Source organism: Virgibacillus salinus (genome assembly GCF_900102415.1).
Lineage (GTDB): Bacteria > Bacillota > Bacilli > Bacillales > Amphibacillaceae > Lentibacillus > Lentibacillus subterraneus.
The window spans coordinates 1,095,761-1,153,431 of sequence record NZ_FNKD01000001.1 but is presented as its reverse complement, the minus strand read 5'-3'; the positions used below and the strand labels follow the sequence as shown (position 1 = coordinate 1,153,431).

At 38.1% G+C, this 57,671-nt stretch carries 51 protein-coding genes (2 of these 51 running past the window's edge); 8 read left to right on the top strand and 43 right to left on the bottom strand.

The genetic code is table 11. The annotated features are described in order from the left end of the window. Positions 1-668, top strand: partial view of a potassium channel family protein gene (locus BLS02_RS05390; protein WP_092491921.1) — the 3' portion only. 346 nt of this gene lie to the left of the window's left edge; the window shows 668 of its 1,014 coding nt (coding positions 347-1,014); the start codon falls outside the window, past its left edge; the stop codon is at positions 666-668. A gap of 48 nt (positions 669-716) precedes the next feature. Here BLS02_RS05390 and prpB read toward each other — a convergent pair whose 3' ends face one another. The 9 genes from prpB to BLS02_RS05345 form a co-directional block, all read right to left on the bottom strand. Further along, a complete protein-coding gene (gene prpB, locus BLS02_RS05385) occupies positions 717-1,613 on the bottom strand; it encodes a methylisocitrate lyase (protein WP_092491920.1) in 897 nt (298 codons plus the stop codon). 16 nt (positions 1,614-1,629) lie between these two features. Beyond that, entirely contained in the window at positions 1,630-3,054 is a 1,425-nt protein-coding gene (locus BLS02_RS05380; protein WP_092491919.1) for a bifunctional 2-methylcitrate dehydratase/aconitate hydratase, read from the bottom strand. 13 nt (positions 3,055-3,067) lie between these two features. Further along, positions 3,068-4,462, bottom strand: coding sequence for an SLC13 family permease (locus BLS02_RS05375; RefSeq protein ID WP_092491918.1), 1,395 nt, complete (start codon positions 4,460-4,462; stop codon positions 3,068-3,070). A 6-nt stretch (positions 4,463-4,468) separates the two neighbouring features. Further along, positions 4,469-5,956, bottom strand: coding sequence for a tripartite tricarboxylate transporter permease (locus BLS02_RS05370; protein WP_092491917.1), 1,488 nt, complete (start codon positions 5,954-5,956; stop codon positions 4,469-4,471). A 24-nt stretch (positions 5,957-5,980) separates the two neighbouring features. Beyond that, entirely contained in the window at positions 5,981-6,439 is a 459-nt protein-coding gene (locus tag BLS02_RS05365) for a tripartite tricarboxylate transporter TctB family protein (RefSeq protein ID WP_092491916.1), read from the bottom strand. 139 nt (positions 6,440-6,578) lie between these two features. Beyond that, positions 6,579-7,559: a Bug family tripartite tricarboxylate transporter substrate binding protein gene (locus BLS02_RS05360; protein WP_092492242.1), complete on the bottom strand. Its 981-nt coding sequence runs from the start codon at positions 7,557-7,559 to the stop codon at positions 6,579-6,581. 238 nt (positions 7,560-7,797) lie between these two features. After that, the gene (locus BLS02_RS05355) at positions 7,798-8,484 is read right to left on the bottom strand and encodes a response regulator (RefSeq protein ID WP_092491915.1); all 687 of its coding nucleotides are present in this window, start codon (positions 8,482-8,484) and stop codon (positions 7,798-7,800) included. After that, complete coding sequence (locus tag BLS02_RS05350; RefSeq protein ID WP_092491914.1) at positions 8,485-10,077, bottom strand: ATP-binding protein; 1,593 nt, start codon at positions 10,075-10,077, stop codon at positions 8,485-8,487. It abuts the gene before it with no gap. A 228-nt stretch (positions 10,078-10,305) separates the two neighbouring features. After that, complete coding sequence (locus BLS02_RS05345) at positions 10,306-11,196, bottom strand: DMT family transporter (protein ID WP_092491913.1); 891 nt, start codon at positions 11,194-11,196, stop codon at positions 10,306-10,308. Between the two features lie 309 nt (positions 11,197-11,505). Here BLS02_RS05345 and BLS02_RS05340 point away from each other — a divergent pair, with 309 nt between their 5' ends. Genes BLS02_RS05340 through BLS02_RS05330 form a run of 3 tightly spaced genes read left to right on the top strand, consistent with a single transcriptional unit; the run spans position 11,506 to position 16,606 of the window. Beyond that, a complete protein-coding gene (locus BLS02_RS05340) occupies positions 11,506-13,197 on the top strand; it encodes a serine hydrolase domain-containing protein (RefSeq protein WP_092491912.1) in 1,692 nt (563 codons plus the stop codon). A 10-nt stretch (positions 13,198-13,207) separates the two neighbouring features. After that, the gene (locus tag BLS02_RS05335) at positions 13,208-15,316 is read left to right on the top strand and encodes a glycoside hydrolase family 3 protein (RefSeq protein WP_092491911.1); all 2,109 of its coding nucleotides are present in this window, start codon (positions 13,208-13,210) and stop codon (positions 15,314-15,316) included. Between the two features lie 24 nt (positions 15,317-15,340). Beyond that, the gene (locus BLS02_RS05330) at positions 15,341-16,606 is read left to right on the top strand and encodes an exo-beta-N-acetylmuramidase NamZ family protein (RefSeq protein WP_092491910.1); all 1,266 of its coding nucleotides are present in this window, start codon (positions 15,341-15,343) and stop codon (positions 16,604-16,606) included. 945 nt (positions 16,607-17,551) lie between these two features. Here BLS02_RS05330 and BLS02_RS05325 read toward each other — a convergent pair. From BLS02_RS05325 to BLS02_RS05220, 23 genes are all read right to left on the bottom strand, one after another. After that, complete coding sequence (locus tag BLS02_RS05325) at positions 17,552-18,394, bottom strand: carbohydrate ABC transporter permease (protein WP_092491909.1); 843 nt, start codon at positions 18,392-18,394, stop codon at positions 17,552-17,554. 122 nt (positions 18,395-18,516) lie between these two features. After that, positions 18,517-19,410 carry a carbohydrate ABC transporter permease gene (locus BLS02_RS05320; protein ID WP_092491908.1) on the bottom strand — a complete coding sequence of 298 codons (894 nt, stop codon included), beginning with the start codon at positions 19,408-19,410 and terminating at the stop codon, positions 18,517-18,519. 89 nt (positions 19,411-19,499) lie between these two features. Further along, on the bottom strand, positions 19,500-20,795 hold the full coding sequence (locus BLS02_RS05315) for an extracellular solute-binding protein (RefSeq protein ID WP_439144712.1): 1,296 nt from the start codon (positions 20,793-20,795) through the stop codon (positions 19,500-19,502). Positions 20,796-20,911: 116 nt separating this feature from the next. Further along, positions 20,912-21,823 carry an N-acetylmuramic acid 6-phosphate etherase gene (gene murQ, locus BLS02_RS05310; protein ID WP_092492241.1) on the bottom strand — a complete coding sequence of 304 codons (912 nt, stop codon included), beginning with the start codon at positions 21,821-21,823 and terminating at the stop codon, positions 20,912-20,914. Positions 21,824-22,042: 219 nt separating this feature from the next. Continuing rightward, entirely contained in the window at positions 22,043-22,918 is an 876-nt protein-coding gene (locus tag BLS02_RS05305) for a MurR/RpiR family transcriptional regulator (protein ID WP_092491906.1), read from the bottom strand. A 20-nt stretch (positions 22,919-22,938) separates the two neighbouring features. After that, entirely contained in the window at positions 22,939-23,904 is a 966-nt protein-coding gene (locus BLS02_RS05300) for an N-acetylglucosamine kinase (RefSeq protein WP_092491905.1), read from the bottom strand. Between the two features lie 20 nt (positions 23,905-23,924). Continuing rightward, on the bottom strand, positions 23,925-24,965 hold the full coding sequence (locus BLS02_RS05295) for an ABC transporter ATP-binding protein (RefSeq protein ID WP_092491904.1): 1,041 nt from the start codon (positions 24,963-24,965) through the stop codon (positions 23,925-23,927). Further along, positions 24,934-25,950: an ABC transporter ATP-binding protein gene (locus tag BLS02_RS05290; RefSeq protein WP_092491903.1), complete on the bottom strand. Its 1,017-nt coding sequence runs from the start codon at positions 25,948-25,950 to the stop codon at positions 24,934-24,936. Before BLS02_RS05290 ends, BLS02_RS05295 begins: the two co-directional genes overlap by 32 nt. Beyond that, a complete protein-coding gene (locus tag BLS02_RS05285; protein WP_092491902.1) occupies positions 25,950-27,155 on the bottom strand; it encodes an anhydro-N-acetylmuramic acid kinase in 1,206 nt (401 codons plus the stop codon). The genes BLS02_RS05290 and BLS02_RS05285 overlap by 1 nt, the downstream gene beginning before the upstream one ends. Positions 27,156-27,179: 24 nt before the next feature. Beyond that, the gene (locus BLS02_RS05280; RefSeq protein WP_092491901.1) at positions 27,180-28,007 is read right to left on the bottom strand and encodes an ABC transporter permease; all 828 of its coding nucleotides are present in this window, start codon (positions 28,005-28,007) and stop codon (positions 27,180-27,182) included. 32 nt (positions 28,008-28,039) lie between these two features. Next, positions 28,040-28,984, bottom strand: coding sequence for an ABC transporter permease (locus BLS02_RS05275; RefSeq protein ID WP_092491900.1), 945 nt, complete (start codon positions 28,982-28,984; stop codon positions 28,040-28,042). 60 nt (positions 28,985-29,044) lie between these two features. After that, positions 29,045-30,592, bottom strand: a complete 1,548-nt coding sequence (locus tag BLS02_RS05270; protein ID WP_254788727.1) for an ABC transporter substrate-binding protein — start codon at positions 30,590-30,592, stop codon at positions 29,045-29,047. A gap of 17 nt (positions 30,593-30,609) precedes the next feature. After that, positions 30,610-31,674, bottom strand: a complete 1,065-nt coding sequence (locus BLS02_RS05265) for a serine hydrolase domain-containing protein (protein ID WP_092491899.1) — start codon at positions 31,672-31,674, stop codon at positions 30,610-30,612. 14 nt (positions 31,675-31,688) lie between these two features. Further along, positions 31,689-32,531: a MurR/RpiR family transcriptional regulator gene (locus BLS02_RS05260; protein ID WP_092491898.1), complete on the bottom strand. Its 843-nt coding sequence runs from the start codon at positions 32,529-32,531 to the stop codon at positions 31,689-31,691. A gap of 223 nt (positions 32,532-32,754) precedes the next feature. Next, the gene (locus BLS02_RS05255; RefSeq protein WP_092491897.1) at positions 32,755-33,207 is read right to left on the bottom strand and encodes a flavodoxin; all 453 of its coding nucleotides are present in this window, start codon (positions 33,205-33,207) and stop codon (positions 32,755-32,757) included. 367 nt (positions 33,208-33,574) lie between these two features. Next, on the bottom strand, positions 33,575-33,874 hold the full coding sequence (locus BLS02_RS05250) for a DUF6930 domain-containing protein (protein ID WP_139180767.1): 300 nt from the start codon (positions 33,872-33,874) through the stop codon (positions 33,575-33,577). A 28-nt stretch (positions 33,875-33,902) separates the two neighbouring features. Then, entirely contained in the window at positions 33,903-34,025 is a 123-nt protein-coding gene (locus BLS02_RS19310; RefSeq protein WP_302846735.1) for a hypothetical protein, read from the bottom strand. After that, positions 34,015-34,200 carry an IS1096 element passenger TnpR family protein gene (locus BLS02_RS05245; protein WP_092491895.1) on the bottom strand — a complete coding sequence of 62 codons (186 nt, stop codon included), beginning with the start codon at positions 34,198-34,200 and terminating at the stop codon, positions 34,015-34,017. The genes BLS02_RS19310 and BLS02_RS05245 overlap by 11 nt, the downstream gene beginning before the upstream one ends. Positions 34,201-34,875: 675 nt before the next feature. Continuing rightward, a complete protein-coding gene (locus BLS02_RS05240; protein WP_092491894.1) occupies positions 34,876-35,901 on the bottom strand; it encodes a LacI family DNA-binding transcriptional regulator in 1,026 nt (341 codons plus the stop codon). A gap of 24 nt (positions 35,902-35,925) precedes the next feature. Next, entirely contained in the window at positions 35,926-38,271 is a 2,346-nt protein-coding gene (locus BLS02_RS05235; RefSeq protein ID WP_092491893.1) for a glycoside hydrolase family 31 protein, read from the bottom strand. A 39-nt stretch (positions 38,272-38,310) separates the two neighbouring features. Beyond that, a complete protein-coding gene (locus tag BLS02_RS05230; RefSeq protein ID WP_092491892.1) occupies positions 38,311-39,150 on the bottom strand; it encodes a sugar ABC transporter permease in 840 nt (279 codons plus the stop codon). Next, positions 39,150-40,454 (bottom strand): carbohydrate ABC transporter permease, encoded by a 1,305-nt coding sequence (locus tag BLS02_RS05225; protein ID WP_092491891.1) that lies wholly within the window; start codon positions 40,452-40,454, stop codon positions 39,150-39,152. Before BLS02_RS05225 ends, BLS02_RS05230 begins: the two co-directional genes overlap by 1 nt. An 85-nt stretch (positions 40,455-40,539) precedes the next feature. Then, complete coding sequence (locus BLS02_RS05220) at positions 40,540-41,829, bottom strand: sugar ABC transporter substrate-binding protein (protein ID WP_092491890.1); 1,290 nt, start codon at positions 41,827-41,829, stop codon at positions 40,540-40,542. 306 nt (positions 41,830-42,135) lie between these two features. On the opposite strand from BLS02_RS05220, the gene BLS02_RS05215 reads away from it, so the two are divergent. The 4 genes from BLS02_RS05215 to BLS02_RS19305 all read left to right on the top strand — a co-directional run bounded on the left by BLS02_RS05215 (position 42,136) and on the right by BLS02_RS19305 (position 48,526). Continuing rightward, positions 42,136-43,884, top strand: coding sequence for a glycoside hydrolase family 13 protein (locus BLS02_RS05215; RefSeq protein ID WP_092491889.1), 1,749 nt, complete (start codon positions 42,136-42,138; stop codon positions 43,882-43,884). Between the two features lie 13 nt (positions 43,885-43,897). Continuing rightward, the gene (locus BLS02_RS05210) at positions 43,898-45,562 is read left to right on the top strand and encodes a glycoside hydrolase family 13 protein (protein WP_092491888.1); all 1,665 of its coding nucleotides are present in this window, start codon (positions 43,898-43,900) and stop codon (positions 45,560-45,562) included. Between the two features lie 551 nt (positions 45,563-46,113). Further along, entirely contained in the window at positions 46,114-48,159 is a 2,046-nt protein-coding gene (locus BLS02_RS05205; RefSeq protein ID WP_092491887.1) for a thioredoxin domain-containing protein, read from the top strand. Between the two features lie 232 nt (positions 48,160-48,391). Continuing rightward, positions 48,392-48,526: a hypothetical protein gene (locus BLS02_RS19305; RefSeq protein WP_281243650.1), complete on the top strand. Its 135-nt coding sequence runs from the start codon at positions 48,392-48,394 to the stop codon at positions 48,524-48,526. Between the two features lie 35 nt (positions 48,527-48,561). Here BLS02_RS19305 and BLS02_RS05200 read toward each other — a convergent pair whose 3' ends face one another. The 11 genes from BLS02_RS05200 to BLS02_RS19100 all read right to left on the bottom strand — a co-directional run. After that, positions 48,562-49,485 carry a type II secretion system F family protein gene (locus BLS02_RS05200; protein WP_254788726.1) on the bottom strand — a complete coding sequence of 308 codons (924 nt, stop codon included), beginning with the start codon at positions 49,483-49,485 and terminating at the stop codon, positions 48,562-48,564. Beyond that, complete coding sequence (locus tag BLS02_RS05195; RefSeq protein ID WP_175559437.1) at positions 49,485-50,414, bottom strand: type II secretion system F family protein; 930 nt, start codon at positions 50,412-50,414, stop codon at positions 49,485-49,487. Before BLS02_RS05195 ends, BLS02_RS05200 begins: the two co-directional genes overlap by 1 nt. Before the next feature lie 5 nt (positions 50,415-50,419). After that, entirely contained in the window at positions 50,420-51,853 is a 1,434-nt protein-coding gene (locus BLS02_RS05190) for a TadA family conjugal transfer-associated ATPase (protein WP_092491885.1), read from the bottom strand. Continuing rightward, positions 51,850-52,665, bottom strand: a complete 816-nt coding sequence (locus tag BLS02_RS05185) for a CpaE/TadZ family protein (protein WP_092491884.1) — start codon at positions 52,663-52,665, stop codon at positions 51,850-51,852. Before BLS02_RS05185 ends, BLS02_RS05190 begins: the two co-directional genes overlap by 4 nt. Positions 52,666-52,679: 14 nt before the next feature. Next, positions 52,680-53,666 (bottom strand): Flp pilus assembly protein CpaB, encoded by a 987-nt coding sequence (gene cpaB / locus BLS02_RS05180; RefSeq protein ID WP_092491883.1) that lies wholly within the window; start codon positions 53,664-53,666, stop codon positions 52,680-52,682. Between the two features lie 12 nt (positions 53,667-53,678). Further along, on the bottom strand, positions 53,679-54,590 hold the full coding sequence (locus BLS02_RS05175) for a pilus assembly protein TadG-related protein (RefSeq protein ID WP_092491882.1): 912 nt from the start codon (positions 54,588-54,590) through the stop codon (positions 53,679-53,681). 16 nt (positions 54,591-54,606) lie between these two features. Then, the gene (locus BLS02_RS05170; protein ID WP_092491881.1) at positions 54,607-54,984 is read right to left on the bottom strand and encodes a TadE/TadG family type IV pilus assembly protein; all 378 of its coding nucleotides are present in this window, start codon (positions 54,982-54,984) and stop codon (positions 54,607-54,609) included. After that, positions 54,981-55,487, bottom strand: coding sequence for an A24 family peptidase (locus BLS02_RS05165; protein ID WP_092491880.1), 507 nt, complete (start codon positions 55,485-55,487; stop codon positions 54,981-54,983). The genes BLS02_RS05170 and BLS02_RS05165 overlap by 4 nt, the downstream gene beginning before the upstream one ends. 73 nt (positions 55,488-55,560) lie before the next feature. Then, complete coding sequence (locus BLS02_RS05160; RefSeq protein ID WP_092491879.1) at positions 55,561-55,740, bottom strand: Flp family type IVb pilin; 180 nt, start codon at positions 55,738-55,740, stop codon at positions 55,561-55,563. A gap of 39 nt (positions 55,741-55,779) precedes the next feature. Then, the gene (locus tag BLS02_RS05155; RefSeq protein ID WP_254788725.1) at positions 55,780-56,139 is read right to left on the bottom strand and encodes a DUF192 domain-containing protein; all 360 of its coding nucleotides are present in this window, start codon (positions 56,137-56,139) and stop codon (positions 55,780-55,782) included. 304 nt (positions 56,140-56,443) lie between these two features. Next, a protein-coding gene (locus BLS02_RS19100; RefSeq protein WP_217633933.1) for a LuxR C-terminal-related transcriptional regulator crosses the window boundary here: on the bottom strand, positions 56,444-57,671 show its 3' portion. Its footprint extends 911 nt past the window's final position; only the last 1,228 of its 2,139 coding nucleotides appear in the window; its start codon lies beyond the right edge, outside the window; the stop codon is at positions 56,444-56,446.

Here is a 57,671-nt window from a genome sequence, read left to right as displayed (position 1 = left end):
ACATCATCATTATCGGATGGGGAAAGAAAACTGAATCTGCTGTTGATGAAATTTTAAATTCAAATGAATCTGCTGAAGTCGTGATTGTTGACACATTGCCAAAATCACCGTTTGATGTATCGCTAGACAGAGTTCACTATATACAAGGAGATACTACAGAAGAAGAAACATTTAACAAAGCCAATATTACAAAGGCAAAGTCAGTAATTATATTTTCGGATGATAAAATCTACGAACCATCCTTGCGTGACGCAAAGACGTTAACTGTTGCGATTGTCGTGGAACGATTAGCACCAACTGTACATACCACTGTCGAAATTCTAACGGAGAAACATACCGCGAACTTCGCACATGTAAATATAGATGAGTTTATTCTGTCCCAGGAAACCATCTCAAGCCTGGCTGTCCGTTCAGCAATGTATAAAGGTGTGAGTAAAGTATATTCCCAGTTAATCAGCAGACAGCATGGCGAGGACCTGTTTAAGATTTCAAAAAAGGACAATTGGTCAACATATCATGACGCCTTTAAAGAATTGTTAGAGCAAGGCGCAACACTCATAGCAGACCGAGAAGAACTGGATATTAACAGACGACTAGATGAAAAAATTCCAGATGACGCGGAATTGTATGTAATTTGTGATAATGATACGTTTGAAAAGATAGTTTAAAGTATAGGACCAGGTTTCTAAACCTGGCCCTTTTTATATACGATATAGTTACAATTTCGTCTTCGCGATTTTACTATCCAAATCCTCGTATTCATAATAATCAATCGTTTCATACAATTCCTCTCTTGTTTGCATATCATCAAGCATGTTTTTCTGAGTACCAGTTTCACTGATTTCCTCAAAGACTTGCTCATATGCTTTTGCTGCAACACGAAGAGAAGTAACTGGATAGATGACAATGCTATAACCAAATTTTTCAAATTCATATGCACTATAATATGGGGTTTTTCCAAACTCAGTCATATTTGCTAAAAGTGGTGCATTGACTTCTCGCTTGAATTGTTCAAAGTGTTCTTGCTTCGCTAAGGCCTCCGAAAATATAATATCCGCTCCGGCCTGAACATATTGGTTGGCACGATTAATTGCACTATCTAGTCCTTCAACACTAACTGCATCAGTTCTCGCTACAATTACTAACGATGGTGCAACTTCCTTAATTGCTTTGATTTTTTGAGCCATTTCCTCATTAGGGACTAGTTTTTTCCCATTTAAATGACCACACTTTTTTGGCAAATCCTGATCTTCCATTTGAACAGCTGCCACGTTTATTTCAAGCATTTCCTTTGCCGTTTTAACTACGTTCAACACACCTCCGTAGCCTGTGTCTATATCTACTAAAAGCGGCATGTCTGTTGCTCGAACGATTTCTTTCGAGCGTGCTGCAATTTCCTCCGAATGTACAATACCTAAATCCGGTAATCCTTTACTTGCTGTATAGGCTGCACCTGATAAATAAAGCGCTCGAAAACCAACACGTTTGGCAACTAAAGCGGCCATGCCATCATGTGTACCCGGTATTTTTAAGATTGATTCATTTTTAACCAGATTCAAAAACCTAGTTGCCAGTTCTTTTTGTGATGATTGCTTTTGAGTTAACCAACTCATAAAACCACTCCTTCCATCAAATAATGAATTCAGCCATAAAGTTGTGGACTTCTGTTTTCCTCAAAGAAATTAAATCATTGCACATCTTGTAAATTTTCTCTGATTTTTTTTCGGGGAATCGTGTTGAAAGATTATCCTTAAATTTCTCTTTTAATTTAGGTATACCCTCTTCGCGACGGAAACGATGCCCTAATGGATACTCTCTTTCCACCAGTTTAGTGGAGGTGCCATCGTTAAAAAATACTTGTACAGCATTTGCAATAGAACGTTTTTCAGAATTTATATAGTCAATAGTATATTGTTTATTTTCCACAACTTCCATCTTATCCCGTATCTGATCAATTCTTGGATCTTGGGCAACGTCATCTTCATAGTGATCAGCTGTAAAATTTCCAAAAAGAAGTCCAATTGCAGTAATATATTGCAGACAGTGGTCGCGATCAGCAGGATTATATAATGGACCTGTTTTATCAATAATTCGAATTGCAGATTCATGTGTTGTGATAACAACTTTCTCTATTTCATCAAAACGACCATGTAAACTATCATGTAATTCTACTGCACACTCTGCGGATGTTTGTGCATGAAATTCTGCCGGATACGAGATTTTAAATAGGATATTTTCCATTACATAGGATCCGAGCTCACGTCCCAACACTAGCTTTTCACCACCAAATAAAATATCTTCAAAACCCCAACCTTTGGCAGATAAAGCAGTCTTGTAGCCCATTTCCCCGTTAACAGCCATCAAAGCTAACCGTACACCGCGACTTGTTGCATCACCGGCGGCCCATGATTTTCTTGAACCTGCATTAGGAAAATGACGATATGTACGTAAACTTGAGTTATCGATCCATGCATTAGACAATGCATTAATAATTTCTTCCTTCGTTCCACCAAGCATTTTCGTAACAACAGCAGTTGTAGCTACTTTCACATATAGCACATGATCAAGCCCCCGCCGATTTAAACTGTTTTCCAGCGCCAAAATACCTTGAATTTCATGTGCTTTAACCATTGCGTATAACACTTCATCCATTGTAAGAGGTGCTTTTCCTTCAGCAACGTTTTTTCTGCTCAAGTAGTCAGCAACAGCTAATATTCCCCCTAAATTATCTGAGGGATGCCCCCATTCAGCTGCAAGCCAAGTATCATTGTAGTCCAGCCAGCGAATGATTGTTCCAATATTAAAAGCTGCTTGTACAGGATCCAACTCAAATTGCGTACCTGGTACCCTACTGCCATTCGGAACCACCGTGCCAGGGACAATTGGACCTAAATGTTTGGTACATGCGGGGTAACGCATAGCTAAAAATCCACAACCTAATGTATCCATTAATACATGTGATGCTGTTGTAATTGCTTCCTCGCTTTCTATTTCACCATTTAGAACATATTCAGCTATTTCCTCCAAAATAAGATCAGAATCTGTGTTTTCCATTTTATTCCTCCTTTCACCAATAATAGATTGCTGCAAAAATTGCGGTAATCATAATTACCAAACTGGAAAATATACCAATCGTATATTGCTCCTTCTTTTTTAAAATGCCAGTTTCATAGGCCAAAAATGCTGTTGGGGAATGAATTGGCAATACCATAACCCCACCAATAATCATAATTACTAAAAAGGCGAGTTTTTCAAGTGGGATACCTATTAATTCAGAATAAGACATAACAATAGGGAAAATAACGATCATTGCAGAAGATGGAACAACAAATAAAAATCGTAATAAAAGAATAAATATAGCAATTGCTATGATTTTTACTACAATACTTCCATCAGGTGAAACGACACTGATTAATTCCTTTGCCAGGACACTTGCTGTTCCATTCTCAGCAATTAACATCCCTAACGAAAAGGAAGAACCCAGCAATAAAAAATTTTCCCAATCATAATTACGAATAACTTTATTATTAATCAAGTTAATTTTAGGTATTGAATAAAGAACAACTAAAATCATGGGAGGTAATAGTAACGGAATATATCTTTGGTCCGTTACAATCCACGTTACAATCATGACTAAAAAACTACTAATGACAATCCAAAAAAGGACTGGCATTGTTTCTTCCCTTTTTTTGTCATGAACCAAGGGTAGTTTCTTTCGATCATTGAACCATTCATCATCCGGTAAAGTCTTTTTCAAAAACTGCCAGACAAACAACACAACAATTAGAGACCCTATCCACAGTGGTGGGCCAATTTGTAAAATCCAATCTAGCCATCCGATATTTGCAACGTTATAATCCCTTAATAGTTGTGATGCAAGAATTGGAAACCCGCCACCAGTAAAAATAATCATTGTTGCATTTTGATTGAGCATTCCAATTACATATAAACAATACTTTTCAAATAAACTTTTTTCTGGATATCCGTAATAGTGATTTAACTTTGTAACCAAAGGTAACAGCATCTTAAATCTAGCAATAGCTGAAGGTAAAATAATTGGTAAAAACAAGATCAAAATTGGTAAGGAAGCTATAATTATTTTAGGACCGCCCTTACTAATTTTTAATAGGAAACGAACAATTACTCTGTCTACCCCAACCTTAACTAACGAATGGCTTATCAGCGATAACATTAAAATAAAGTATAGTGCTGGTGATAAGAAACCAACCATTGCTTCTTCCACACTATCAACCAGATCTAATAAAAGCATACAAGCTAGTAGTAAAATACTGGTCGAACCAGTTGGAATTGGTGCAGCCACCCACAGATAAACAGCTAATAGCAATAAACCTAATGTGAGCTGCTGTTCCAATGTGAAATTCAATAGAAATGTTGACCTTCCAATTATGAAAACAAAAATTAATGTAAAAACCATCAAATAATGTAATCTAAGAACTCTCATCTGTAGTTACCCTTTTCGACTGCGGATTTGGCGAATAAGCGGGAAAGTAAATGATAATAAAGCCACTAATAGCAAAGAAAGTGAAATAGGATCCTTGATGAATACCATCATACTTCCATTTGAAATGGTCAATGCTTGTCTAAACGACTGTTCCATCATACCCCCAAGAATAAATGCCAAAATTAATGGTGGTGCTGGAAATGCAAAAAGGCGCATTAAAAACCCAACTACTCCAAATAGCAATAACATATATAAGTCAAACGTGCTAAAACTAATTGCATACACACCTATAATACTGAACATGATTACTAGCGATATCAGTAACGGACGTGGTATTTTTAGTATTTTTGCAATATATGGGATTAAGGGTAGATTTAATACTAAAAGAAAAACATTACCTAAATACATACTTGCAATAATTCCCCAGAAAATTTCAGGATGGTCCGTCATTAATAACGGGCCAGGTTGTACGCCTAATACCATGAATGCACCTAGCATTACTGCTGTAGTACCAGAGCCCGGAATACCTAAACTCAATAGCGGTACGAATGCTCCACTTGTTGCAGCATTATTAGCAGTCTCTGGAGCAGCGAGTCCTTTGACAGATCCTTTCCCAAACTCATCAGGATTTTTTGCAATCCGTTTTTCTGTGATATATCCAATGAACGATGCGATTGTTGCACCTGCACCAGGAAGTACCCCCAAAATAAACCCAAGAAATGACTGCCTTGTCACAGGACCTTTCATTTCATTGAAATCGCCTTTTGTCAGCCTTAAGCTACCAAGCTTATGTGCATTATTGACAGATAAATCCTTCCTATTTATAATCAACGAACACACTTCAGCTAGTGCAAATAGTCCCAATGCAATAACTAGAAAGTCAAGTCCTTCCAGCAGACTAACATTTCCGAAAGTATAGCGCTGTGTACCAGTTTGCGCATCAATTCCAATTGTTGCCACCATAAACCCAACAACTGCTGAAATCAATGCTTTAACTGTTGACCCCTCCGATAAACTGGATATGGCTGTTAGTCCCATAAACATTAAAGCAAAATAAGCTGCAGGACTAAATGCTACTGCTACACTTGCAAGTGCTGGTGCAAATAACATTAACAAAACAACACTTACTGTTCCTCCAGTAAACGATGCAACTGCTGCAATGGCCAGTGCTTTTCCCGCTTTACCTTGCTGGGCCATTGGATATCCGTCAAATGACGTTGCAACCGTACCCGAAATTCCAGGGGCGTTTAATAATATCGATGCCGTTGACCCTCCAAATACTGCACCATAATAAACACCTGCCATCATTACTAAGGCAGTAGAAGGATCCATTCCATATGTAATAGGAATCATTACAGCAATTGCAGTGATTGGACCAAGTCCAGGCAACATACCGATAAATGTTCCAACAAATACACCAATTAATACAAATAAAATTCCTGTTAAACTAAAAGCTACTTCAAATCCAGTCATAAGACCTTCTAGTGAACCCATATGCTACCTCCTTAATGTGTTGCGCTAAAACGGTAAAATCCCTTCTGGTAAACTGATTTTCAGAAATTGAGTAAAGGTCAAGTAAATAAAAAGGGGGAATAAAATTGAAACAATAATATTTGTTTTAAATTTTTCATACCCTAGAAACCATGAACTGAAAAAGATAAATACTGCTGTTGATACGATAAATCCTAGGACTTCAAGCAAAAGTATATAAAAAAAGATAAATATAAAAACAGCCAATAATGCCCCTATATCTTTTTTTGGAATATCTCTTCTTGCTTTTTGTTCCTTTGTTTCTGAATCCTTTGTAAAATATAGAAGAACTGCCAATCCTACCAACAACCATCCTAATCCTGTTGGTATAACATCTGCATCAACCGGAGAATATGGATACGAAGGGAGGTTTGAAGTCATATATAGATATCCAATACCTACAAGGATTAAAACTATACTTACTTTTTGGTTCATTGTTTTTAGCATCTTTTCACCGCCTAATAATCATCTTTTAAACTATTACAAAACTTGGCTGATCGCTAAGCCATAATGTAGATAAGCCTTAGTTGCACTGCTAAAAAGGTAAAGCCAATGACCATGATCATTGGCTCCACTAATTTTTACCTTATTTTCCAATTCCTAATTCATCTAACAAACCTTGAATTTCTTTCTTTTGATCATCTAAAAATGTCTTATACTCTTCGCTGTTCATATACATTTCGCTCCAGCCATAATTTTTCCTGATATCAGCAAATTCCTCTGAGTCACTTAACTTTTTAAATTTTTCTTCATAGTATTTAACTGCTGCCTCATCCATATTTGGTGGTCCAAAGAATCCACGCCAATTTACAAATGTAGCATCAACTCCTTGCTCTATTGCAGTAGGGAAGTCAGATAAAACCTCACCTTCTAAACGCTCTTCTGATGTAACGGCTAATACTTTAATTTTGCCTGCCTTAACTTGCTCCACAGTTTCTGCTACACCTGTTGAAAACACGTCTACACTGCCATTTAACAATGCTGTTAAAGCTCCACCATCCTGATCCGAAACATATTTAACTTTTGTAACATCCACTCCAGCAGCCTTAGCTATTTTCATAAATTGAACATGGTCCATACTGCCTGGTGAAGATGCACCAACTACAGTAATGCTTGATGGATCTTCTTTCATATCAGCAAATAATTCATTTAAATTATCCCATTTCGCATCAGCAGCTACTGCGAACGCTGCATAGTCTGCAATCATATTTGAAAGTGGTGTGAAATCTTCATGGCCATACTCTGATTGTCCGTTAAGTGGTACTAATAAAATTGGTGGTGATGAAACAAACAGATCAGTATTGCTGCCTTCTTTTTCTGCTATTGAAGCCCAGCCAACAGCGCCACCGCCACCAGGTTTATTAACAACTCCAATATCCTGTTCGATAATTCCGGTTTCATTAAAAGTTTTTCCTACCATTCTAGCAGTTGTATCCCAACCGCCACCCGCTCCAGATGGAGATACAATTTCGATCGGTTGTTCTGGAGACCAATCTCCAGAAGAAGTATCACCGTCTGAACCACTTGCTTCTTCGCTTCCACCTGAACATGCTGAAGCAATAACCATTAATAGGACTAATACTAAAAGTGATAATAATTTTTTCACTACTATTTCCCCCTTTTGTTATTACAATGAATAATCGTCAATCATTGCATCTGCTACTAAGGTTAATATAATTCAGTGAAAATGTAACCGTTTTCAAAATAATGAATAATAACAACTTTTTATATTTTTTGTTTATTTTGTTCACAGTATTATCACAATATTTTAGTAAAGTGAAATTAAAAAACACCTTGAATGTTTATCAAGATGTTTTACGATTTATATTATATTTTCTTTCTGGCCTTCCAACAATTCCATATTCTAATTCAGCTGCACAAGTACCTTCTGAAATCAAATGCTCTAAATACCTCCTGGCAGTAGTTCTTGATGCACCAATTTTCAGGCCCATTTCTTCTGCCGTTATACCTTCATTCATTTCAAACATAATTTGTTCAATTTTTTCCAATGTTAGTGGATCAATTCCTTTAGGTGTTTCCTTTATATTAGATTTCCTTTGTTTTGCCTGGCCAAAGTATTCATCTAAAAAAGATTGATTAATCTCTTCAATTTCATCCAGTGTCTTTTTTGTATCTTTATATTTCTCAATTGTTTCAACAAATCGATCCATTTTCACAGGTTTAATTATATAATCGAACAACCCTTTACGTATTGCTTCTTCAATCATTTCTTTATTTGTTGCTGCAGAAATCATGATAATGTCAAGTTGAGGTTTTAAATCACGCATTTCCTTTATAAGTTCAATACCGAGGATATCCGGCATGAAAATATCTAATAAGACTAAGTCTGGTGAAGTTTCATCAACTAACTTTAATGTTTCTTTACCATTCAATGCTTTACCTACAACTTTAACTCCACTAATTTTCATTAAAAATTCCTCATGAATACCAGCTACCCGATAATCATCCTCTGCAATAATAACTCGAATCATTTAATCACTCCCTATCTGTTTCTTAGGAATAAATACAGAAAAAACAACTCCACCATTTTGTTGATTATGAACCTCAATTACCCCATTAAGTTCATCAATGATTTCTTTTACGGAGCTTAAACCATATCCACGGTCAATTTTTTCCTTTGTAGAAAAACCTATATCAAAAATATAATCGAGGTGTTCCTCTTTAACCCCACAACCATTATCCGAGATATCAAAAATAATATCCTCACCAATATCTGTTGCGAAAAATGTTACCTGTTTTTTATACTCACTATCTACAACTGCCTCGAATGCATTATCAATTAAATTGCCTAATATTGTTATTAATTTTGAAATATCTATTCGCCTTGGTATATGTTCCAAAGAACTATTACTGTCAATATGGAAATCAATCTTTTTCTCAGATGCTTTACTAATCTTACCCAATAATATTGCTTGAACAGCCTTATCTTTGATTTGTTGAAGTACAACGTTATTCTGTTGCAAATGAACGGCTGATTCTGATTGAATAAGTTCAATTGCTTCATTATAGTGTCCAAGTTGAAGCAGTCCAGATAATACATATAACTTATTGGTATATTCATGCGTATGTGCACGAAGATCTTCAGAATACCTTCTAACTTCTGACAAGGCATTAAGCATCTCATTTATCTCTGTCTTATCACGAAAACTTGCTACAACACCAACAACTTCATTATTTTCAAAAATAGGAGTACGGTTCACAATTATTTCTCTATCCCCAATAAACATTTCTTCATCTTTTTTTTGCTCTTTGGATTTTAGTACATTATACATTTTCGTATTGGGAATTATTTCTTCTATTTTCCTGTAACTGTCGTCACCAGATAGTCCGAGAATCTTTCTGGCAGATGGATTCATCATCGAAATATAGCCCGCTTTATCAATTGCAATTATTCCTTCTTTTATTGACTGCAGGATTGCATTCCGATCCCGGTATAACGATGCTATTTCATGAGGCTCTAGCCCATGAGTATCTTTCCTGATATTTCGTGCTAACAGTATACCCCCGATCACACCGATAACTAAAACCAGTAATGATATACTTGTAATCTTTAACAATTTATCATAAACAATAGATTTAATGTCTTCTACCATATATCCGACTGAAACAATCCCAATAATTTTCCCTTGGTCATTGAAAATTGGTGCCTTTCCACGCAACGATGGTCCTAAACTTCCAACCGCTCTTGATGTATAATACTGACCATGAATTAGTGCTTTACCATTGTCGCCGCCCACCATTCGTCTTCCTAACTTATAATCATCAGGATGCGCATATCGAATACTATTGGAATTTCCAATTACAATAAACTCAGCACCTACTTTTTTCCTTATTCTTTCAGCTATTGGCTGAATTACTTCAGCAGGATTTTCTAGTTTAAAAGCATTCTTTACTGAAGGCATAAAAGATACTGTAGTTGCTACATGCAAGGCCTTTTCCCCTATATTCTTAGAAGTTTCCTCCGACTCAATATACGAAATGATACCAGCTAGCAAAATCGTCACGAATAATATCAGCATAATAATTAATCCTAAGATCTTTGTCTGCAAGCTGACTCGTTTCATATGTTATGTACAACCTCTCCACTTCTTAAATTAAACCTATCGTAAACTTATCATAATAGTAAGTAAATTAGAAGAAGAGATTATTCTGTATATATTATAACACTTGGCTTTACGACAAGCCTTAATGATGAAAATCCTTAGTTACACTTATGCAGTAAGAAAGGATTTATACTTTCTTATCTACAAAAAAGAGAGGATTCCTCCCAGCTGAGGTATCCTCTCTTATTTCTACTTTCGCGATAACTGCGCAACCACAATCCCGACTAATATAAGCACAGACCCAACAATGATCCCGATTGTCAATGTCTCTCCTAATATCAACCAGCCGAAGAACAATCCGAACACCGGCACGAGCAATGTTGATAGGGTTGCAGTGACCATATCAATCGTACTCAGCAGCAGGAACCAAACTGAGAAACATAGTGCTGATGCCAATACACCGGTAAAAAGTATGTAAAATATGCTTTCCCCGGTGAGCTGAACAGGGTCTCCCCATTCTGCAAATAAGCTTGCTATGATAATTCCAATTGTCCCAAACAGCATTTGATACGCTGTGACCTGGATCTTATTCATGCCCTGCAAATTTGTCCGATAGTAGACATTTGATGAAGCCCAGGCTATCGCGGCAACAATTATAAGTATTTCACCAAAAATCACTTCAGGATCCTGCACCATGAAGATATCCCAGCCCAGAATCGTCACCAGTCCCAGCATTCCAATGCCTAAACCGATTGTTTTTCCGGCTGATATTTTTTCACCCAAAATCTTTACAGCAAAAATACTGCTCCAAAGTGGCATTGAATACAATAGTACCGATGACTTTCCTGCATCGACAAACTGCATCCCATACATGACAAGCAGAAACACAATCGATGTTTGTAAAATCCCAACAATAATCAGATGCTTCCACATATTACGTGGTAGTTTACCAGCTTTCCACAGCCATACTACAAGAAGCAGTGTGACCGCCCCTGTTCCAAAGCGAAACGCCGAGAATGTAAAAGGCCCCATATAATCAAGTGAGGCTTTCATGAAGACCCATGCATAGCCCCAGATAGTTGTAATGAGCAGAATTAATGCCCAGACAAACCATTTATTTCTTAGTATAGAATTCCCCATATTCAACAAACCTCTTTTTAAAATATAATAAGACAAGTATATTAATTTCCCATTATTCTAGCAATTATCTAGCCTTTAGAAAATTTGGCTTATCGCCATGCCTTTATATAGTTAAGCCTTAATTGCACTTATGCAGTAAGAAAGGATTTATACTTTCTTATCTGCCGATGATACTTTCCGCCCATCCCATTACTCTTATATTTAGTAACTTTCCCAAGTTTTTTAATACCTAAGTTGCATGGACGGCATTATTATTTAATTTTATCCTTAATGTAAGCCTTTACATTAATTGTCATAAGGAGGAGAGAAATGAGGAGAAAATTGTCGTATATTTCATTATCCGTAATTGTTTCGACATCATTTTTCGCAACAACTGGATTGCCTGCAAGTGCTGACATGATACCTAAACCGACCATTGAAAAAAAGGACAAGAAGAATGTTCAGGAAAAGGCTCATCCCAAATTTAGCTGGGGCACTCCAGGTCCAACATCACCTATTTTGCATCCTGGCTCAATAAAAGGTGCTGGTATGGTTGCAGAACCGTTAAACGAGATTGACTCTGTAATGGAATCTATGATTTCTGATAACGTGATGCCTGGCGCTGTAACATTTGTTGCCCGCCGTGGTCACATTGTTCAGCATGAAGCATATGGCGATGCGGCAATTTATCAGGATGATAGCGGAAATCAACTTGAAGACCCTGTCGCAATGAGCAAGGATACTATTTTTGACGTTGCTTCCCTTAGTAAAATATTCACGACCATTGCAGCAATGAAGTTACATGAACAAGGGCATTTTAACCTGGATAATCCTGTAGCGGATTACATTCCGGAGTTTGCTCAGAACGGGAAGGAAAATGTTACTATCCGTCAACTAATGACACACACATCAGGATTCAAGCCATGGGTACCCCTTTATAGCATTGGCGAAAATAAACAGGATCGACTGCAATATGTTTTCGAATACCCATTGGACAATGAACCCGGAACGACATACACGTATAGTGATTTAAACATGATTACATTAGCTGTTATTGTCGAACGGATATCTGGTAAAGGATTGGATCAATTTGTAAAAGAAAACATCACAGAACCCCTCAATATGACTGACACCATGTATAATCCACCTGAAGAATTAAAAAATCAGATTGCTGCAACCGAAGACCAACCATGGACAGATAGAGGTCTCGTCTGGGGCGAGGTACACGATGAAAATGCATGGTCACTTGGTGGAGTCGCAGGTCATGCAGGTGTATTTTCAACAGCAAATGATCTGGCAAAATTAGGTCACATGATGATTAACGAAGGACGTTATGGAAGTAAACAAATTCTTCAACCGGAAACGGTCGAACTGCTTGTCGAAAATCAAATCCCACAATTTCCAGGAGATGAACATGGTTTAGGATTTGAGCTTGCACAAGGCTGGTACATGGATGCCTTATCTGAATCGTCAACTATTGGACATACTGGTTATACGGGAACATCATTTGTAGTAAATCAGAACAACGATACGATTGCTATTTTGTTAACAAACCGTGTACATCCAACACGTGATACGGTTTCTACTAACCCAGCCAGACGTCAGTTTGCCCGCAAAGTTGCAGATGCTATTCCTGTCACTACACCAGGCAAAAATGATACATGGTTCTCTGGTTATGGTGACAACACTGATCAAAAATTAACCGCTGAAGTTAATGTGGAAAATGACACTTCAATTTCATTTGATACATGGTACAGAATCGAACAAGAATATGACTTCGGTGTTGTGGAGATCTCAGAAGATGGCCAAAACTGGACAAGTACAGGAGAATCCTTCACTGGTAGTAGTATCAACTGGCAGTCACAAGAAATTGATATACCAGCTGGAACAAAATTTATTCGCTTTAACTATCAAACAGATAGCTACACAAATGGCCGAGGTTGGTATATTTCAAATCTTCAGCTGAGTAATGGTCAATCAGTAGATTTCGACAGTCAAGACTGGGTAAAACGAGATTACTAATAGGAGGAAAATGATGCAAGCAAAATTCAAGTTATCCTTTATTATGCTAACAATTATCATGCTAATCGTTAGTCCATTAACATATACAAATAACACGGTAAAAGCAGCAGAGGATGAATCAGTTAATGACCTCATTCTTTTAGAGAACGTTCCACAAGCAACAGTACAAGTCACAAATAATCAAGTGGATTTAAGCGCATTACACATGTATAATGATGGCCATTTTAAATCCACCACAGAAAACCTCACCTGGGAATCAACTAATAAGAACGTTGCTACAGTTAATCAAAATGGTGAAGTTACTTATACAGAACAGCCGGGGCGTTCATTTATTACGGTAACAGACGGCACCTACGAGGATAGGATTGCCGTTGATTACAAACCAGACAACACAGCAAACAAAGGAAAACCCTCATTTTCAGGAAAAGTCGTAAAACAGGAAGACGAGCGCTACAACGTCATAGATAAAGCAATTAAAGGCATGACGGTGAAACAAAAAATCGGTCAAATGCTTATGCCGGACTTCCGCAATTGGGATGGCGAAAACGTTACCGAAATGCTACCTGAAATTGAGCAAACGGTAAAAGAATATGACCTTGGTGGCGTTATTTTATTCAGAGAAAATGTTGTAACAACGGAACAAACAGCCGAATTGGTGGCAGCATATCAGGAAGCATCTGAAAAATATGGTTTGCTGATGACAATTGACCAAGAGGGCGGCATAGTTACACGCCTGCAATCAGGAACAGACTTCCCTGGTAACATGGCGATTGGTGCGACACGCTCAACCGACCTTTCCCATAATGTTGGAAAAGCAATCGGTGAAGAACTTAATGCACTTGGTATCAATATGAACCTTGCACCAGTTATGGATGTTAATAATAACCCGGACAATCCGGTTATCGGTGTACGTTCTTTTGGTGGATCACCTGAGTTGGTTGCCGACATGGGCATCGCTTATACGAAAGGATTACAAAGCACCGGTGTAGCAGCAACTGCAAAGCACTTCCCTGGTCACGGGGATACAGCAGTTGATTCCCATCTTGGACTACCGGAAGTTCCTTATGATAAAGAACGTCTAATGGATGTGGAACTTTTCCCATTCCAAAAAGCAATGGAAGCGAACATTGATGCAATCATGACTGCACATGTTACTTTTCCAAAAATAGATGATACGAAAGTTGTTTCCAAAAAAGATGGAACCGAGATTTCTTTACCGGCAACACTTTCGCATAAGGTTTTAACCGGGTTAATGCGTGAAGAAATGGGTTATGATGGCCTGATCATTACGGACGCATTAAATATGAATGCTATTACAGAACATTTTGGTTCAGTCGACGCAGTGATTCGTGCCGTTAAAGCAGGAACAGACATCGTTCTTATGCCTGTAGGACTTGAAAAAGTTGCTGATGGACTTCTAAACGCAGTGGAAACTGGTGAGATTTCAGAGGAACGAATCGAAGCATCAGTTGAACGAATTCTAACCTTAAAAATAAAACGGAAAATCATCAAATCAGAATCGCCAACACCAGTAGATGAAATCGTCGAAAATGCTGAAGAAGTTGTTGGAGCGGAACAACATAAGCAAGTAGAAACAGAAGTAGCAAATAAATCTATTACATTACTTAAAAATAACAATGCACTCCCACTGGAACTTTCAAATGAAGAAAAGGTAGTTGTAGTAGGTAATTCATTTGTTAATAGTTTATATAATGCTGTGACTGAGTACCATCCCAACACAGAGGTTATCCAGACAGCAGGACCATTAAGTGATGAACAGCTTGCCCAGGTACAGAGCGCAAGCGCAGTAATTGTTGGTACGTATACGTATAACGTTAGCGGCCGGTCAGAAGACAGTTCACAAATGCAAATGGTTAATCAACTAATTGAAGAAGCTTCTTCACCTGTTATTGGAGTAGGAATTCGTAATCCATATGACATCATGGCCTATCCGGAAATCGATGGGTATCTAGCCCAATATGGATTCAGGGATGCAAGCTTTGAAGCAACTGCTGCATCACTATTTGGCGAGAACAATCCAACTGGTCTTTTACCAGTAACGATCCCTGGTGAAAATGGCGATGCATTATTCGAATTTGGATACGGGTTATCTTATTAAACATAGAAAAGGAGCGTATTATTTATGAGAAAATATCTAATAACAATAGCAGCACTTCTTTTTGTACTCGGTTCTTTAACCGCGGTCTATGCAAATAATGGCGATAACAACGGAAAATCAAAAGGTAAAGATAAAAAGTTCGAGCTAGGCGTAGACGTTTTACTCGACGAACAAAAGGATTTAATTGAAGGTAAGCAAGTAGGATTAATTACTAACCCTACTGGAGTTGACAAGGATTTAAACAGTATTGTTGATGTTTTACACAACGACCCAGATGTTGATTTAACAAAACTATACGGACCTGAGCACGGTGTACGTGGTAGTGCACAGGCTGGTGAATACGTCGATTATTATATTGATGAAACAACTGGATTACCAGTATACAGTTTATATGGCGAAACAAGAAAACCAACACCAGAAATGCTTGAGAATATTGATGTATTAGTCTTTGATATTCAGGATGTGGGAACAAGATTTTACACGTATATCTACACAATGGCTTATGCAATGGAAGCTGCACAGGAAAACGATATTCCATTTGTCGTACTAGATCGTCCGAACCCACAAGGTGGCGAAAAGGTACAAGGGCCAGTACTTGATCCAGAATACTCTTCATTTGTAGGTAAGTATCCTATTCCATTACGACATGGTATGACTGTCGGCGAACTTGCGAAGTTATTCAATAATGAATACAATATTGGAGCTGATTTAACTGTTGTAGGAATGAATGGCTGGAAACGTAATATGTATTATGACGAAACACCATTAGAGTTTGTTATGCCATCACCTAATATGCCAACAACAGATACAGCTAATGTTTATCCAGGTGCAGCATTAATTGAAGGAACAAACGCATCTGAAGGACGTGGAACAACTAAACCATTTGAATTGCTTGGAGCACCATATATTAATAGCACTGAACTTGCAGCAACCTTGAATGAATTGCATTTGCCTGGTGTTGATTTCAGGGCAGCATCGTTCACACCTGCATTTTCCAAGCATAGTGGCACATTAAGTCACGGTGTACAGATTCACGTTACACACAAGCAATCATTTCACCCTATAAAAACTGGTCTTCATATCGTAAAGACATTGCACGATATGTATCCAGAGGACTTCGCATTCCGCGCTGAAAATAGTGCTGGCATTTCATTCTTCGATTACCTGGTCGGAAATGGTTGGATTCGTGAAGCAATTAAAGAAGGTAAATCAGTAGAATATATGGAGGAACAATGGAAAGATGAATTAAATGAGTTTAAAAATATCCGAGAAGGGTATTTACTATATTAAGAGTTGATAGTTACCCCCATAACTATAAAGGGTGTCCCAATAAATTTGGGACACCCACTTTTTTTTATTCTTTTAGGTATGTCACAGGATCTTATTATTACCAAGAGGTGGTTTAGTAGAATAAATAGAAATAACAATCTACAGGTGGAATGGAACAAGCTTTTCCTGACAGTATCTTTACTACACCGGGTAAAAGAAGTTCCTAATTGCATTTTCTATTTTATAAAGGTATTTTTTCGTAAATTTCACTGCTCTAACTCTCGCAATTGACATACACTGTTACGTAATGTGGGGAAGGTTACAGCTTTTTTAGTAAGGTGTTTTCTAAACGATTGTTGTTTTTGATAAGAATATATATGAACTACGACTGATTAAGGATAATCTTCGTTTGTGTGGCTCTCTGATCACGCAATCACCCCTCCGGGTACAAAGGCGACATCTGTTCAAGCTGAAGCTTTCACAGTGTCTTCCCTAGCCGCGGGCTCACCACGAGCCTCCGACGCATAGGACGTGCTAGTGCAGACGTTACCACAGGACGTGGCTGTACTTAGTCTACCTCGTTCGCAAAGAACGCTCTCTGTGGGGTCTCTTTGGATCGCTGTCCCACAGGAGTATCGCATATTCCAACTGCTGGTTATAATGGTTTAAACCTTGTTTATCCATCACAATAAGAATTTTTAAGTTATAGGTAGCCCACCACCCCAGCGGAGGAAATACACGGAGACTCCTGCGGGTCGGCTAAAGACGGCCACGTCCTGTGGCCAACGCCGACACTAGAACGTCGTGTTCGTCGAAGGAAAGGCATCGGCGAGACTCCGGAGTGCGCAGCACGAGGAGGCTCACCAGCCGCCCTAGGTGCGCGAAGTGTATTTCCGTAGCGGTATCATAGAACTTTAGAAAACAACCAAAAGCGGTAACCACAAAATAGTGGCTACCGCTTAAAAATTATCCTTTTATTGCACCTTCTGTCATACCTTTCGCAATCCGCTGCTGGAAGATTGCATAAAGAATAATGACTGGAAGAATTGCGATTACCAGACTTGCAAATAAAGTTCCCCAGGCGTTTGTATACTGCGCTTCACTACTAATAAAATCAATCGCTAATGCCAGTGTATAGTTTCCTTCCGACTGAAGAAAGATTAATGCCATGAAATACTCATTCCAAAATTGGATTGCATTCATAATCGTAACAGTAATAATACCAGACATGGATAACGGTGTAATTATTTTCCATAGAACACCATATGGTGACATACCATCCATGGCAGCAGACTCTTCCAGCGATTTTGGAATCGTACTGATAAAACTTGTCAATACAAAAATGGAAAATGGAAGCTGGCTTATTGCATACACAATAGCAAGCCCAAAGATATTATCCAATAAATTAAACTGTTCCAACAGGAAGAATAGAGGGATCCAACCGAGTACCATTGGAATCATCATCGCTGAAATATAAAGCGTAAATAAAAAGTTACTGCCTTTAAATCTAATTCTTTCAAGTGCATATGCAGTTGGAACCGCCAGTAATAACGTAAGCAAAGCGCCCACTACTGTTACAATTAAACTGTTAAAAACACTTGTGTCTATATTATATTCTGACCACGCAGTAACGAAGTTTTGAATATTCCATGTCTCTGGAAAGCCCCATGGATTGGCATATATCTCTGCGTTTGATTTAAATGAACCTATGAACATCCAAATAATCGGATAAAGTACAGCTATTGACCATAATATAAGCGGAATTCTAATTCCCGTTCTTGCTATAAATTGACCTACACTACGCTTCACTAGGTTATCCTCCCTTCTCGCAGTTAAGAAAATATAAAATACTTTCTTACTGCATAAGTGCAACTAAGGCTTATCTATATTAAGGCTTGGCGATAAGCCTAGTTTTCTAATACTCTAGTTTTCTAATATTCTACTTTTTCTCTTCGCATAAAGAACTGTAAGATTAACACAGTTATCAGAGAAAGAACTAAGATCATTACTCCGATTGTTGCACCATATCCAAAGTTATATTGCCGAAATGCTTGCTGATAGAGATACGACCCCATAACGTGTGTAGAGTTATTCGGACCGCCTCCCGTCATGATTTGCACAATAATAAAGGAACCGTTTAACGTTGTGATAACGATATATAAGATAGAAATTTTGATCTGTGGCCATACAAGTGGTAAGGTCACCTTCCAGAATTGCTGCCATTCATTTGCTCCATCTATTTCAGCTGCTTCATAAAAGCTTTTTGAAATATTAGCAATACCACCCATCAGTAAGAGCATGAATAACCCTATACCTGCCCATATTGACGGAAGAACAAGACTCGGTAAGGCCCAATCTTCGCTGCCTAACCATGGCTTAGCCCAACTCTCCAATCCAAGGAATTCAAGACCTGAATTAACAAGACCTAGACTTGGGTTATAAATAAACGTCCATAAAATACCAATTACAACGACAGACATTATATTCGGGAAGAAAAAGATGATACGGTAAAATGGCGCTTCTTTTATCTTTAATTGCGTTAATGCTACAGCAATAAACAAAGCCATAATCATTATACCGATAACCTTTGTGACAACAAGAAAATAATCATGCCAGATTGTAGCGGGGATTATCTCATCTTTAAATAACTTTACATAGTTATCAAACCCAATAAACTCTTTTACCTGTGACGAACCTGACCATTCAAAGAAAGAATAGTATAGACCACTAAACAAAGGATATAGGGTAAAAATACTAAACATTATAAAAGTTGGAATAAGGCAAAAGGCAAGAAATAGGTATTTTTGTTTTTTAGACTGTACCATCCAATCACTCTTTCTAAAAAATAAATATATGGAATGTAAAGCTATAGAAGCCCGCTTCACATTCCATACCGTTACTTAAACACACTTACTTATTGATTACGATATTCAGCAGCTGCTGCTTCTGCTTCTTCAACAAACTCTTCTGCAGTAATGTTACCCAGCATCAGAGATACAAGTGAATTACTAATTGGTGTCTCAAGATCTGAACTCATTGGATGTGGTTTATGGTGAATTTGTACTTGTTCAGGGTCATTTATCATCTCATTAGCATCGATTAAATAACCAGGAACATTTTCGTTTGAAGCCAAATCTACACCCTTAAGGTTCATGATAGCACCAGTGTGTTCTGAGAATGATTTCGCGTATTTTTTCGTAAAGACAAACTCAACAAAAGCTTTAGCAGCCTCAGGGTTTTCAGCCTGTTCTGCTATTGCTAATGGTCGTAAATCCGGAACAATTGCCATTGGCTCACCTGATTCCTGCATTGGTGATGGAATAAATCCATAGTCAAAGTCTTCCGGTGTATCGTTAGCCATTTCATTTGGTAGCCAGAAACCTACTGGGATAAATGCATTATCATGAAGCAGGAAGTTCATTTGTGATTGTGTATGGTTCAATGCACCAAAACCAGGATCAATGTATCCTTCTTCTGCCATTTTTTCTACCTTTTTCATTACATTTAAAACTGGTTCACTAGTCCAGGCACCTTCAGCACCAGTGATAACATCATTTAATAATTCATCTCCGCCAGCTGCACCAAATGCAGGATACAGCATACCTCTTAAGAAATAATAAGGGTGCTGACCAGTCGTTACAAATGGAGCAATGTCAGCAGAATCCTGAATATTCCCCATTGTGCTCATGAAACTATCAAAGTCTTTTGGTACTTCCCAGCCTTCTTCTTCAAACCAGGCTTTGTCATACCATGTACCCCATGTGTCGAATACTAATGGCAAGCTGTAAATATCTCCATCGTACTTAGCTGGTTCTACAATAAAACTGTCAAGAAGTGGTGAACCATCTTCTAGTTCAATGTCTTGAATCCAATCTGACAGATTCATTAACTGTCCATCTTCAACCATTTGTGTTTCACTTGACCCGGCACCATCAATGTATACAACATCAGGTGGATCGTCTGAAACCCAACGGGATCTCATTTCTTCATTAATATTTGGACCAGCATGTTCAACAACTTCAACGTCAGGATACTCTTCTTTGAATTCTCCAATTACTTCTTTCCACCAAGAGTCACCATAACCGCCGACAAAGTATTGAATCTCCATAGTTCCATTTACTTCTCCGTCGTTCTTCACATCTTCATCAGTTTTGCCATCAGCTGATGAATCTCCACCATCATCTGAACAGCCTACTGCCAAAAGAAGCATAACAACAGCTACCCATACTAAAGGACTTTTAAATAACTTCTTCAACCTAATTTCCCCCTTTGTATTAATAAATATATATGAAACCATTAATAGTTTATGAAACTATCAATGTTGTTTCAGACATTGTGCTGTAATGCATAATTAATTGCATCCCGAACATATCCATTACTGTACTCGATTGCATCCATGGCTTTCGGGTATGTAACACCTCCTTTAATCATCACAATTGCTGGTTTAACCTCATTTTTAGTAGATTTAAGAGTTTCTTCAGCTTCCTCATAAGAAACATTCGTAATTTCAATAATCGTACGCTTTGCTCGTTCCATTAGTTTGTAATTGCTTGCGTGAACATCAACCATCAGATTTTCATGAACTTTACCAAGCTTAACCATTGTTGTTGTACTTATCATGTTCAGCACCATTTTATGGGCTGTTGCTGCCTTCATTCGTGTAGAGCCTGTTAATACTTCTGGGCCAACAACGACTTCTATATCACACTCGGCAAATTGGCTAATCAATGATCCTTCATTACATGATAACGAAACCGTGTAAACACCAATATCTCGTGCATATTTTAGTGCACCAATCGGGTATGGCGTACGACCACTAGCAGTAATCCCAATTACAACGTCTTTGTCAGTGAGGTTTTTTGCTTTAAGATCATCCGCCCCCTGTGTTTCATCATCCTCTGACCCTTCTACTGCACTGAAGAATGCTCCATTTCCACCAGCCATAACGGTTTGCACCATGTCTGGCGGGGTCATGAAAGTTGGCGGACATTCAGATGCATCAATTACACCAAGTCGTCCACTCGTGCCAGCACCTACGTAGAAAAGTCGTCCACCATCTGCCAGCGCTTTATAAATATGTTCAATTGCTTTATCGACTTTAGACAAAACTGCTTCAACTGCTTTTGCCACTTTCTGATCTTCATCGTTGATCGTCTTTAAAATTTCCATAGTTGACATTTGATCCAATTGCATACTTTTTTCATTTCGCTTTTCGGTAGTTAACTTTGATAATTCCATTGGCATGTAATTCTCCTAACATTCACGTTGTAGATAAATTATTTAGTAGTTTTATAATTTTTATATAAAAGCGCTTTCAGTTATTTGATATAATTATAGTGCCAGTGAATTATTTTGTCAATAAAACGTAAAAATTTAGTAATAAAATTTCAATAAGCATAGTCTTATTTTATTTTATGCTAGATATAAAATGAAAATAGCTATTTTTTCAAAATAAAATCATTTCTTCTCCTTTGAGTCTTCTTCCCTTAGAAAGGAGACTGCTTCTCTCGTTTCATCTAAATGATGAATAGTTTCTTCATAATCCTCTGATGCTAAACACATTAATAAAATGTCTATTAAATGTAGCTGGGCAATTCTGGAGGAAGTTGCACCACTTCTGAAAGTCGCCTCTTTTGCTGCAGAGGTATGCAACTGTATGTCGGAAAACTTGGAGACTAATGAATTGCCATACTTTGTTATGCTAATCGTTGTGGAACTCTTCTGTTGGGCAAGATCCAGTAATTTACCTACTTCTTTCGTGCTGCCAGAAAACGAAATACCAACAACCACATCCTCTGGGCCTTTATTGGCAATTGCGGTGGCTGCCATATGTACATCCGAAAAGGACTGAGCATTTTTATCAATACGAATAAACTTCTGTTCTGCATCTTTAGCTGCTATGTAAGAAGCACCAAATCCAATAAATACGATGGATTTTGCATTTGATAAAGCAGTTACAGCTTTCTTTAAATTCTTTTCACTCATAATATCTACTGTTTCTTTAAGTGTTTGAATCGTATTTGATGTCACCTTATCGATAATATCTTTAAAATCTTCATTTCGTTCTATATCCCTATATCCTTTCACCGATCCGGCCTGTAAATCACCTGCTACACGAATCTTCAACTCTTGGAACCCATTGAATCCCAACGATTTACATAAACGGATGACAGCTGCACTGCTTGTTTGACTTTTTTCCCCAAGCATTAATGCTGTTAGAAGAATTGATTCCTCTGGATTATTCAAAATATACTCTGCTATTTTCTTCTCTGAGGGTGGTAAACTATTGACCATCTCTTTCAATATGACAAGTCCACCTTTTACATGCGACACACAATCACCTTCTCTTTTAATTAGAGTGTTGAAATAATATTTTGAACTACATTAGAATCCGGTTTTATATTTTGCAGTAAATAACTGCCAATTAATGATCCGCCGACAGGAAGCATTATTGGAATCGTAATAGTTAGATTTTTATATTCCTGCAGTTCAGCTTCAAGTAGTCTTGGCAACACTTCAGTATCACTAAAAACACCACCACATAACACTACTCTTGCTTCTTCATCTGGTTTAAAAAGTTTCATATATAATGTTCGGATACTTAAGCTTAGTTCATTTACTATATTATCCATAATATGCTCAGCAACCAAATCATTTTGTTTATAGGCTTCAAATACCAGTTTAGAAACAGGAGATATTTTACTTTTAGGTATTGGTGAAGCATAAATTCTCTGTATAAAGTCATATGGGTGTGTCACAGCAAAATATGTACAAAGCATTTCAAGTAAAATGGTTTTCTCTCCACGACCATCATTGGCTTTTAATGCCGCCATAATTCCCTGACGACCAATATCATAACCACTACCTTCATCACCAAACAAGTAACCCCAGCCACCTACTCGATCATGCTCCAGTTGCTGATTAATTCCATAGGTTATCGAACCAGTACCTGAAATTTGGACAATACCTGGTTCACCATATGTTCCAGAGTATAGAGCATTAACTGTGTCTGCTTCAACACATACCGTTACACTATTGGAAACCATTTGTTTAAGAATGTCTTCTAAGTCAGCTTTTGCTTTAGCATTGCCGACACCCGAAATGCCAGCAAATACGCTTGAGATTTTTTCAAACACGTCTGGTACTTGTTTTTTCATGTCTTGCATCATTGTGTCTAATGTTTGTATTAGTTTTTCACGGGACATAACATTTGGATTAGTGGGGCCTGCTGTTGTTTTAGCAACTATTAGACCATCCATGTCTGCAATAACTGCTTTTGTTTTCGTTCCACCCCCGTCGATTCCTGCTACATATTCCATCAGATTTCACCCTTGATTTATTATTTCAATACTTTTGTTGTTTCTCCAAAATTATAATCTGATTCGTTTGTTATATCAAGGTTACTTTGATCATATAGGTGACATGCAACCCAATGGTTTTCCTTTACTTCCCGATAAACAGGCTTCTCTATCGCACATCGTTCATGCGCCTCAGGACATCTTAGTCTAAATGGGCACCCTGATGGTGGGTTCGATGGATCTGGCACATCCCCTTGTAAGATAATCCGTTCTTTTTTCTCAGAAGGATGATTAGAAGGTATAGCTGAAAGCAGAGATTTTGTATACGGGTGTAGCGGATCGCTATAGAGTTCATCCGTTTTGGCTGTTTCCATCATTTGACCAAGATACATCACGCCAACCCTATCACTCACATGTCTAACTACATTCAAATCGTGAGAAATAAAAAGGTACGTTAATTTCAGGTCTTGCTGCAGCTCGATTAACAAGTTTAGAATTTGCGCTTGAATAGAAACATCCAAAGCTGACACTGCTTCATCAAGAATTACAACCTTTGGATTTAAAATCAGAGCTCTTGCAATACTGATACGCTGACGCTGGCCACCACTAAATTCATGGGGATGACGGTTAATTTGTTCCTTAGACAATCCCACTTTTTCAGCTATATCCATAATCCGCTGTTCAGCTACTTTTTTCGAACAAATATTATGTGTTAACAATGGTTCTAATAATAAATTCCGAACTGTCATTCTTGGATTCAATGAACTGTATGGATCCTGAAATATCATTTGCAAATCTCTTCGCAGTTTTCGAAATTCCCTCTTTGAATAATTCATGATATCTGTTCCATTATACAAAATCTCACCCGATGTAGGCTCATGCAACCGTAATATGGAACGACCAGTAGTAGATTTGCCACATCCGCTTTCCCCTACTAACGAAAATGTTTCCTCTTCATTTATTTCAAAACTAATCCCATCGACCGCTCTTACAACGTTATTGGTTCTTTGCAGAATTCCTGACTTCTGAGGAAAGTGTTTTTTCAGGTTACTAACCTTCAACATTACTTGATCTGTACTCATTACTTTTTTCCCCTCCCTCTTGATAAAGCCAGCATCTGCTGGTGTGATCATCATCTATTTGAAAAAGTGGCGGATCCTGCTGCCTGCAAATATCCATGACATGCGGACATCTTGATGCAAACCTGCAACCTGATTCTTTCAATTCTGCAGGAGCAGGAACATTGCCAGGGATTGAATATAATTTTTTCGTCTTATCTCCTAGTGACTGTACAGATTCCAGTAAACCGACTGAATAGGGGTGTGTCGGATTATCAAAAAGCTGTTCAACTGTTGATTCTTCAACTAATGTCCCTGCGTACATTACCGCAACCCGTTCACATGTCTCAGCGATAACACCTAAATCATGTGTAATCATTAGAATAGAAGTATCATAATCTTGCGTTAGATCATTCATTAAATCGAGAATTTGCGCTTGAATAGTAACATCTAGTGCAGTAGTCGGTTCATCCGCTATTAGCAATTTTGGTTTACAAATTAATGCCATTGCAATCATAACTCGTTGACGCATTCCACCTGAAAGCTGATGTGGATACCGTTTCAATAACTGCTTTGGCTCAGCAAATCCTACCTTTTCAAGCATATCAATTATCATGTCTTGCATTTGCTTTTTTGTATACTTTCCATGGAATCGAAGTACTTCTGAAATCTGATGCTCAACCGTAAATAACGGATCAAGAGCTGTCATTGGCTCCTGGAAGATTATTGATATTTCATTTCCACGTATATTCAGCATTTCTTTTTTTGACAGTTTTGTCAGATCAGTAGATTCATCAAGAATGATACTCCCATTACTAATACTCAATACATCTGGTAATAGGTTAAGAATTGACAGTGACGTTAAACTTTTACCGCTACCGGATTCACCAACTATTCCATATTTTTGTTTTTTCTTTATAGATAAGTTTAGTCCGTTTACGACATTATGATTTTGCTTATCCAAAGTTACATCTACTGAAAGATCGTTTATATCCAATATTGTACTCATTAAGATCCTCTCCTCAAAGTATCAATCCGTTCGAGGGCATCGGGTTGTGTATAAGCGATTTTCCCCATAATAACTTGCCTTTTTGCGCCTGTCGCTGAAGGAAGTTGATTATACTTTCCGAGAATACATTGAAACCCTAATACTGCAAATGCCATAGCTTCTTTTAAATCACTAGAAATATCAAAGTGTTCATGTGTGAAAATGATCACTTCAGGTAAATGATAGTTTAACCGTTCGATCAAATATGGATTATAACTGCCCCCACCACCAACAATGACCTCATCAATCTTATACCCTTTATCCATTAAAAATTGATTGTAACTATGGGCTATGGTTAGTACTGTCCACTCGCTGACAGTCGCAACTAAATCTTCTGGATTCATCTGTCCGTATTCTTTAAAAATTTCATCAACAAACTGATTACCAAACAACTCTCGACCAGTGGTTTTAGGTGGTTCTTTTTTAAAGTAGTCGTGACTCATTAGTTTGGTTAACAGCCGCTGATTAATATTACCTCTATATGCCATCTCGCCATCTTTATCGTAATTACGTTTGCCATTCGTCAGCCGATAGACAACCTCGTCAATCACCATATTCCCAGGGCCTGTATCAAATGACTGTATGCCATCACTGTTACTATTTTCTGGTACGTAGGTTACGTTGCCAATTCCGCCAATATTTTGGATAGCACGTGATTTGTTCGGATTTTTAAATAATAAGTAATCAACATACGAAACAAGTGGAGCTCCTTGTCCACTCGCCGCCATATCTGCAGTTCGAAAATCGCCAACAACTGCAATGCCAGTTTCTTCAGACAAAACAGATATGTCTCCTATCTGCATGGTCCCGGCGACATCAAGATTAGATTCTCCATCAAAGGGCTGATGATAGATTGTCTGTCCGTGCGAGCTAATAAAATGAATATCATTCTTTGATACGTTTGCTTGTTTCAGCAATTTGTTTACAACACTGCCAAACTCTTTTCCAAGGAACATATTAATCGAATTTATCTTTTGTAAAGTTGCTGTAGACGGACTGCAAACCTCCATTAACGCATTACGCACATCCGTATCGTAGTGTTGTGTTAGCGAATCTATAATGTTTACATCCACATTATCCTTTTTCTCTTCTATCTCAACGAGCACTGCATCTATGCCATCTAATGAGGTGCCTGACATTAAACCTACACCCAATGCTTTTCCCATCTTTTTCACCTCTACATTTACTTCTTATTTCAATTTCGGATCTAATATATCTCGTAAACTATCACCTAATAGGTTGAAGCAGAATATTGTAAACACAATTGCACCTGCTGGGAACAATATTGTCCATGGTGCAAATTCCATATATGCCCGGGATGAATTAAGCATAACACCCCAGGATGGGTCTGGAGGCTGCACACCAAGACCCAGGAAGCTTAATGCTGCTTCAGTCAATATAGCTCCGGACAATCCAAGGGTTATTTGTACAATAAACGGTGCCATGATATTAGGTGTTATATGTTTTGAGATAATTTTTACAGGGGAAACACCTATTGCTACAGCATTTGTGATATATTCATTTTCTTTCACACTAATAACAGTTCCTCTTACAACCCTTGTAAATACCGGTGTGAATACAATTCCAATTGCTATCATTGTATTGGTTACACTTGGTCCCAGTACAGCTACTATAGTTAGGGCTAATAATATATCAGGAAATGCAAAGAATACATCCATTATCCGCATGATAATCTGGTCAGCTTTCCCTTGGAAATAACCAGCTAACAGCCCGAAAATCAAACCACCGGTAGCTCCTACACCAACTGCGATTAAGCCTACTTTCAAAGATACCTGTGTGCCATAGACAATCCTTGAAAATATGTCCCTGCCAAATTCATCCGTACCGAAAATGAATTGTCCGCTCGGCCCCTCCATTGTATGTTCTGTAAACATCTGCTCAGGGCTATACGGTGCAATAACAGGTGCGAGAAACCCGACAATAATAACTAACAATACGCCAATACTTCCTATTAGCCCAACTTTATCCTGTCTTAAACGTTTCAGAAATTGTTTCATTGAATCACTCTTTCTATATTCTAAGTCGATTATTATTTGTAACTTATTCTAGGATCTAAATAAGAATAAAGAATATCAACTAGTAAATTAATCATCACAAATACAAATGCTATAAATAGTACTGCACCCTGCACGACCATAAAGTCACGTTGTGTTATTCCTGTAAGTACTAGCTGCCCCAATCCAGGCAATGAGAATATTTGTTCAATGATGACCGTCCCACCTAACAATGTGCCAATTTGCAAGCCGATAATGGTTAAGATGGGGATCATGGCATTTCTGAGCGCATGCTGAAAAATTACAACTCTTTCTTTTGCACCTTTTGCACGAATTGTACGTATAAAATCCTGTCTCAATATCTCCAGTACTGATGAACGTGTCATCCTCATTACAGCTCCGGCCATTGCTGTTCCTAAAACAATCGATGGTATAACCATAATTTCCAAATTTCTCATTGGATCCTCGAAGAAACCAACATAGCCAACTGGAGTACTATAAGAGAACATTAACGACAAAATAAGTATCAGAACTGTTGCCAAAGCGAAATTTGGTACTGATACACCTAATAAAGATATAATCCGAACCCCAAAATCAACATTACTATTACGTTTCATAGCAGCTATAATACCTAGTGGAATTGCTATAACCCACGAAATTAGTGCAGATAAAAAAGTTAACTCAAACGTTAATTTAAAACGGTTCAAAATATCAGGCAACACTTCTTTTCCTGTTCGCATAGACTCGCCAAAGTCTCCTGTCAGAACTCCACCTATCCAATTCAGGTACTGTTCATATAAAGGCAAATTCAACCCAAAGTCCTGTCGAAGCTGTTTCAACGCTGCAGGTGTTGCATCCGTACCTAATATTGTCTGCGCAACATCACCTGGAACTACGCGCATAACAACAAAAATAAATAAAGATACTCCGAAAAGTACTGGGAATAGCATCAATATTCTTCTCATTATATATGTATACATCGTTACTCACCCTTAATAAGAGAATAGAAGAGTGCTGCTGGAAAAGCAGCACTTCTACTATTATTTTTTATAGACATGATCAATATCTTCACCATTGTGAGCGTATGGTGTAAAGTCTTTCACACCGTCTCTAACTGCCACATAGTTCTCAGGAGAAACTAAAAATAAATTTGGTGATAAATCAAGTAGTTTTTCCTGCGCTTCAACATAAATTTCTTGTCGTTTCGCCTGGTCAACTGTACTTTTTCCTTTTTCTACAATCGCATCATATTCTTCATTTGAGAAGTTCCACACATTTGCAGAACCGTCTGTATGGAAGAAATAATTCATTGCACGATCAGGATCTGTACCAGAGCCATTTCTGCCAACTAATATATCAGCAGAAGTATTTGACCATGTATCAATATATTCGCCCCACTCAATTTGTTTAATCTCAGCATTTACTCCAATTTCCTTCCATTGCTGTTGCAGAAGTTGTGCAGTGTCGACCATATCAGCATATGTTGATGCTGTTGTTATCTCCGTTGAAAACCCGTCTGGATAACCGGCTTCAGCAAGTAAATCCTTCGCTTTTTCTAGATCGCGTTGATAAAGCTCTTCTTGTTCTATATCAATTGACCAGTCCCCCATAGCAGGAGCTATTGGACCGGTAATAATTGCTTCACCATCCCAAACAACATCAGCAATATTTTGACGATCAGTTGCTAAGCTTAATGCCTGTCTTACTTTTTTATTATTGAAAGGTTCTTTGTCTACATTAAACCCAATGTAACTATACTCTAACGATTGATAACCCATAATGTTAACTGCATCTTCACCTTCTAGTAATTCCGTTGATTTAGCGGTTAACGTTGTCATATCAATCTCACCAGTTCGGATTGCCGATAATCTGGCAGCTTCTTCTTTCATCGTATAATATTCTACTCGATCAAGCTTTGGCACATCTTCAATATAGTAATCTTCATTTTTGGAAAGTGTGACACTACTATCAGGTACCCACTCTTCAAATACAAATGGTCCAGTTCCTACTGCCACTTGTTGTAAATCACCATTCTCTTCAACAACTTCTTTTGGAACAATTGCTGCACTTGAATTAGTTAAGTGTGACAGGAACGTCGCATTAGGTGCAGCTAATTCAAACTTGATTTTATAGTCGCCCATCACTTCAATATTTTCTACATCTGAAAAATAAGAGCTAATATGTGATGCAGTTTCTTCATCCATGATACGTTCAAAACTGTACAGGACATCCTCTGCTGTCATTTCCCGGCCATTATGGAATTTTACTCCTTCTACCAAATTGAAAATATAGGTTGAATCGTTTGGCTGTTTCCAATTTTTTGCTAGCTGTCCTTTAATCTCCATGTTTTCATCAAATGAAACAAGTCCTTCATATACCTTGGAATAAACTCTAACTGATGAATGAGCAGGTGTTTTATGTGGATCTAACCCTGCAGGTTCCTGATCATTTGCAATTTTAAGTACTTGTTCTGCAGTTTCTTCTCCACCATCATCCCCGTCAGCAGTTGTTTCACTGTCATCTGAGCATGCTGTAACAACCACAGCAACCATAAGTAATAGAAAAAACAAAAATCTTTTTTTCAACATAATAACTCCCCTTTTATTTACGATATATTCTTAAAAATCTCCTCAAAAAGTTCTTTCCTGAATGGGTTAATATTCTTTGGCTGATCTACGTGCAATCTATTTGTTAATAGACCAACTGCGACGTTTCTCTCTGGTTCAATCCATAAAGCGGTCCCAGTAAATCCCGTATGACCAACCCCTTCCGGATAAACGTCTGAAGTCTCCCAGCCTAATCCTCTATTATCTACCTGTTTTTTTAATGATTCTTTTATCAGAGCATTAGAAATAACTTTCTGTTCTCCGTAAATTCCCCCTTTCAAATAAAGTTCTCCTATTGAGACTAAGTCTTTAACATTCGAAAATAAGCCAGCATGACCTGATTCACCACCAAAAAAATAATAGGTATTCCCATCATTTACTTCTCCTAAAATAGGGACATTTTGATTACGCCAATTAGTAAAATGAAAATTTCTATCACTGCACATTTTCTGCTCAATTCTATTGCCAAATTCAGTTGCCGCAATATTACTTTTAGAATGAGGATTATATGTAAGTGTTTCTAAATCCAATGATTCAACCAACTGATTCTGAATTACATGCTGTAAACTAGATTGATAATAATATTTAATCACTTCTCCAAGTAATATAAAATTTAAATCACTATAAACTACTTTTCTACCTTCCTTATGTGTCAAATCAATAGAATTCAATATCGCAAATAAGGAATCGCCCTTCGTGTATGCATAAAAAGAGTGCCATGCCTTCAACCCGCTGCTATGTGTCAGTAATTGCTTAATAGTAATAGGTGCTAATACTGAATTTTGCACTGATTGCGGCAAACATTTTTCAAGTTTTGTAGTTAAAGATAAAGCGTTTTCAGAAATCATTTTTAAAATAACCGTTGAAGTTACTATTTTAGTAACACTCGCAAGGTCAAAAACAGTATCAAGGTTACACTGTGTTCCTTCAACTTGGTTTGATAACCCAAATGCCTTATGATAGGCTTTTTTTCCATTTACCGATATGTAACATACACAGCCAGAAAAGTAGTCATCATCCATGTACTTTCTAAAAATACGTTCAATATTTTCGTATTCTATCATTATCAACCCACCTATTACCTGTTTTGAATAACCTCTCTAGTTTTATCTAGAAAATCAACAGATTGCTCAAAGTTTAGAGACGCCAATCCTGTGAATAGGATATCAACAATATTCAGCTGAGCGATTCTTGAAGCAGTAGCCCCACTTCTTATACTCTTTTCCAACGGTGATGCATATAAATTTACATTAGCAAGTTTTTGTACTGTATTACTGCTGTAGCCAGTTAACGAAATAATGTTTGCGTTATTCTTTTTGGCTATTTTAACTGTATCAATAATCTCTTTCGTTTCTCCTGAATAAGAGATGGCGAGTACTACGTCCCTGTCATCCAAATGAACTGCTGAAGTAAGTTGTGTATGACTATCTGTTAAAGCTTCACACCACTTGTTAATGCGCTTACATTTTTGTTCAAAATCAAAAGCAACAATTGCTGAGGCCCCAACACCTATTACTACTATTTTTCGTGCGTGATCCAGTTTATCGATAGCTTTATCCATAATGTCTTCGTCAATCAGTGCTAACGTACTTTCAATGGAACGATAATTATTATGTGAAATGAATTTAATAATCTGTGATAAGTTTGCATCAGCAGCTATATCTTCATATCTGTCAGTAGTAATTCCATCCTGATTTGCGGATGCAGAGATACTTAATTTCAGTTCTCTAAATCCTTTAATATGTAATGAACGACACATGCGAATAATTGTAGCCTCACTAGTCTTAGTATTCTTCGCAAGCTGGGCTATCGGCATATCCAATATAGCCTTTGAATTGTTGATTATATAATTTGCAACCTTTTGCTCAGAAGGTCTTAACGTAGATAATCCTTGCTTGATTCGTTCCATGCCATTAAACATAAGCTTCAACTCATCCTTTTCAGTTACCTAGAAAAATAAATTACTATTTTAGAAGTTTAACTCCTTAAATATATACCACTTATGTAGTTAAGCTACATTTTAGAGTAATATTTTTAACATGTCAACAAACTTTAGTAATTTTCTAATAATTAGGCATGCGAATTTATAAGCTTCTTTTGCCAAAAAAAGAGAGTGCGCACTATGCACACCCTCAACTCTTCAGCTATCCCTCTATCATCCCACAAAACGCCTGGGCAAATTGCTGACATCTTACTACATCCTGTTTATCAGGTTCAAGGTCAACTATTAAGCGCTCCGCAACTAAATTTGCTTGCTTTTCTTTAAACCTTTCCCCCATCATTTGAGATGCTCCACCATATGAATCGTAAAAGGAATCCCCGGATCCGAAGACACCGACAATTTTTCCGGTAATGTCCACGTCATCGAGTTCCTCATAAAAATCCTCAGCTTCATATGGCAACTCGCCATCGTCCCAGGAATACGTGCCAACCAGTACTCCATCATATTCCAGAAGTTCTTCTACATCTATTGGATCAAGATCGAAAGTTTTTGTGACGACTTCATGCCCTCTATTTTCGACTACTTCCGCAATAATCTCTGCCATTAATTCCGTATTACCAGTCATGCTTGCATATAACATAAGTACCTTACTCATAAAATCTCCTCCGATACACCGAAGTATTCCATTTTATTTTAATGGTTAGTAAGAACGGATTTCAATTAAATTATCAAGATTTAGCGAAATTTCTTTGGGTTTGTGACAGAATTGTGATCAAAAAAGTTGAACTCTCTGGGTGAGAGTTCAACTTTCTAATTTAATTTAGATGCTGTCTTCAATTCCTTTAATAATTTCCTGAATGTGTGGTAAAACCTCACTTATTTCCACATTTACGTGTAGTTCTTTTACAAGTGGTTCCATAATCGATGCTGTTTACTTATCCATCATTATCTTCTCAGGGATTCCTTCCGTTAGCTGCAGCATTTTTATCAATTGGCTCTGCAGAAGTCCAATATCTGTGCTGTCATATAATAGGTCTTGAAAAAAATGCTATACCTTGCGCATGATCAGCTGCTACAACTAAGGCTGGAAATGCAGGTCTTCCACCATGGTCCTCCTGTACTGGTATATCCAAATGTGTTACGGCAAACTCTATCGTTGCCGGAATTTGATTTGCAAGTTTTTTGGCACGTTTTAAATCAAGCTCAGATACTTCAAGCTTTACTTCTTTAGGTTTATTGTAAGCTTTAAGTGAAATAATTTTATTTTCACCTGATTCAGGCATTTTTGCCAGAACTTTTCCCTCGGAATAAAACAACATCATGATCCCAGTTATCGCCAAAGTTATAAAGTTAAACTACTTGATCGTTCACGTCTTTGAACCAATCAGCCAGTAGCACATCAGCTTCATTATATGTATCATTTGCAGATTGAAATTTATCATCCGGTTGTTCAGGTCCAATTTCAACCTTCAATTTTGGATCCGTTTGACTTGTTCACAAAAAAACTATGCAGATGCATATTGTCCCAATTAAATGCTAGTTGAATTACCTCATGAAGGTCACGAAAGGTTGAGTTACTGTCCATTTGAATAGTTCGCCAAACAGGTACACCTACATCCTCTAACGCTATTTTAAATTCGTAAATCATTATGCCACATCACTTTATATTTAGTGTAGCATATTGTCCGCTGTTGCTCTAATACTATTAGAAAGGCTTGGTTTTTCTACATGCCTTTCTATTAGCTGTTGATAAAGTAAACGCCATTTGCTTCCAGATAATTAGCGGACACAGCGGCTGCTATTTCGGTAAAAAAGTGCTTTTTGAGGGATACGCGGACACAGGAGCACTTATTTAACATATTTTCATATAAAACAGGGATTATTTCAGCAAATAAGGTATCTGGTGTCCGCTTGAACTTTAATACTATTGTTTTCCATAAAATAAGGTCCCTCATGTCCGCTAAAGTTCAAGTATTCCCTCGCTGTTCTTTTGTTTTCGTTTAACAATGACACGATTTACTACTATAAGACGATTAAACCCTATAATACAGTCATTTTTATCTTATGGTCATAAGGCATTTGATGTTGATTGTATTATTTTTTTCAAAAATAATACTTTGTGTAACTATATTCGATTTTCAGGACGAAGAAGTGGCAACAAAATATCGACAATTTTGTGGAAATTTAAAAATACTGAGTTAGCCGCTGAGATGGTTTAATTAAGGCAGTTATGCTTAGAAAACTCGGCAACCGCCAGGCCTTAGTTGCACTTATGCAGTAAGATAGGATTTATACTTTTTTACCTGCCAATAAAAAGAAGCCCTTATAAGGCTCCTCTTTTGCTAACTGAATTTCGGAATACAATTTCATGTGGGACGGTAATCCGTTTAGCGGGTTCTGATTTATCTATAGTTTTTTCGATAAGTGCTTTGGCAGATTCTGCTCCTAATTCGTGTATATGAATATCAACGGTTGTCAGGGAAGGCCGAATGATCTCCGACAGATAAACATTGTTGAAACTAACTAATGAAATATCGTGTGGTACAGAAATTCCCGCTTCTTCCAGTCCGCTCAGCACACCTAGACTCATTAAGTCATCACTGATCACCAATCCAGTAGGGCGAACTTTAAGTGACAGCAGGGTTTCAACTGCTTCTCGCCCGCCTGATTTTAAGAATTCGGTGTGGATTTTATATTCCTCACAATTTTTCAATCCTGCTTCTTTTACTGCAGTTTGATAGCCAGCTTCACGATCCATCGTTACGAATAACTCTTTGGACCCGCCAATGAATGCAATTCTTTCATGACCGGTTTCAATCAAATGGTTCGTAATTTCCTTACCGGCTGTGAAATTATCGTTATCAATATGTGTAACTTCATCGATATCCTCATAGGGCTTACCTACAATTACGTAAGGAAAATTTTTGTCATGTAAAAAATTCATAACTCTATCGTTTAAGCGTGAATATAATAAAATAATCCCGTCAACGTAGCTTCCGTATACCATTCGTTGCACTTCGGCAAAAATTTCCTCTTCGGTAATACCACTCGACAATGTCATGGAGTATTCCATATCATGTGTAACCGAGCCGATTCCACGTAATATCTCAGGAAAAAAAGGATTTTGCAGTGCTTTATCAGCAGATGATGGTAATACCACACCTATTGCTTTAGTAGATTTAACGGCCAAATTTCTGGCACTCACATTAGGATGGTAACCTAATTCCTTCATTGCCTTGCGTACCTTTTCCTTTGTCATAATACTGATTCTTGGGTTATTTGCAATTACACGAGATACGGTAGAGGGCGCGACACCTGTTGCTTTTGCTACATCTTTAATTGTTACCATAATCTTCACCCTCTACTTTTTATTTTATTTCACTAAAGATATTGCTGTATTATCATTATTATTTAGTATAACATCCTGTCCACCGTGTAACCCATGGACATTTACATGAATTTTACCATAAGCAGGTTTATAATCACCACTTTGGTCTAAGACAGTAACAACCACAGCATTGTTTGTTGATTTCACTTCGATTGATAATTCCATAAATGCTCCGTTTTCAAATCCAAAAGTTTCTCCATCATCATCATAGTACGTAAAGTTGTACGTTTCACCATTTAATCCGGCATAAACCTCCATTTGAACATGGTGAGGATTTTTATCTTCATTCGATGTCCATTCACCTTGCATGATTGCAGTACCTTGTTTGATAAAAATAGGCATCCTATCTAATTCTGCATGAATTAAATGTGATCGTTCCCCTTCATACTGAAAACCAGTTTCATGATCAACCCACTTACCTGAAGGCAAATACACCGCACGATCTGTAACAGATGGTGCCAGTATCGGCGCAATAACAACATTATCTCCAATCATAAATTGATCATTTATATTATACGTTTTCTGATCTTCTGGATACTCCATGAACAAAGGACGCATAACCGGAAGACCAGTTACAATCGCTTGGTAAAATAATGAATATAACTGCGGCATCCATTTATAGCGCATCTGAATATATTTCTTCATAATTGCTTCATTGTCTTCGCCGAATTGCCATGGCTCCTGATAAACGGTACCCATTGCTGAATGATTACGAAAATAGGGTGTAAAAGCACCTACCTGTGTCCAACGAACCAATAATTCTGCACTCGTATCATGAGCAAAACCACCTACATCAGGTCCGGCAAATGGTACACCAGAAACTCCTAGATTCATCACCATTGGCAACGACATTTGTAAGTGCTCCCAGAAACTGCGGTTGTCACCTGTCCAGACAGAAGCGTAGCGCTGTACGCCTGCAAAACCCGCACGAGTCAGTAAGAAAGGCCGCTTGCCATTTAGCTGCTTTCTCATACCTTCGTACGTTGCCTTACTCATCAATAGACCGTAAACATTATGCAGCTCCCGATGGGTTGCTGGCTTCCCATCATTACGATGCATCACATCAACATCCATTGTTTTCGTCTCATTAAAAACAGCTGGCTCGTTCATGTCGTTCCAAATACCTTCAATACCAATAGACGTATAAAATTCATGTTTATCAGCCCACCATTTACGAACACTTTCTTCGGTTAGGTCTGGGAATGCACTTTCACCTGGCCAAACTTCGCCAAAATAAACATCGCCTTCAATGTATTTGCAAAATTGATTCTGAGTAATTCCTTCCTGATAGATCGTGTATTCTGCGTCTTTTTTTACACCTGGGTCAACTATCGGTACAACTCGAATCCCCATTTCACGCAAGTCAGCAATAAGTTTCTCAGGTTCCGGAAACTTCTCTTTATCAAAAGTAAACACACGGTATTCGTTCATGTAATGAATATCGAGATGGATAACATCAATTGGAATATCCTTCTCTACAAAATTCTTGGCAAGCTCTCTTACTTCCGCTTCTGATTTATAACTGTAGCGTGACTGATGGTAGCCTAATGCCCACTTTGGCGGCAATGGCATCTTACCGGTAAGATGTGTGTATTGCTGCAATACCAACTTTGGATCGGGCCCAGCTAGAACATAATAATCAAGCTGCCCGCCTTCTGCTTTGAATGAATAAACATTATCTTCTGATTTCATATCAAAAGTTGTTCGGAATGTATTATCAAAGTACACTCCATGTGCACGTCCATAGCGCAGTGTCATGAAATATGGAATGGATTCATACAATGGATCGGTTTCAGGATTATGTGGTGCATACACGTCTGAGTTCCACATTTCATACATTTCGCCACGTTTATCAAGATGTCCTGTTTTTTCACCGAATCCATAAAAATGATCATCTTCACTCATTTTTTTAAATGCAGTAACCTCACCATTTTCCCGATAGGCCATACCACGCTCACCTTCTTCAAGAAAAGCATTGCCATCATGATCCAATACCGTAATGCGAAATGGTGATTTTTGGATAGTAACATTTAGGTTATCTGTTTTTAATACAACTTGTTCCTCTGAGTCGCTGTCTTTAACGTCCACGTTTTCTGGATCAGCTATAACAGCGTATGAACGATTCAATTCCGGTTCATTTGATTGGTTCATCACAACTCTAATGATGGTATTTGTGAAAAATTGTATGGCAACCTGACCATTTTCACATTGAAAAAAATAGCCGTCATCCGTTCGTTTATATGATTTCATACTGCCGACATCGCGATATAGTACTGCTTTGGATTGTTGCTCGTTTCCTGGATGTATTGCAAAGCTAGTATCTTCAAGCATCCCTAAGATTCCTCCTACCTGTCAAAATTACTATTATTCTTATCCTTTTGATCCACCAGCAGTTAATCCTGAAATCAGATAACGCTGCAGGAATAAATATATACCTGCAATTGGTATAGCAACCAAAATGGACCCTGCTGCAAATCGAGTGAAGTTATTAGAGAATTGATCATTTATAAAGTTAAACAACCCAACTGCTAATGTATAATTGCTCTCACTTGTAAGCACAATTGACGGAAGCAGAAAGTCAAACATTGGCATCATGAAGTTAAATAAAGCAACCACCGCAAGAATTGGCTTTGCTAATGGAAGCATGATGCTCCAGAAAACCCGTAAATGGCCCGCACCATCGATACGTGCTGCCTGGTCCAGTTCACGTGGTATCGTGTCAAAGTACCCTTTCACAAGCCATGCATTAAATGGTATTTGTCCTCCCAAATAAATTAGAATTAACCCAGTCAGCGTATCCAACAGGCCAATCATATTCAGGAAAATATATAAAGCTACCATCGCCATCATGACTGGAAACATTTGCAATAGTAAAAAGACATATAAGCCGTTTTTCCTTCCAACAAATTGATATCGTGAAAAAGCGTAGGCTATAAGAGACGTTAAAATCACACTTCCTGCTGCAACGAATGACGATACAATTAATGAGTTCTTGTACCAGGTTAAATAATCACTGCCATCGCTGAACAGCCATTTATAATGCTCTAATGAAAAGCTCTCCGGAATAATAGAAGAGGAGTATAAACTAGTTCCCGGATTAAGTGACATTCCGACTGTCCATATTAGAGGATAAAATATAATAATCGATACAATCGCGATGATAATGTAAATTACGGATACTTCCAATTTAGATTTAAGCTTTTGATCCATTATATTTCACCCTCTTCCTTAAATGACCTGGTTTTTCTAAACTGATAAAAGGCAAATCCTGATACAAGCAGACCCATAATAATGGATATTACTGCTGCCATCGCGTAATTATTGGTATCAAATGTTAGTTTATATACCCAGGAAATTAAAATATCTGTCCCACCTGCATTTTGTCCTCTAACCGGAGGACCACCTTCATTAAATAGATAGATAATATTAAAGTTATTAAAGTTCTGCGCGTATTGCATAATTAGTAATGGCGCAGTCGCAAACATCACGTGTGGAAACGTAATCTCGCGGAATTTTTGCCAGCGTGATCCACCATCAACATCTGCAGCTTCATACCAGTCCTTCGAAATACTTTGAAGTACTCCGGTAAATAAGGCAAACACAAAAGGAAAGCCAAGCCACGTCTGTATCATGATAATCGCAACTCGAGAATAAAGCGGGTCACTTAGCCATGGTAGACCATCACCACCAATCAGTGGGATGATGATATCTCTGTTAATTGCCCCAAACTCATCATTAAACATAGCTGCAAAAATTAGAATGGTCACAAATGCTGGTACTGCCCATGGAAGAATTAAAATGGTACGAATGATTTTTTTGAATTTAACTCTTGGATCATTAACAAGTACAGCCAAAAATAGTCCAAGGGCAATTTGTAGAGTTGTCGCAACAACTGTCCACACAATTGTCCAAGCAAAAACGCTAATAAACGTATCCTGCCATATCGGTACAGTAACCAACTCTACAAAGTTATCAAAGCCAACCCAATCTACTAGATTCCGTGGCGGTGAATTAAATAGATTGTAATTCGTAAACGCCAATAACACCGAAAAGATAAGCGGAAAAATAACCACGAAAACCATAAGAAGTAACCCTGGAAATGTCATCAAATATGGAAATGTGTTATCATATGCAACTCGTATCGTATCTTTTAGCTTAAGCGGCTTCCACCCATTTTGTATTTTCTTCGCCTGTTTTCGTGCATCGTACACATTAAATACATATAATGCCGCAACAATAATAATTGTGATTAGTGAAAGAACACCAATAACAAGCAACCGTATTGAGTGGTCCGTTCCTGCAATGGTTCCTAGTGTACGCAACCCCCAAATACCGTAATTTAACGATTGGAGAGCTGTCAGCAGAAACGCTATTTCAATAACAATTAATGAAATCCCTTTTATATAGCGACGGTTGTACAATTGTCCCAAGCCCGCAAACAAAATCGATAGAATCGTTGCAACCTTTGGACTGTGCTTCTTGCCGGTCTTTTGCTTATTGTCAGGAGAAGACAATTTTGATACCCCCTTTTAGGTCCTGATGAACAAATAGAATGATGGGAAGAGTTAACTCCCCCCATCAAAAATCATTGCTTGGTATTTACTCTACTCCGCTTGCTTCTATGTTTGTTTTTATTTGTTCGACAGACTCATCAAGTACAGGTTTTACATCTTCGCCTTCTGCAATAAATTGCAGTGCATTGTTGAATGGCTCCCATACCTGCTGCATAGCTGGTGTACTTGGCATAGGTACACCATGCTTAATTTGCTCTGCAAACGCTGCGTATATTGGATCTTCTATTGATTCAAGTGCTTCTTTACTAGGTACGAGTTCCCCCGCTACTTCATAATAATGCTGTGAGCTTTCTGGGTTGGTCATAAATGCCGCTAAGTCAGCAGCCCATTCTTTATTTTCTGAGTAATAGGAAACCATCCATGACTTAACCCCTACAAATGTTTGAGCCGGCTCCCCATTGATTGTAGGAAACGGTGCAAATGCTAGCTTATCACCAAGTGCTTCTTTATAACCGACAATACTCCATGGGCCATTAATAACTGCTCCAACTTTTCCGTCGTTAAATAGTCCATCGATTACGTCAGTTGTAGTAGATGGTGGAATTTTACCTTGTCCGAAAAAGGATTGGAATAACTTCCCGCCTTCAACTGATCCTTCATTATTTAATCCGATATCCTCTGTATCATATTCACCTGCATCACCTCCGAAAATATACCCGCCATAGTTATTGAAGAACGGTATAGCGAAGTATAAATCGTTAGGCTTCATCAAAAATCCATATTCATCATTACTAGGATTCGTTTTATTTTCCAGTAATGCCATTAAATCATCAACAGTTTTTGGCTCTTCTTCTACAATATCGGTATTATAGAAAATACCATATGTCTCAATTACTGCTGGAAAACCATATTGATTTGTTTCATTATCATACTTGTATGTTATCGCATCAACCGCAGCATCACTGTAAGAGTTCATTACATCTTCCGGTATTTCCACAGGTTCTGCGAGACCTTGTGCTACAATGTTTCCAATTCGGTCATGTGGTTGGAAAAATAAATCCGGACCATTTCCTTCAGGTCCTGCTAGTGCTAATTCTTCCATTTGATCAAGCATTGATTTTACTTCAACGTTAACTGCAATTCCTGTTTCTTCTTCATAGTTAGCTGCAATATCCTCAACAGCTTCTAATTGTTTCTCTTCATCGTTCGCCCAAATTGTCAGTGATTCAGGTTTTTCAGGTTTTTCAGTAGTTTCAGTAGAACCACTTTCACCATCACTTTCCTCAGTGTCGTCTGAACGCTCTGGTGCACAAGCGGCTAATACTACAAAGACAAACATAAGTGCCGCAATTAATAGATATGAAGATTTTTTCATTAGTAAACTTCCCCCTCTAATTATTATCAACCGACCCCCTTTTTGTGAAATCGGTTGCACAAATTTCTTAATTCTTATTCTAAATGCAAATCAAATTTAATGCAACCGTTTTCACTGATTTTATTTTATTTTTTTATTTCTATTGACAATTTTCAAAATCGCAGTATTCTATAATTAAATGAATCTATAATTTGAGGGCAATGCTTTGTATGCTAAAGAACAACAACCCCGTTTTCCACACATGGAGAGCGGGGTTGTTCTATTTAGCAAGAAAAAACAAGTTTTCTAATGAAGGGAGAAAATTATATGATGAAAGAAGCGATTTATCACCGGCCGAAGAATAGTTTTGCATACGCATATGACGAGCGAACATTACACATCCGTTTACGTACGAAGAAAAATGATGTTGAAAAAGTAAAACTGATTCATGGTGACCCATATGATTGGGCTAAGGAAGGCTGGCAATTTCAGTATACAGATATGTTCCTGCAGGCATCAGATGAGTTATTTGATTATTGGCTTATCAAAATCATCCCCCCCTACCGTCGATTACGTTACGGATTCGCACTCTACAACGGCGATGAAAAAATCGTTTATGCTGAAAAAGGGTTCTCTGATGATCCTCCGTTAAATGATATTCAGTATTACTTTTGTTTTCCGTTTTTAAATGAGGTTGATGTATTTAACCCACCAAAATGGGTGAAAGACACTGTTTGGTATCAAATTTTCCCGGAACGGTTTGCAAATGGTGATTATTCAATTAACCCAATAGGCACACTTGAATGGGACAGCGCTCAACCGCAACAGGATAATTATTTTGGTGGTGACTTTCAGGGAATAATTAATCATCTGGATTACCTGGTTGACTTAGGTATAAACGGAATCTATTTCACACCAATCTTTAAAGCGCATTCCAATCACAAGTACGATACAATCGATTACATGGAAATTGATCCGCAATTTGGAGACAAGGAAACATTCAAGAAATTAGTTAATAAGTGTCATGAAAAAGGGATTCGTATCATGCTTGATGCAGTGTTTAACCATAGCGGTTACTACTTCCCTCCGTTTCAGGATGTATTGAAAAACGGCGAAAATTCAATATACAAAGACTGGTTTCACATTAGAGAGTTTCCTGTTAAAACGGAGCCTGAACCTAACTTTGAATCGTTTGCATTTACCCCACATATGCCGAAACTGAATACCGAAAACACGGAAGTCAAAGCATATCTCTTAAAGGTTGCTACCTATTGGATTGAAGAATTTGATATCGATGGTTGGCGCCTTGATGTCGCGAATGAAGTAGATCATCAATTTTGGCGGGAGTTTAGGCAGGAAGTTAAGGCCGTAAAACCCGACGCGTATATTTTAGGAGAGATCTGGCATGATTCGATGCCTTGGCTGCAAGGTGATCAATTTGATGCAGTAATGAACTATCCGTTTACACTCGCAGCTCTTGATTATTTAGCAAAAGACACGAAAAATGCAAATGAGTTTGCAAACCAAGTTTCAACTGTCCTATGTTCATACCCGGAAAATGTTACTGAAACAACCTTCAATTTGCTAGGCAGTCATGATACTGAGCGTGTACTTACGTTGTGCAACGGTGACAAACAAAAGCTGAAGTTATTATTCTTACTCCAAATGTCCTTTACAGGAACACCTTGTATTTATTACGGAGACGAAATTGCCATGACAGGCGGAGAAGACCCGGAATGCAGAAAATGTATGAAATGGGATGAAAACCAGCAGGATTTGCATTTAAAATCCTTTGTCAAAAAATTAATTGGGCTACGGAAAACCGAACCAGCGTTTGGCAGTAAAGGAAGTTTTAGTATTGTGGAGTCAAGTGCTGAAACAAACCACCTTGTATACTCAAAAAACTACAACAATGAAGTGATTTATTTTGTAATCAACCCTTCAAGTAAGCCAAAAACGATAACGATTAATGGTAAGCAGGCTACAAATCTATGGACTGGCGAGCAGGTTGGTGCGGACGATAATCTACTGCAAATAGATGCAAAAGCGAATGACTTTTTAATCATGAAAGTGTAATGGAGGTGAATGTATGACCCGTCAATGGTGGAAAGAAAGTGTTGTCTATCAAATCTATCCGCGGAGTTTTAACGATAGTAATAATGATGGTATTGGTGATATAAACGGGATTATCCAAAAGCTTGATTATTTAAAGGAACTAGGGGTTGACGTCATTTGGCTTTCCCCTGTTTACGAATCACCAAACGATGACAACGGGTACGACATCAGCGATTACACAAGGATAATGAGCGACTTCGGTACCATGGAAGACTGGGACAGGATGCTTCAGGAAATTCACAAAAGGAACATGAAACTAATTATGGATTTGGTAATTAACCATACATCTGACGAGCATAACTGGTTCGTTGAATCGCGAAAATCAACAGACAATGCCTTCCGTGATTACTACATCTGGCGTGACAAGCCAAATAATTGGGAGTCCGCATTTAGTGGGTCCGCCTGGAAATATGATAAGACAACCAATCAGTATTATTTACACCTATTTTCACAGAAACAACCTGACTTAAACTGGGAAAACCCTGATGTCCGAAATGACCTTTTTACAATGATGAAATGGTGGCTTGATAAAGGTGTTGACGGCTTTCGAATGGATGTAATTAACTTTATTTCGAAAGACCAGCGCCTGCCAGATGGTGAAGCAAATAACGGAAAGCTATACGCTTCAGGCCATTCCTACTATATGAATGGTCCACGTGTCCATGAATTTTTGCAGGAAATGAATCAGAAAACCCTAGCAAACTATGACATTATGACGGTTGGTGAAATGCCAGGAGTCACGCCAGAACAAGCAAAACTATACACAGCAGAAAGCCGCAATGAATTGGATATGGTCTTTCATTTTGAGCATATGGATATTGACTCAGGCCCAGATGGGAAATGGGATATCAAGCCTTGGTCTCTTGTAGAATTAAAGCAAATTCTATCAAAATGGCAAACCGAATTGGAGTATGAAGGGTGGAACAGTTTATATTGGAATAACCATGATCAGCCACGTGTTGTATCCAGATTTGGAGATGATGGTGCCTATCGTGTCGAATCAGCAAAAATGCTAGCAACTACCTTACACATGATGAAAGGCACACCGTACATTTATCAAGGTGAAGAGCTTGGAATGACTAATGTGCGTTTTAATAAGATAGCAAGCTATCGTGACATTGAAACATTAAATATGTACGAAGAGAAAATAAATGAAGGTGCCGAAGAAAAGGCATTATTAGAAACAATTCATGCAAAATCACGGGACAATGCGCGTACCCCAATGCAGTGGGACTCAAGTGCAAATGCTGGATTTACAGAAACAGCACCATGGCTTCAAGTCAACCCTAACTATGTTGATATTAACGCTGCTAGCGCGGTTGCTGACCCTAACTCAATTTATCATTATTACAGGAAGCTTATTGCTTTACGAAAAAAATATCCGATTGTTGTTTATGGGTCTTACGAATTGTTGATGCCGGAGAGCGAAAGCATATTTGCATATACAAGAGAACTTAGAAATAAACACTTATTGGTGGTAAGTAATTTCACAAATGAATTCGTCCATTTTGAAATACCAAAAGACTACTTAAAGGCCACTAAAATAATAGGAAATTATCATGAACGTAATGAGAAATTAGAACAAAAACTAGAATTAAAACCATATGAATCTTGTGTATATTATGACGCTGATTTCTAACAGGGATCAGCGTTTTGATTCGCAGTTAAAAAAGTATAAATAATTTCTTACTGCATAAGTGAAACTAAGTTATCGAAACTATACAAACGTCCATTTCATACCCTACTACTAATCAATCCCCACTTGTTATTACCTCATGAATGGTTTCAGCAGGAAACTTATAAAGATTACCACTACAACCAGCAATATGATTACTGCATCTATTGTGAAATTCCATATAGCCATTAGTACATCTAAAAACCAATTCTATGCTGCTATACAACCCTGACAATCCATAGTATAAAGCTTATAACAGCAACTCATTTATTTCATTTTCTAAGCACCATTTTTGAAACTTTTTTGTTCTATCGCTCATATATATACACTCTTTTTAATTAAAATATTTTATATCTTTCTACTTCCTTCAACTATATTTCAAGTCACTATCACCAGCCAAATCCATTAACATCCATAAATAACTTACTCCTTGTACAGAGGCTCTCTATTGTATACAAATACTTAAATGAGTTAGACTAAACCAAAATACTAAGTAGGAAAAAGGTGGTACCTCTATGTCTCAAGACAAGTTTACAAACAGATTGGCTAATGAAAAATCACCTTATCTGTTACAACACGCTAAGAACCCTGTCGACTGGTATCCATGGAGTGAAGAAGCATTCGAAAAAGCAAGAAAAGAAGACAAACCGATTTTTCTATCAATCGGCTACTCAACCTGCCATTGGTGTCACGTACTTGCCCATGAATCCTTTGAAGATGAAGAGATTGCTGCATACTTAAATGACCATTATGTATCTATTAAAGTTGATCGGGAGGAACGGCCTGATATTGATTCTGTTTATATGACGGTTTGTCAGATGATGACCGGACAAGGCGGCTGGCCTCTATCTATTTTTATGACACCAGAAAAAGTGCCGTTTTATGCTGGCACTTATTTTCCACGTGAAAGTAAATACGGGATGCCTGGCATCATGGAAGTATTCACGCAATTATATCAAAAATACAAGGAAGATCCTGACCATATTAAAGAAGTTACGAAGAGTGTCACTGAAGCATTAGATAAAACAGTAGCAACTAAAAGCGAAACGCGATTAACTCTGGAAATAACCGATCAGGTATATAAGCAACTAGGTAAACGATTTGATTTCACGAACGGCGGATTCGGTTCAGCACCTAAATTCCCAACACCGCAAAATCTATTATATTTATTGCGCTATTATTATTTCACAGGAAAATCCGCTGCACTTAAAATGGCTGAAAGTACATTGCAGGCCATGGCAAATGGCGGAATATATGACCATGTTGGATTCGGATTCGCGCGGTATTCTACTGATGAAAAATGGCTCGTTCCTCACTTTGAAAAGATGCTCTATGACAACGCGTTACTACTAATTGCATACACAGAAAGCTATCAAATCACCAAAAATCCACTTTACCGAAAAATAAGTGAACAGATTATTGAATTTGTCATGCGAGAAATGCGCAGTTCTGAAGGGGCGTTCTATTCCGCAATTGATGCTGACTCGGAAGGTATAGAAGGCAAATATTATGTGTGGGATTATGAGGAAATTTTCAATATTCTTGACGAAGACCTTGGTGACCTATATGCAACCGTGTATGGTATTACTCCAGAAGGTAATTTTGAAGGTAAAAATGTACCAAACCTAAACGACACAAACCTGGAGTCTATAGCTGATGAATATAACTTTACAATCGATGAACTGAATCAGCACCTTGAAGAAGCACGAGCTAAGTTATTAACTGCACGCGAGGAGCGCACCTATCCACACGTTGATGACAAAATTATAACATCCTGGAATGCAATGATGATCACCGCTCTCGCTAAAGCTGGGAAAGTATTCGAGGAGGAGCAATACATTAAAACCGCCGAAGCTGCCATAGATTTTATCGAAACGAACCTGGTTAAGAAAGGTCGGGTTATGGCCCGCTATCGTGACAGTGACGTGAAATTCAACGGCTACCTTGATGACTATGCCTTTTTAGTGTGGGCAAACGCAGAATTATATGAGGCAACCTTTTCATTAAACTATCTAAGAAAAGCCAGAGAACTCGCTGACAACATGATCGACTTATTTTGGGATAATGAACAAGGAGGATTTTTCTTCAGTGGAAAAGACAGTGAAAAATTATTATCAAGGGAAAAACAAATATATGACGGTGCCCTGCCATCAGGGAATAGCGTTGCAGCCGTTATGCTTGCACGATTAGGATATTCAACCGGTGAAACAGCCTATCTTGATAAGCTTGAAGAAATGTACTATGCCTTTTACGAGGAAGTTAAACAAGGTGTAGCAGCAAGCACACATTTTGTTCAAAGCCTGTTACTGACTGAAAACCCTACAAAAGAGGTTGTCGTTTTAGGAAATGATAAGAATATTCTAGCCAAGCTCCAAAAGGATTTTTTACCAGATGTAACATTGCTTGCTAGTAAAAATGCTGAACAACTAGCTGAGGTCGCACCATTTGCCAGTGATTATCGTAAAATAGATGAGGATCCTACCATTTACGTATGTGAAAACTTCGCGTGTCAACAACCTACGACCGATGTTAAGCAAGCTTTTAAAATGATAACCGAGTAAATACTATGACGCTACTTATTTCGTAGCGTCATTTCACTTTAATCTTTAGTTATGTTAAACGGAACATCTAAACAGCCGAACTCTGTCCAGCTTAACGTTCCGCGATAAAATTGTGAACTTCAGCGGCTTTCCTGTGAACTTCAGCGGCTTTCCTGTGAACTTCAGCAATTTGCATAAATTACCACGATTCCTGTGGTAAAATGTAATTAAACACTTATAAAGGAGAATCCATATGCTGAAAATAAAAATGAATGTTCAAACGGCGTATCACGGGGACTTACTACGTGAAGGCAAGATATATGAAATTGACGAAACCACAGCCAAGCGTTGGATCGCCAGTAAAATAGCTACTCCAGCTAATGAATAACAAAAACAGCCAACCTTATTACAGGAAAGACTGTTTTAAAATACTTCTAAAAGCTGAAGGATAGCTGGTCCTAATAGAATGATAAATAATGTTGGAAAGATAAATAGAACTAGCGGAAACATCATCTTAATTGGCGCCTTCATTGCTGCTTCTTCTGCCCGTTGGCGCCTGCGTTCACGTATGTCCTCGGTTTGAACACGTAATACAGAAACCATTCCGATACCAAGCTTCTCAGCCTGTACAATGTTAAAAATTAACGTCCTCATATCATCTGACAAAATCCTGTCATTCATTGCATTTAATGCTTCTTTCCTTGTTTTCCCTAAACGCATTTCTTCCAAAGTAACCTTGAATTCGTCAGCTAATACCCCTTTTTTCTTCGCGGCTACCTGACTGACTGCTGCGTCAAATCCCAGTCCAGCCTCCAAACTAATCGTTAGTAAATCCAGGACATCAGGCAGACTTTTTTCAGCCAACTTACTTCTTCGTTCAATTTTCGTCTTAAGATAATATTTCGGGAGAACAACAGCAACTGCTAACCCCATAATCGCCAATAACAATAAAAGTGGAACAGACACACTTAATAACAAGCCATAACCTAGACCAACAACCGAAAATGAGACAATCAAAATTAGTTGCAGCATTTTAAACTCAACTGGACTTAACCCAAATGGCTGTCCCGCTTGCAATAGTTTCACTTCGATTTTAGAAGCTTCCTCTTGACCTAACTTATTACTGTATTTACGTTTGATCTTCTTCCAAACAGGATAAACGACACGTTCATAAAAAGAAGGTAATTCTTCTACAGCCGCGCTTTGGTCAGCCTCAGGTGTGTTGTTTGTAAAATAAGTTTGAATACGAGCTTGAACTCTTCCACTTCTTCCTGTGTAATATGCAACAATTCCATATGAAATTAAGCTTATACTAATAAAAAAGCTGACATAAACTGCTAGCATCATTACACCTCAATAGTTGTTATTTTACGAATTAGGAAAAAGCCAATGATTCCACCAATCAATGCTGCAACAAGCATTAATCGACCAATCGGATTCACAAATAGTGTTGTGATATACTCTGGATTCATTAGATAAATAATAAAACCAAGGACCACTGGTAATAAACTAATTACAATTCCAGATAGTCTTCCCTGCGCTGTCAATGTTTTTATCTGATTTTCAATCTTTGTTCTTTCACGGGTAGTCTCAACAATTTTGTCCAGCAAATAGGCTAAATTTCCACCTACTTGCCGCTGTATTAAGATAGCATCAACAAGCAATCTAAGATCATCACTTGGCATTCTTTTTTGCCATTCTAATAGAGCATCTTCCATACTTGTACCATATTGCATTGATTTGATAATGTGTTCCACTTCTTCTTTGATTGGTGAATAGGATTCCTGGGAAACCATTTGCAGTGATTGCACGAAACTGAAACCTGCACGCAATGATCCAATTATCGATGTAATCATCCCAGGTAAACCCTCGTTAAAAGCTTTAATTCGCTTTCTTTGTTTCCCTTTCAGCCAAATTTCAGGAACAAAATACCCAAAAACAAGTCCGACAATCGCCAATAGAATGCTGCCGTTCAATTGAAGAATACCACCTAAAATTATCGCTAGCAGCCAGCGAAACGCGACAAACTCCTCCGGCTTTATTGGAAGTCCAGCTACACTAATCCTATCTTCTAAAGTATTACGCTTCTTGCTCGGTTTTTTCCTTCGAATCAATAGCATTTTGAGTCGCTGATTTGCGTTTTTAAGAAGCTCCGAAATGGATAGCGAATTTTGTACCACAGCTTCATCTTCTTTTTTTGATCCGCGCAGATTACTGAACGCTAAAAGAAAAAGAAAAACCGTTATAAATACTGAAATTAATAAAAGTGCTTCCATTTATATCACTCCATTTTTTCCGAGAAGATAGATGGCGGAAGCGTAATTCCCTGATACTCCATCTGTTCATAGAATTTCGGACGTATTCCAGTAGGTACAAGCTTACCTAAAATTTTCCCATCATCATCAACACCAAACTGTCTGAACGTAAAAATATCCTGTAGTACAATGATGTCACCTTCAAGGCCTTGTACTTCCGTTATATTTGTAATTCGCCGGGTACCATCTTTTAAACGGGATTGCTGGATAATAACATCAAGCGCACCAGCTATTTGTTCACGTATAGCTTTAATTGGGAGATCCATACCAGCCATTAGGACCATTGTTTCCAGACGTGACACCATATCCCTTGGACTATTCGAGTGTCCAGTTGCCAACGAACCATCATGGCCGGTATTCATTGCCTGAAGCATATCTAAAGCCTCACCACTTCGAACCTCACCAATAACGATTCGATCCGGCCGCATCCGTAGTGAATTTCGAACGAGGTCACGGATTGAAATAGCACCCTTTCCTTCGATGTTCGGTGGACGAGTTTCAAGCGAGACGACGTGATCCTGCCCAAGTTGCAGTTCCGCAGCATCCTCAATCGTTACAATCCGATCCGTGTTTGAAATAAAAGATGATAATACATTCAACGTTGTTGTTTTCCCGGAACCTGTTCCACCACTTACAAAAATATTTAATTTGGAGGCAACGCATGCTTGCACAAATTCAGCCATTTCCTGACTAAGTGTTCCAAATCGTATAAGATCGTGAATGGTAAACGGATCTTTAGAAAACTTACGAATTGTGATTGTCGGTCCGCCAAGTGCAAGCGGCGGGATGATCGCATTCACACGTGACCCATCTTTAAGTCGGGCATCAACCATTGGACTGCTTTCATCAATTCGACGGCCAAGTGGAGCAACAATCTTTTCTAATACTGCAGAAACATGGTCATTATCACGGAAAGTGATATCTGTAAGCTCTAAACGTCCGCTTCGCTCAGCATATACTTGATTAGGTCCATTAACCATTACCTCCGTAACGCTCTCATCATTCAATAAGGGAGTGATTGGGCCATATCCAGTAAGGTCATTCTCAATTTCTTCCTTTAAATTATTCCTATCGGCAGCACGTCGAAGCTTATAATCATTTTCATTTATAATTTCAGATATAATTGTATCAAGATCAGACACAATTTCGTTGACATCTTCGTCTTTTCGTTCGCGAATAATGTACTTAAAGACAAGACTTTTTACTTCACGATATTCTTGAGACACTGCCGTTTTTTTAGTTTGTTTAGGCTTAGGGGAAGGATCGATAACGTTAAGATCACTTGGTTGTTCCTGGTGTCCTTGTTCTATATTCGTTTTTACTTTACTATCCTCATTTATTGGTTCCGTAGCATTCGTTTTGGTTTCACTTTTTGATTGTAGCTTTTCTAACAGACTCATTCGGTCTTCCCTCGCAATCGTTTACTTTTTTTGATGCGGAAAAGTCCGCGAAATGGCAGTTTTTTAGAAGCACTGCGCTCAACTGCAAACAGTTTTTTAGCCAGACGTTCTATCCCTTTAGAAAACTCAAGCTTTGGTTGACTTTGAACAATTGGAACACCTATATCCAAAGAATGTGAAACATGTTTACTATCATAGGGTAAATAGAATACTTCCGATATTTTCACAAGCTCAGGAATGTCACTTTTTTTAACGACTGACGAAGCGGTTGATTGATTGATAACTAACCTGACTTTATCTTTTAGGCCTAGTGTCTCAAAGGTTTCTATCATTAACCGGGCATTTTTTAAGGAAGCCATTCCTGGAGTTGCCGTTACCAGTATTTGATCTGCCTTTTCAATAACTTGTAAGGCGTGGTCCGTCAGCCCCGCCTGTGTTTCGACAAATAAAACTTCTGACGTACCATGTATTGCGTCAATAACTGCTGAAATCTGTTTACTGTCGATCATGTCTGCATGCTCTGGGCGTTTTGGGGCGGCTAATAAATCAATACCAGTTGAATGGGTGGAATAGTAATTAACACTATTCTCGCTATCATCTCGTTCTGCGACTTCCTTTATCGTTAAAATAGGATCAAGATCAAGCGCCATCGCGAGGTCCCCAAACTGAAGGTCACCATCTATAATACTCACATTTGAGCCTCTTGCAGCCAGGAATGCTGCCAGGTTGACGGTTACTGTTGTGCGCCCTTGTCCTCCAGTGGCACTGCAGACGGCGACTATCTGTCTCTTTTTTCTAGTATCAATTGCCACTGACTATCCCCCCTTTATTCATCCTCATGCTTTACGATACGGCTACTCACCCAGCCATCTTTCTTTTTGTTTGTTTTCACTTTAAACCATACTCGTTCATCATCATCTGTTTCCTGATCATTCAAAAAAAGTAAAGCAGTCCCTTGATCAACAACCGTTAGAACGGGCGCCGTTAATTGGGGTGCTTTACGGATAATCGATCGTTCGGGGGTTGTAACAAAACGGGTATCTTTCTCATCACCGATTTTCGCTTCACTTTCCTCGTTATCCTTTTCCTTTTCATCTGGTTCTTGTTTTTCTCCTGATTCCTTTTCTGGATCTTTTTCTTCAACTGAATCAACTTTACTGTACAAAGCAAGATGAATACTTCCTAGTTCACTAGCATGTACTAGTTCTACTGAATCTTCTTTTGAAAGCTCAAGTGTCACTGTCATGTATGTTTTCTCTACATCGCCATCTTTCTTTTCAACCATTCGTTCACCAACAGCCAGCACGCGTACTTTCTCCAAAATTAAATCCGTTTCGATGAGAGGAATAGACTTATCCAAAACAACGTTGGACATCACATCCACGTAATCTCCTGGTGCTGTCAGATTAGAGACCGATTCCTCAAATTCTACTTTAACCGAGACCCCTCGTTTATTCTCAGTGATTTTCCTGGAAACAACATCAGTTACTTCCTCTTTTGTTCGGATTCGGTGATTCATTATTACTTCTCCGGCTTTAATATCAGCTGAGGCAAATTTCCCAATCACCTCTTCTTTTTCTTTCACAGATTCTGTATGTACTTGGTCTTTTGGTACTTCTTTCGTATTCAAGTTTTCGTCTGTTATCTTTTGATCGATTGCTATATCGGTATTCGCAGCTACAACCTCCACCACCTCTGTTTGTTCAGTCGGATTAGAACTTGATGGTGCAGTTTGGTTCATAACGATATAAAAAATACCTGTTGTAATAATACCTGAAATAAGTGCAAGTAGTACTATTCGTCTAGCTTTCATGTGTGTGTTCACCTACTCTATCAATTTGACTGCGTATGCCCCACGATCTAAAGGTCCATTATCACCGGTAAACCCTGTGCCAGTTCGTTTTATAAAAATACCATCAATTGAGTCGTCTGTTGAATCCATTGGCTCTGTAATATAAAAATAAGCAAAACCGGTAATTTCAATACTCTTCATTTGATTTGAATCAACTTCATGTGGCGCATATACAATAACCAGCATTACCCTAGGACAATCTCTGTGCTCATATTCACCATTTGGATATGGACAATTATCAATCCTGTAATTGATAGCATCACGAGTTTTGCCAGCAATATTACCTGTTTGTGTATTGATAATATCGCCAATTTCTAAGTTCTCATCGAAGCCAGTCGTTAAACTTTCGCTATATAATTTTGCACCAGGACCGTCCAATGCAAGCACACCAAAGTTTCCTGCCTCGGAATCACCTGAGTCCACTTTCAATGAATAAGTGTCTCCATAAACCAGTTCAACTGATTCATCAATTCCAAGTGGTACTGCACCTTTGGCTTTTGCCATCGGGTTAAGTGCTGCTTTAGCATTGACATGAATTGGTACTTTTTCGACTCCAAAGAGTTTCGAGAAGAATAGGGGCACATCTTTGGTTAATTCGATTTCCAGCTGGTGTTCAACATCAAGGTTAACTTGATTTTGAGTGCTGGTTTCTCCGTGTTCTTCTATTATTCTATCGACAACATTATTTACATCTGCATCTGAATTAGGAAGTTCCTGGGCACCTGACAATGCCGCTGCATTAGCAGTCTTCTGCAAATGACTTTTTGTCATAAATAAGTGTCCACCATCAATGACTAAACCCACTATTAAAAGCAAACCGCCCAGTGCTAAGGCAACTAAGACAATCGCATTACCTTGTTCATTCTTTTTTAACTTTTTCAGCACGCTCCCTCACCTCTCATCACTCAACCCGTATAGTGGAACTGGTCTTGACTGTATAGGGAATAGCGGCATCCCCAAGCACATTGAGAAATTCCTCTGGATATGTCAATGTCACCGTTACATATTCACCGGATGAACGATTAGGTTCTTCAGGGGAGATGTCGATACCCAAATCAGTTAATTCACCAATATCAAAATTATTCTGTGCATACGTACGAACAGCCTCATCACCCTGTCCTAACCCGGCTATTCGGACAGACTCCTGAGTAATTAATTCCAATTGCAAATGAGTATACAAAACTCTTCCAAAGTCAAAAATACCTACCACTAGCATAAGCAGTATAGGTAAGATTAGCGCAAACTCCACTAATGATTGACCATCTTCATTTTTGATCATAGAAAACGCCATCCTTGCATCACCATGCAGAGAACCGCCCCGCCTGCAATTGCCACGCCATAGGGATATTTTGCCGTTAAGGAGCCTCTTGATACGCCACCACGAAGAACGACGCCGCTTTTTAGACTAGTCACATAATAGACGATTGATTTAAATACACCACTACGGAATATGATAATTCCTACCGCTAGCAATGCCCCTAGTAAGGCAATATAAAGAAATGATTGAAAGACAAAAGCCCCGCCTTTCATTGCACCGATCAATGCGAGCAGCTTGACATCTCCAGCTCCCATTCCACCCATAAGGTATGGAATAAGCAGCAAACCAAGTCCAATCAAAAAACCAATGAAAGAATGGGATAGCCCTTCTAAACCACCAGCAATCAGGTGGTAAATAAAGGTAGCCAACAAAGCTGGATAAATAACTTTATTATAGATTTTTCTGCTTTTGATATCTGTAATTACACAAATTAATAGAATTAGTAGTAGAAAAATATCTAGCATCGTGACCATCCCTTCATTCGTAGTTTGATAGTTTTTAGTTTAAAAAGGACCCAAGGGGAGGGTCCTTTATTTTTTATGTTGCAGTACTACCTGATAAACTGTCTAATAAACTTTGAAATAATGTTTGAATCTCTGTTCCCAAAGTAGTCAGTGCCACAATTACTACGACCGCAATCAACCCTAAAATCAACCCATACTCAACCATACCTTGTCCTTCTTCTTCAATAAACAATCCTTTTAACTTATCTAACATGTAAACCTCTCCTTTTATATAAAATATATTAATTCCTGTCTAAGTGACTTCCTCATGTTCTCTTTTAACAAAATCGACAGCTTGTCCAACATTTACAGCAGAAGTTTTGATCTTACCAGATGGAAGCTCAACCACTGAATGTACATTTGAAAATCGTTTACCAATTTTACCTGGTGCAAAATCTTCCTCCATTCCAACAATTTCGTTCTTTTGACTAAGATATAATATATCAATGCGGCATTTCATAAAGAACGTATGAATCGATGAACATGGTGCGATATGCATTGCAAAATTATTTGGTAAACTTTTTGCAAACATTAACCCCTTAAGCCTTTTCCTGAATGAATAGGCTGTCTGTACATCACTAGCGATTAGCTGGCCAGTATCTCTCTTGACCAATTTGATCTTTAGCACCTCCGCATCTGTACTTTTTCTGTTGCACAGCTGCTTTTGCAATTCTATATGTCCTATTATGCCGAAAATTGTATAAATAAGGCATCCCTCAGCGTTCCCGTTATTCTAAATTCCAGATATTGAGAATGCCTTCCTATAAATTAGGGAAGAAAGCCAATTATCAATACTTATGACCCAGGAAACCCGTGCTGAAAGGTTCAAAAAATATGTAAATTAACCTGCAAAATTCGACATTTAACACACGATAAGTCTAAATACCCAACGCAAAAAGACCCCCTAAAAGGGAGGTCTAATTAGAATGTGATTGTTCATACCTTAATTGGTATACCTTTGATATGGCATGAGCACGATCCGATACATCAAGTTTTTGGAAAATCCTTGTAACATGGTTCTTTACGGTATGACCGCTAATATATAACTTCTCTCCGATTTCCCGGTTATTCAAACCTTGTATAACAAGGTCGAGCACTTCTTGTTCTCTAGGGGAAATCTTCAATTCCTTAATGGTCTGTTCAATGGATTCAATATTTCCTTTACTCTGGAACGCTTCAGTTGAGACTTCTTCTTCAATTAATTGCCCATCATGAATAAATGCTATAAATTTAGACATGATTTCACTTGGCTTAGATGTAAAGGACTTAATAATTTCCAGATTATTATATTTCACATAAGTTAAAATAATTGCTAAAGATTGGCTTTCTAAGCTTACTTCATCCCACTGAACTGTTGATTTTTCACCTATCAGATCTTTGGCATCCTCCACGATGCTTGCAACTCTGCTATCAGGGATCATTTCTCTAATAAAAGCTGGATTATAATTAAAAAGGAGGCAACTGTTGATTAAGTCCTGAACATTCCACGATGACAGCCCCAGTTTTCCGGTGAATTCACCTGCCATTTGTGACGCTTTTTTAGCATTGACGAATGCTGCAGGATCAAACTGGCCAGTTGCTTTGTATAAGGAGTACACTTGCTTATCATCCTTACCACCGTCCTGGTTTTGTGCTAATTGTAACGTGGTGCCACCAATAATCGATAGAGTCTGTAAAAACTTCATGTCCTCATTTAATCGGGATTGGGCCATTGAATTAGTACCGACACATAACACGCCAAGTAGCTCATCCTTATAAAATAATGGACACTCAATTACTGGATGTTCCCATCTCGTTTCGTCTGAACTATTTTTTAACACAACATCTGTACTGATCCTCTGTGAATCGTTATAATATCGGTTTATGACATCCTGTGCGTATACACCCATGTTTTCATTATGATCGCCACGAGAGACTAGTTTCATTTTACCACTTGTTGAATCTTTTAGGACCATGCATGAGAAGGGGCCTTCCACCAAGCTAAGACTAATGTCTACTAATATATAAATAATTCGTTTGTATTCAGGTCTAGTGACCATCATTTTACATACCTCAACAAGCGATGATAAACGTTGGTGCTGCTGGGTATTCTCATTAGTCAAAGCACCAGTTAAAAGGCTGTTTTCCAGAATGATAGCTAACGTT

What these genes read in the sequence shown, in the direction of transcription:
- BLS02_RS05190 (WP_092491885.1), bottom strand. Translation starts at nt 51,853, where the DNA reads ATGAGTCTGTTAGAAAAGCTACAATCAAAAAGTGAAACCAAAACGAAT.
- BLS02_RS05340 (WP_092491912.1), top strand. Translation starts at nt 11,506, where the DNA reads ATGAGGAGAAAATTGTCGTATATTTCATTATCCGTAATTGTTTCGACA.
- BLS02_RS05255 (WP_092491897.1), bottom strand. Translation starts at nt 33,207, where the DNA reads ATGAGTAAGGTACTTATGTTATATGCAAGCATGACTGGTAATACGGAA.
- prpB (WP_092491920.1), bottom strand. Translation starts at nt 1,613, where the DNA reads ATGAGTTGGTTAACTCAAAAGCAATCATCACAAAAAGAACTGGCAACT.
- BLS02_RS05265 (WP_092491899.1), bottom strand. Translation starts at nt 31,674, where the DNA reads ATGATAGAATACGAAAATATTGAACGTATTTTTAGAAAGTACATGGAT.
- BLS02_RS05335 (WP_092491911.1), top strand. Translation starts at nt 13,208, where the DNA reads ATGATGCAAGCAAAATTCAAGTTATCCTTTATTATGCTAACAATTATC.
- BLS02_RS05355 (WP_092491915.1), bottom strand. Translation starts at nt 8,484, where the DNA reads ATGATTCGAGTTATTATTGCAGAGGATGATTATCGGGTAGCTGGTATT.
- BLS02_RS05370 (WP_092491917.1), bottom strand. Translation starts at nt 5,956, where the DNA reads ATGGGTTCACTAGAAGGTCTTATGACTGGATTTGAAGTAGCTTTTAGT.
- BLS02_RS05245 (WP_092491895.1), bottom strand. Translation starts at nt 34,200, where the DNA reads ATGATTTACGAATTTAAAATAGCGTTAGAGGATGTAGGTGTACCTGTT.
- BLS02_RS05250 (WP_139180767.1), bottom strand. Translation starts at nt 33,874, where the DNA reads ATGATGTTGTTTTATTCCGAGGGAAAAGTTCTGGCAAAAATGCCTGAA.
- BLS02_RS05230 (WP_092491892.1), bottom strand. Translation starts at nt 39,150, where the DNA reads ATGGATCAAAAGCTTAAATCTAAATTGGAAGTATCCGTAATTTACATT.
- BLS02_RS05235 (WP_092491893.1), bottom strand. Translation starts at nt 38,271, where the DNA reads ATGCTTGAAGATACTAGCTTTGCAATACATCCAGGAAACGAGCAACAA.
- BLS02_RS05295 (WP_092491904.1), bottom strand. Translation starts at nt 24,965, where the DNA reads ATGAGTACAGATCAAGTAATGTTGAAGGTTAGTAACCTGAAAAAACAC.
- BLS02_RS05270 (WP_254788727.1), bottom strand. Translation starts at nt 30,592, where the DNA reads ATGTTGAAAAAAAGATTTTTGTTTTTTCTATTACTTATGGTTGCTGTG.
- BLS02_RS05290 (WP_092491903.1), bottom strand. Translation starts at nt 25,950, where the DNA reads ATGAGTACAATATTGGATATAAACGATCTTTCAGTAGATGTAACTTTG.
- BLS02_RS05170 (WP_092491881.1), bottom strand. Translation starts at nt 54,984, where the DNA reads ATGATCAAAAATGAAGATGGTCAATCATTAGTGGAGTTTGCGCTAATC.
- BLS02_RS05375 (WP_092491918.1), bottom strand. Translation starts at nt 4,462, where the DNA reads ATGAGAGTTCTTAGATTACATTATTTGATGGTTTTTACATTAATTTTT.
- BLS02_RS05315 (WP_439144712.1), bottom strand. Translation starts at nt 20,795, where the DNA reads ATGCTTCTTTTGGCAGTAGGCTGTTCAGATGATGGTGGAGATTCATCA.
- BLS02_RS05220 (WP_092491890.1), bottom strand. Translation starts at nt 41,829, where the DNA reads ATGAAAAAATCTTCATATCTATTAATTGCGGCACTTATGTTTGTCTTT.
- BLS02_RS05365 (WP_092491916.1), bottom strand. Translation starts at nt 6,439, where the DNA reads ATGCTAAAAACAATGAACCAAAAAGTAAGTATAGTTTTAATCCTTGTA.
- BLS02_RS05275 (WP_092491900.1), bottom strand. Translation starts at nt 28,984, where the DNA reads ATGTATACATATATAATGAGAAGAATATTGATGCTATTCCCAGTACTT.
- BLS02_RS05195 (WP_175559437.1), bottom strand. Translation starts at nt 50,414, where the DNA reads ATGGAAGCACTTTTATTAATTTCAGTATTTATAACGGTTTTTCTTTTT.
- murQ (WP_092492241.1), bottom strand. Translation starts at nt 21,823, where the DNA reads ATGGAATTATCAAAGTTAACTACCGAAAAGCGAAATGAAAAAAGTATG.
- BLS02_RS05205 (WP_092491887.1), top strand. Translation starts at nt 46,114, where the DNA reads ATGTCTCAAGACAAGTTTACAAACAGATTGGCTAATGAAAAATCACCT.
- BLS02_RS05160 (WP_092491879.1), bottom strand. Translation starts at nt 55,740, where the DNA reads ATGTTAGATAAGTTAAAAGGATTGTTTATTGAAGAAGAAGGACAAGGT.
- BLS02_RS05240 (WP_092491894.1), bottom strand. Translation starts at nt 35,901, where the DNA reads ATGGTAACAATTAAAGATGTAGCAAAAGCAACAGGTGTCGCGCCCTCT.
- BLS02_RS05320 (WP_092491908.1), bottom strand. Translation starts at nt 19,410, where the DNA reads ATGGTACAGTCTAAAAAACAAAAATACCTATTTCTTGCCTTTTGCCTT.
- BLS02_RS05285 (WP_092491902.1), bottom strand. Translation starts at nt 27,155, where the DNA reads ATGGGAAAAGCATTGGGTGTAGGTTTAATGTCAGGCACCTCATTAGAT.
- BLS02_RS05165 (WP_092491880.1), bottom strand. Translation starts at nt 55,487, where the DNA reads ATGCTAGATATTTTTCTACTACTAATTCTATTAATTTGTGTAATTACA.
- BLS02_RS05360 (WP_092492242.1), bottom strand. Translation starts at nt 7,559, where the DNA reads ATGGTTATTGCTTCAGCATGTTCAGGTGGAAGCGAAGAAGCAAGTGGT.
- BLS02_RS05200 (WP_254788726.1), bottom strand. Translation starts at nt 49,485, where the DNA reads ATGATGCTAGCAGTTTATGTCAGCTTTTTTATTAGTATAAGCTTAATT.
- cpaB (WP_092491883.1), bottom strand. Translation starts at nt 53,666, where the DNA reads ATGAAAGCTAGACGAATAGTACTACTTGCACTTATTTCAGGTATTATT.
- BLS02_RS19305 (WP_281243650.1), top strand. Translation starts at nt 48,392, where the DNA reads ATGCTGAAAATAAAAATGAATGTTCAAACGGCGTATCACGGGGACTTA.
- BLS02_RS05345 (WP_092491913.1), bottom strand. Translation starts at nt 11,196, where the DNA reads ATGGGGAATTCTATACTAAGAAATAAATGGTTTGTCTGGGCATTAATT.
- BLS02_RS05215 (WP_092491889.1), top strand. Translation starts at nt 42,136, where the DNA reads ATGATGAAAGAAGCGATTTATCACCGGCCGAAGAATAGTTTTGCATAC.
- BLS02_RS05330 (WP_092491910.1), top strand. Translation starts at nt 15,341, where the DNA reads ATGAGAAAATATCTAATAACAATAGCAGCACTTCTTTTTGTACTCGGT.
- BLS02_RS05280 (WP_092491901.1), bottom strand. Translation starts at nt 28,007, where the DNA reads ATGAAACAATTTCTGAAACGTTTAAGACAGGATAAAGTTGGGCTAATA.
- BLS02_RS05300 (WP_092491905.1), bottom strand. Translation starts at nt 23,904, where the DNA reads ATGGAATATGTAGCAGGAATCGACGGGGGTGGAACGAAAACAAAAGCA.
- BLS02_RS05380 (WP_092491919.1), bottom strand. Translation starts at nt 3,054, where the DNA reads ATGGAAAACACAGATTCTGATCTTATTTTGGAGGAAATAGCTGAATAT.
- BLS02_RS05350 (WP_092491914.1), bottom strand. Translation starts at nt 10,077, where the DNA reads ATGAAACGAGTCAGCTTGCAGACAAAGATCTTAGGATTAATTATTATG.
- BLS02_RS05210 (WP_092491888.1), top strand. Translation starts at nt 43,898, where the DNA reads ATGACCCGTCAATGGTGGAAAGAAAGTGTTGTCTATCAAATCTATCCG.
- BLS02_RS05260 (WP_092491898.1), bottom strand. Translation starts at nt 32,531, where the DNA reads ATGTTTAATGGCATGGAACGAATCAAGCAAGGATTATCTACGTTAAGA.